This window comes from Duganella sp. SG902 (assembly GCF_013376005.1).
In the GTDB taxonomy this organism is placed as follows: domain Bacteria; phylum Pseudomonadota; class Gammaproteobacteria; order Burkholderiales; family Burkholderiaceae_D; genus Rugamonas.
Window position 1 is genome coordinate 340,502 of the sequence record NZ_JABMJK010000002.1, and the last position, 57,367, is coordinate 397,868.

Consider the following 57,367-nt stretch of genomic DNA (forward strand, 5'->3'; position numbering starts at 1 on the left):
GGCTGCGGTGGATCTCGTGGTAGATCGGCACGCCGTGCTGGCGCGCGATGTCGGCCGCCAGTGCCAGCAGTTCGAGGTTTTGCTCGGGCGTGAAGTAGTCCTTGCCGGTGTGCGAGTTGACGTGCAGCGGCTTGGCGGCGCAGGCGTTGTGCAGCAGTTCGGCCAGCGCCTGCTTGTGCGGCTCGAAGGCCGGGTGGAACACGGTCTCCCATTGGGCCACGATCAGGCCCAGCCCGGCGTCGGCGATCTGGCGCGTCCATGCGTCGCGTTCCACGGCGTCCAGCGGCAGCGACATTTCGATGCCGTCGAAGCCGGCCGCCTTCACACGTTCGATGAAGACCGGCGCCGGCAGTTCGTTATTGCCCCATTGGGCGGCGAAGATTTCAATTTTCATGTTGGCTCGTCGTTCCCGCGCAGGCGGGAACCCATAGGCCGCCGGCGCGAATACTCGGTATGGGTCCCGGCCTGCGCCGGGACGACGTTAGAGGAAGCCGCGCACCGGCAGCTTGTCGTCGCGCTGGATCCAGTTGCGCGGCGAGTAGCGGGTGGCGCCGTCGGTCACGTGCAGGGTGTAGGCGTGGCGCGAGACCGGCGAGCGGTTCGGCGCGCTGTAGTGCGGCAGCAGGCCGTGGAAGCACACCAGGCTGCCGGCCTTGCATTCGAGCGGCACGGCGGTGCTGTCGTCCGGCCAAGGCAGGTCGCTGAGCTTTTCCATGCGCACGTTGTCGCCGTCGCGCAGGAAGCGCTCGCGCATCGGGCCGCGATGGCCGCCCGGCTCGGCCCACATGCAGCCGTTGTCCAGCGTAGCGTCCTCCAGCGCGAACCAGAAGGTGGTGACGCTGACCGGATCGGTGTCGAAGTAGGTGGCGTCCTGGTGCCAGCGCACCTCGCCGCCGATGCCGGGTTGCTTGAAGATGTACATCGATTGCCAGACCCTGGGGTCGGACAGGCCGATCTCGCGCGCCAGTTCTTCCAGGCGGGCGTCGGCGGTGAAGGCGCGGAACACCGGGTCGAGATCGTGCATGGCGTGGCCGATCTTGTTGATCGACAGCGACTTGGCCTGCTTCAGCTGGCCGTCCGGGCCGAAGGCCTCCTCTTCAAAGAAGCAGCGGATGGTGTTGTCGGAGCCGAGGAAGTAATCGTCGGTGGTCTTTTCCTGCTCGACGGTGCTGAAAATGCCGGATTGGGCGGCCGGATCGAAATCGTTGACAATCTCGGCGGCGCGGGCGCGCAGGCGGGCGATCTCTTCGGCGGTCTTGAAACCGGGGATGACGATGTAGCCATCGCGTTGATATTGTTGTTTTTGCGCTTCCGTCAGCATGTCCAGCTCCCGTGGGAATAGTCGATGTCGCCATTGTACGGAGCGGGGCGGGGGCCCACAATCGGCAAAAGGTTGACACATTGTCGCTGAAATGGAGACAATCGCCCCATGGATCAGTTACGGGCGATGGAAATCTTTGTCGAGGTGGCAAGGCTGCGCAGCTTCAGCGAGGCCGGGCGTCGCCTCGGCCTGACGCGCGCCATGGTCAGCAAGCACGTTCTGCAGCTGGAGGACAAGCTGGGCGCGCGCCTGCTGCACCGCTCCACGCGCGAGGTGAGCCTGACCGATGCCGGCCAGGCCTATCTGGCGCCCTGCGCGGCGGCTGTGGCGCAGGCCCAGGAAGCGGCGCGGGTGGTGGCGCAGAGCGGCGACGATCTGGCGGGCCCGCTGCGGGTGCAGGCGCCGTCGAGTTTTGGCAGCGAGTGGCTGGCCGGCGCGCTGGCGCGCTTCGCGTTGCAGCATCCGCTGCTGGAGCCGATGTTGTACGTGGACGACGCGCTGCTCGACCCGATCGCGCATGGTTTCGATCTGACGATACGGGTCGGCGGCATACCGGACGTGCACGCGCTGGCGATACGGCCGCTGGCGCCTTGCCGTGGCGTGCTGTGCGCCGCGCCGGACTATCTGGCGCGGCATGGCGTGCCGCGCACGCCGCAGGATCTGCAACAGCACCGCTGCCTGCACTTCAGCCACCTGACCGACGGCACCCAATGGCACTTCACGCGCGGCGAGGAGCGGGTGTCGGTGCGCGTGCCCGCCGCGTTCACCGCCAACAATGGCCTGGTGCTGCAGCAAGCCGCGCAGCGCGGCCTGGGCATCGTCTACAACACCACCTTCCTGGCGTGGCGCAGCCTGCTGGAGGGCACGCTGGTGCCGGTGCTGGGCGACTGGGAACTGCCGCTGAACCACCTGAGCGCCCTGTACCCCGCCAGCCGCCAGCCGTCGCCCAAAGTACGCGCCCTGATCGACTTCCTGGTCGCGGAGTACCACCCGGTGCCGCCATGGGACCGTGAACTGAACGAGAGTGGATTGTTGTCGTTGTGTGATTGATATTAAGGCGGCATGGTTGAATTACTGGCCTTTATGCCGGGACGAGCTCTATTTTAACTTTTTTGCCTAAGGCGGCGGCTGCGCCGGTCAGTGTAGTGAGGGTCAGGCTGGCGTCGTTTTCATCCAAAAGGCGATTTAGTGAGGCTCGGCTGGTGCGCATTTTTTCAGCGAGGCTGGTCTTGGTCATTTTTTGCCCCTTCATTTCCTGAGCTATCTGCCACGCGATGACCCGCTTCACCGCAACGGCTGCGGCTTCTTCAAGCATGCCTTCCTGCATCAGGAAGTCGTCGAAATTGCTGCCAATATTTTGAGTTTTCATTTCTTGCTCCAGAGTTATTTCATACGTTGCTTTGCAATGCGCAAGTCAGCCAATGGTGTGCGCTGTGACCTTTTGATGAAGCCATGCAGCAGCACCATGGCATTTCCCTCAAGCGTAAATAACACACGGGCTACCCGCCCTGGCAACGATGTCCTCACCCTTAGTGTATCAAATTAGGTACGTTTTATCCGGGTGATCCAGCGATTTCCCAAGCGCCGTTGCGGTAGATCAGATCATCGTCGAGATAGACGCCGTCGGTGACGGCGAACACGTCGATGTGGTAGCGGGCGTCCTTGCGTTTCAGTTGCGGCTTGGTGTAGACGCCGTGCTTGGCGCCCAGCGACAGGTGGATGCCGCACATGCGCTCATAGGTGCCGATGTCGTCCACCATGCGCTCGCGCGAGAACGCGCGGTTCATGCCGAAGCCCAGTTCGCGCAGCCACACCTCGCCCTCGTGCTCGCGGATGATGGACAGCATGTTGTCGAATTCCGGCGTGCTGTTTTCCGCGCCCACCACGCGGCCTTTGTCAACGACGATGGTGATCGGCGTCTCGGGGCGGTTGACCAGGAATTTGGTGTCGCCAAACACGAAGATGCGCGCGCGGCCGCTGACCGCCTCCAAGTCGCGCGCCTCGGTGAACACTTCGCCCAGCGGGTACTGGCCGCCGACGTTGGTCATGCCGCTGTAGTCGCCGATGTTCAGCTTGGCCGACTCGAACGGCGAGGCGAACACCAGCCGCGCGCCGTCGCCGCTGTCGACCGCGCCGTGTTGCGCGCGGTCGATGCGCGCCTTCAGCGCGTGGCCGACGCTGCGGTAATACGCCGGGTCGTAGGCCAGCGAGTCGATGTAGTGCAAGCCCTGCTGGCCCGGCATGCGCGACAGGTGCACGTGCTCGATCACCTTCAGGCCGCGCTTGAACAGTTCGATGCGGATGCGGTAGGCGTCCATGCGGAAGCTGGTCGACTGCACCAGCACCACCAGGTCGCCGGCCCGCAGGCGTTCGAACATGCCCAGGATGACCTCCGGCGTGGTGCTGTCGAAGTCGACGAATTGCGCCGCCGGCACCACGCGGCGGTAGGCCTCGGTCAGCACGCGATTGAGGTCGGTGCGGGTGTCGTAAACGATGAGCGCGGCGTGCGGCGCGCGGTGTTCGATGGCGTGGCTCAGCGTGTCGCGCAGGTTGCGTTCGGCGGCGTCGACAGCGGAGGGGGGCAGGGTGGACGTCATGATGCGTGGTTCAGATGGATCAGCCCGCATTATAAGGGCTGGCACGGCTGCGCTTTCTCCTTGTAATGCCCGGAAGCGCGATATAGAATTAAAAAATAGCCTGCCAGCAACTTCACGGCGATAACAACAGGAAGCAAGATGACCGTATTAATGGGACAGGATTTGCCGCTGGAGCGGCCCGACGCCACCGGGCGCGCAGCGTTGTTTGTGCCGACCGCCGCCATCAAGGGCGACGTGCTGGAGGCCGTGCGCATGGGGGCGGCGATCGTCGGTTACGGCAATCACGACCGCACCTTGACCATTTACTACGAAAGCAACCGTTTCAACGAGCCCAACCTGGTGAAATGGGAGCAAAAGGCGCGCAAGGCCTTCGAACGGCTGGCGGAAAACCTGCCCACCGTGTCCAAGATGGTCAGCAAGCCGGAAAACTTCGAGCAGGTGGGCTACATCAGCAACAAGGGCATCCTGATCCGCCGCATGGAAAAACTGCGTAACTGGCTGGAGAAATCCGACGCCCTCGACAGCGCCCCGGCGTCGGAGCAGATCGACTTCGCGCCGCCGCCCCCGCCCAAGAAAATCGTTGCCGAATAATAAACAGCAAGAAGCGGTGCGCTGCGCTTTGGCGCGCCGTTGTATGCTCCTGGAAAGAACCCATTCTTTCAGGAGATAGTCATGCGTTATATCGCGGTAATGGTGGCGGCGCTGGCGCTGCTGGGCGCCTGCCAGAAAAAGGATGATCCGAGCGAGGCCGGTCCGGCCGAGCGCGCGGGCCGCAAGATCGACCAGGCCACCGAGCAGGCCGGCCAGAAGCTCGACAGCGCCACCCAGCAGGCCAGCCAGCAGCTCAGCGAGGCGGCCAGGGAAACCAGCCAGAAACTCGACCAGGCCAGCGACAAGGCCAGCGAAAAACTCAACGAGGCCACCAAGGAGGCCGGCCGCAAGCTGGAGCAGGCCGGCGAGAAGATGCAGTCGGCCGCCGAGGCGCGCGAAGCCAAGAAGTGATCAGTGCTTTTGCACGGCGTGCCTGATCGAGACCACGTTGGTGTGCTCGGTCGGCGTGGTGGGATGGGTGCCGGGATCGCCGCCCAGCACCACGCTCAGGTCGACGAAGCCGGCGCGCCAGGCGCGTTCCAGATCCTGCTCGATCGCCTCCATCGACGTCAGGTGGAAATTCTCGAAGCCGCGCACGCCGTAGGCGCGGTTGCGGCCGTGCGCCTTGGCCAGGTAGAGCGCCATGTCGACCAGGTTGACCGCGCGCTCCCACGCCAGCGGCTCGCCGCCCGGCACCAGCGGGAATGGCGAGAAGCCGACCGACACGTTCACTGAAATCTGGTGCTCCTGGTAGGTGAGCGATTGCGACGAAATGCTCAACAGGATGCGGCGCGCGATTTCATCCACGCCGTGGCGCGGGATGGCCGGCAGGAAGGCCAGGAATTCCTCGCCGCCCCAGCGCACGATCATGTCGGTTTCGCGCAGCGCCACGCGCAGGTTCTCGGCGATCATCTTCAACACGGCGTCGCCGGCGGCGTGGCCGTAGTTGTCGTTGATGTGCTTGAAGTGGTCGACGTCCAGCAGGAACAGCGCGCCGACGATGTCGTCCTGCCGCTCCCTGGCGTTCAGGCCGCGCATGAAGTCCTGGAAGTGGCGGCGGTTGTACAGCGAGGTCAATGGGTCGAGCGTGGACTGCGCCTTCAGTTCGAGGTTCTTCACCTCCAGCTGGGCGTTGGTGTGGCGCACCTTGCGGTACAACAGGCCCACCACGGCGGCGGCCAGCGCGAACACCAGTGCCAGCAGCCACCACACGCGCTGCTGCAGGCGGCGGTTGTCGATCTCCGCGCCCTTGACCTGGTTCTCGCGGCTCAGCAGCTCGATCTGGCGTTGCTTCTTCTCGGTCTCGTACTTTTCCTGCAGCTCCAGCATGGCCTGCTGGCGGCGCTTCTCGAACAGTTCATCGGAGATGGCGCGCTCGCGGTGATAGGCCTGCACCGCGCCGGCCATGTCGCCGGCGCGTTCCAGCGCCTCGCCATATTCGCGCAGGGCCGCCTGCAGATCCGGCTTGTTGTTCTCCTGCTCGTAGCGCGCCAGTCCCAGCTCGTACTGCTTCTTGCCCTCGGCGATGCGGCCCATGCCGAGGTAGGCCTGGGCGATGTTCAGGCGCGCGGTGGCTTCCACCGATTTGTCGTTGGTCTGCTGGGTCGAGCGCAGCGACTCCTGCGCGTACTGCGCCGCGCGCGCGTAGTCGCGCTGTTTCAGGTAGCTGTCCGACAGGTTGACCAGGGTGACGCCCACCATGCGCTCGGCGCCCAGTTTGCGTTCGATGTCCAGGCTTTGCAGCAGCGCGCGCAGGGCGCGTTGCGGCTGGCCGGAGTCGATCGCCAGCGCGTACTCGGTGTTCTTGGCCATCGACATGCGGCCGGGCGACTTGAGTTTCTCGGTTTCCGCCAGCAGCTCGTCCAGCGTCTCGGACGCGTTCTGGTACTCCTTCATCTGCACATGCAGCTTGGCCAGCGCGTTGAGCGCCGCCACCAGGCTCAGGGCGTCGCCGGCCGGCGGCCGCGCGAGGTCCACCGCGCGCTGCAGCTTGACCAGCGCGGCGGGGAAGTTGCCCTGCTCGGCGTAGGTCTGGCCGGCGGTGATGGTGGCCTGCACCTTGAGCGGATTGTCGCTGGTGGTGAGGGCCAGCTTTTCGGCGTCGAAGGCGAGGCGGTGGGCGGCGTCGACCTCGGCCTGCGCGAACAGCACGTAGACCTTGGCCAGCATGCCCTTGGCGATGATGGCGTTGTCGTGCAGCGACTTGCCGAAGGAGATGACCTGCTCCGCCGCGTCCAGCGCGACGTCGTTTTGCCCGAGCCGCATGCGGGCGGCGCTCATCTGGGTCAGGAATTCGGCGCGGGTGTAGGATGGGGCGGCGGCCAGTTCGGGCTGGAGTTTCAGCAGCTGCGCCAGCGCCTTGTCGGGCACGAAGCGACTGAGCTCGCGGATCTCCAGGATGCGTTCATCCAGCGTGGCCTGAGCCAGCACGCCAGCCGGCGCCAGCGCCAACACCACGGCGGCAACCAGGGTCCGCCGTTTCGTCCGCCACCATCCACCGTTTCTCGATCCCGCCAACTTGACGCCCCCGCGCTCGCACCGCAATGTCTAGACAATTATATGCCCGTTGCAAGCGAGAAAGCCTGAAGCTATGCGAATTTTTGGCGCAAATCGCACATTTTTTTCAGGCCTAGGCCGCCAATTGTTGCAAAAGATATAGGCGTTGGTACAAGCCGCCGCTGATCCCCATCAGCTGCTCGTGCGGGCCGGTTTCCGCGATGCGGCCGTGATTGAGCACGATGATGCGGTTGGCGTCGCGGATGGTCGAAAGCCGGTGCGCGATGGCGATCACGGTCACCTTGCCGCGCAGCTCGTCGAGCGCGGTCTGCACGATCTGCTCGGTTTGCGAATCGATGTGCGAGGTGGCCTCGTCCAGCAGCAGGATGCGCGGCGCGCCGGCCAGCGCGCGGGCGATGGCGATCAGCTGCTTCTGGCCGACCGACAGGCGCGAGCCGCCTTCGCCCAGCGGCGTGTCATAGCCTTGCTCCAGCGCCGAGATGAAATCGTGCGCGTGGGCGGCGCGGGCGGCCGCCTCGATCTGCTGCTGCGTCAGGCCGCGGCCCATGTCGATGTTCTCGCGCGCGGAAGCGGCCAGCAGGAACGGGTCTTGCGGCACCAGGCCCACCTCGGCGCGGAAGCGTTCATTGTCGATGGCGTCCAGCGGCACGCCGTGCATCAGGATGCTGCCGTGCGGCGCCGGGTAAAAGCGCAGCAGCAGCGACAGCAGGGTCGATTTGCCGCTGCCGGTGTGGCCGACGATGCCGACGAAATCGCCCTGCGGGATGTCCAGCGACAGGTCGTGCAGCACCGGCTGGCCGGCGTTGTAGGCGAAGTCGAGGTGGCGGATCGAGACGGCTGGCAGGTTGTCGTCGTTGGCGGCGGCCGCGCGTTGCGGCGCCTGCCGCGTATGCTCCTGCGCCGCGCCTTCGTCGAGCAGGGTCGCCACGCGCGCGGTGGCCACCACCGATTGTTGCAATTGGCTGAACTGCATGGTGATCTGGATCAGCGGCTCGATCACGCGCGCCAGGTAGCTGATGAAGGCGTACAGCACCCCGACTTCGGTGGCGGTCATCTCGCGGTGGCCGAACATGAAAATCACGGCGCCCAGCAGGATGATGTTGAACAGGTCCAGCGCGGGGCGCAGCAGCCAGGCGTTGGCGCGCAGCTCGGCCAGGCGCGCGGTGTAGTGATCGTGGTTGGTGGTGGCGAAGCGCTGGCCGAAGCGGGCCTCGGCGTTGCTGGCCTGGAGCACGCTCATGCCGCCGATCGATTCGGCCATCTGGCCATTGATCTCGCTGCGCAGCGCGCGGGCGCGGGTGACGGCCGGCGCGCTCCAGCGCTGGTACAGCCAGACGATCAGCAGCACCGCCGGCAGCAGGGCCAGCACGATCAGCATCAGGCGCCAGTCCAGCCAGGCCATGGCGCACACCGTGCCGACCAGGACGATGGTCGAATCGAGCATCACGAACAGCACCTGGATGTACAGGTTCTTGACCGCCTCGGTATCGTTGGTGACGCGCGAGACCAGCTGGCCGGTGATGGCGCGGTCGAAGAAGGACATCGGCAGCAGCAGCACGTGGGTGTACACCATCTCGCGCAGACGCATCACCGAGCGCATGGCCAGGCCGGACAGGCGCACCAGCTGCAGGTAGCGCAGGCCGCTGGCGATCCAGCCGGTGAGCACCACGCCGGCCAGCAGCCCGGCCATGCGTGGCCAGTCCAGATGGTGCGGCAGCAGGTGCTCATCGATCAGCGCCTTGCCCATGATGGGGCCAAGCACCTCCAGCAGCGCGGCGGCGATCAGCCACAGAACGGCCCAGAACAGGTGATGCTGGTCGGGCAGGGCGGCGCGGCGCAGCAGGGCGATGGCCTGGCGCATCTGGCCGGCGGTGGAGGTGGCTTCAGGCTTCATCGAGACTGGCTTCCAATTGTTGATAGCGCCACTGGCTGGCGTACCAGCCGTCCAGCGCGAGCAGTTGTTCGTGAGTGCCGGTTTCTGTGATGCGGCCGTCGCGCAGCACGATAATCAGATCGGCGCTGACCACGGAGCTGAGGCGGTGGCTGGCGATGACCGCGCTGCGGCCCTTGCGTGCTTCGCGCAGTTCTTCCAGATGGTGCAGGATGCGGGTTTCGGTGCCGGTATCGACGGCCGACAGCGCGTCATCGAGCAGCAGCAAATCGTTATCGGCCAGCAGCGCGCGGGCGATGGCGACGCGCTGGCGCTGGCCGCCGGAGAGCGTGATGCCTTTCTCGCCGACCTGGGTGTCGTAACCCTGCGGGAACAGCAGGATATCGTCGTGGATGGCGGCCAGGTTCGCGGCATGCTCGATCTGCGCGCGGGTGGCGCCCGGCTTGGCCAGCGCGATGTTGTCCGCGATCGAGGCCGAGAACAGGAACGACTCCTGCGGCACCCAGCTGATGGCGGCGCGTAGCGCGTGCAGCTTGTATGCATCGAGCGCGTGGCCGCTCCACTGCACGCTGCCGTGTTGCGGCGTGAGCTGGCGCAGCAGCACGCGCAGCAGCGTCGACTTGCCGCTGCCGGTGGGGCCGACCAGGCCGAGGGTCTGGCCGGGTTGCAGCGTCAGCGTGATATCGCTGATGGCCGGCGAGGTTTGTTCGGCATAGGCGTAGCTGACATCGCGCAGCGTCAGCGGGCCGGGTGGCACGGTGGTCAGCGTGCCATGATCGTCGATGGCCAGCGGCGCGTCCAGCATGGGCTGCAGGCGCTGCCAGGCGGCGCGTCCGCGCTCGATCAGCGACAGCACCCAGCCGGCGGCGAACATCGGCCAGATCAGCTGTCCGAGATACATGGTGAACGCGGTCAGCGCGCCGATGGTCAGCTGATTGTGCCAGACCAGATAGCCGCCGAGGCCCAGCGTCAGGCCGCTGGCGGCGGTCAGCGTCAGGCCGACGGCGGGTTCGTAGGCGGCCTCCCACACCTGCGCGCGCAGGCTGGCGTCGGAGGCTTTCGACGCCAATGTGGAAAACTGTTTGGCGCTGCGCTGTTCGAGACCGAGCGCGCGCAGCGTGCGCACGCCGGACAAGGTCTCCTGCACATGATCATTCAGCGCGCTGAAGCGCTTGAGCGAATCGGTGGAGGCGGTGTGGATATGGCCGGAGATATACCAGAACGCCCACGCCATCAGGGGGAAGGGCAGCAGCGCGATGCAGGCCAGGCGCCAGTCGACGCCGAGCAGCATCACGCCGAGCACCATCACCAGCGTGAGGGCGCCGTCGAAGCCGGCCAGCATGGCCTCGCCGGCGGCCATCTCGATGGCGTCGATATCGTTGGTGGCGAGCGCCATCAGATCGCCGGTGCGCTGGCGCTGATAGAAAGCCGGGCCTTGCAGCGTCAAGCGGGTGTACAGGCGGGTGCGCAGCGAAACGCCGAGCTGATAGGCGGCGCCGTACAGAATCTGGCGCCAGGCCACGCGCAGGAAATAGATGCCGAAGCCGATCAGCAGCAGCGTGCCGATCTCCAGCAGCAGCGCATTGCCGGACAGCGTGTGATTGGCCAGGCCATCGATCATGGCGCCGACCTTGCGCGGCACCCAGATACTGAGCGTGGCCACGCCGGCCAGCATGGCGCCGGACAGAATATAGGCGCGGCTGTGCTGGCGGACGAAACCGCCGATCAGCCGAGAGAGTTTAGACATGTTGCCTCGGGAAAGCGTGTAGCCCGTTAGGATACACAAAAATTCGGGGTCAGCTCTGACATTCGGACATTTTGGAACTTTTCAAAATTTTAAAAGTTCCGCAGTGTCCGAATGTCAGAGCTGACCCCGAATTTGGGGTTTTGTGCCGGCAACTGAACCCGAGGTTTATTTCTTGGCTTTGGCGCCGCTCAGGTCGAGCTGCTTGGCGGGCGCCGGCTTGGCTTTGGGGGCGGAGGTTTTGGCCGGCTTGTCTTCCGGCGCCAAGGCGATCGGTTTCGGCGCCGGCGCCGGGAACGAGGGCTTGACGTCGACTTTCACTTCCACGAAGCTGTCTTCCTCCGCCACCGGAATCGGCGCGGCGGCCGGCTTGGCTTTTGGCACCTTGGGCGCGACTTCGGCCACCGGCTCGTTGGCGGCCACCGCTTCCACCGCCGCGCTCACGGCGGCGGCCAGCGCCGGCGCCGTCTTCGGCGCCACGGTCGCCTTGGTGGCGGCCAGGTCGGTCACTTGTTTCAGGGTGCTCTGGGCGCTCTTGATCAGTTCGCTCTGGGCGGTCGAGGCGATGCTGTATAGCTCGCGGCCGTAGGCCAGCAGGCTGTCGAAGCTCGGCTGCTCGCCCGCGCTCAGGCTGAAGAATTCCTTCGGATCCTTGGCCGTCAGCAGCTTCTTGGCGGCGGCCGAGGATTTTTCCACCGAGGCTTTGGTGGCGCTCAGGTTCAGGGCGATGACTTTCTCGGCGCTGCCCACGGCGGTCTGGGCCAGGGTGCTGAAGATCTGGAACTGCGCTTCAAGTTGCGATTTCGTGGCTGCGGAAAACTGTTCGGTGATCGAAGACATGGTTTCTCCTGAAATTATGATGCAACGCAATAAGTCCATTCTAGCCACGATTGTATGGCTTGGAAAGTTATTTTTTCTACCATCCCACCCTGGTTGCAACAGGTTGAATTAATGCAATGCAACAATTGGTGTATTTTGGTGAAACTGCCTACAATGGTTTTACTTTAAATCAATGGAGTCCTTGATGGATGTCGTGATACGCAACGCCAACCTGGCCGACGGGCAGCATGGAGTCGACGTCGCCATCGAGAACGGCCGCATCGCCGCCGTCGGCCCGCGCCTGCCGCTGCAGGCGGCGCGCGAGATCGACGCCGGCGGCGATCTGCTGAGCGCGCCGTTCGTGGACGCGCATTTCCACATGGACGCCACGCTCAGCTACGGCTTGCCGCGTGTTAATGCCTCCGGCACGCTGCTGGAGGGCATCGCGCTGTGGGGCGAGCTGAAGCCGCATCTCACCCAGCAGGCGCTGGTCGAGCGCGCACTGCAGTACTGCGACTGGGCGGTGGCGCGCGGCCTGCTGGCGATCCGCTCGCATGTCGATGTGTGCGACGATCGCCTGCTGGCGGTGGAGGCCTTGCTGGAGGTGAAGCGCCAGGTGGCGCCGTATCTGGATTTGCAACTGGTGGCCTTCCCGCAGGATGGCGTGCTGCGCGCGCCCAACGCGCTGCTCAATCTCAAGCGCGCCATCGCCATGGGCGTGGACGTGGTGGGCGGCATTCCGCACTTCGAGCGCACCATGGCCGAGGGCGCGGAGTCGGTGCGCATCCTGTGCGAGTTCGCCGCCGACCAGGGCCTGATGGTGGACATGCATTGCGACGAGTCGGACGATCCGCTGTCGCGCCATATCGAGACGCTGGCCTACCAGAGCAACCGCCTCGGCCTGCACGGCCGCGTCACCGGCTCGCACCTGACGTCGATGCATTCGATGGATAACTATTACGTCAGCAAGCTGCTGCCGCTGATCCGCGAGGCCGGCGTGGCGGCGGTCGCCAATCCGCTCATCAATATCACGCTGCAAGGCCGTCACGACAGTTATCCCAAGCGGCGCGGCATGACGCGCGTGCCGGAAATGCTGGCCGCCGGCATCCCGGTCGCGTTCGGCCACGATTGCGTGATGGATCCGTGGTACAGCCTGGGCTCGGGCGATATGCTGGAGGTGGCGCAGATGGGCCTGCACGTGGCGCAGATGACCGGCCAGGACGCCATGCGCGCCTGTTTCCGCGCGGTCACCGACACCCCGGCCGCCATCCTCGGCCTGCAGGGCTATGGCGTGGCGCCCGGTTGCCACGCCGACCTGGTGCTGCTGGACGCGGCCGACCCGGTGGAGGCGATCCGCCTGCGCGCCGCGCGCCGCATGGTGATGCGCCGGGGAAAAATCATCGCGGAATCGCCGCCCGCGCACGCGCGCCTGGACTTGCCGGGCCGGCCGGAACGGGTGAATTTCCGCTTGGGCCGCTAGCTGGACTTGAAGCCGGAAATACATGACAATTGAACACTGTTAAATCGGCTTGGAGTCACCTTGAAAGAAATCGCCATCCGACCCGCGACGGAAGCCGACTTCGGCCCCATGTGGGAAATATTTCAGGAATTGATCGCCAGCGGCGACACCTATTATTTCGCCGCCGATACCAGCCGTGAAGATTGCCACGCCTACTGGTTCGGTCCGGGCGTGAAAAGCTATGTCGCCATCCTCAACGGCGAGCGCCTGGTCGGCATGTACCGCCTGATGCCGAACCAGCGCGACCGCGGCGCCCACGTGGCCAACGCCTCGTTCATGGTCAGCCCGGCCGCGCAGGGCGTGGGCGTGGGCAAGCTGCTGGGCGCCGACTGCCTCGAGCGCGCGCGCGCCGAGGGCTATCTGGCGATGCAGTTCAATTATGTGGTGAGCTCGAACATGCCGGCCGTGCTGCTGTGGAAAAAGCTGGGCTTTTCCATCGTCGGCACGCTGCCGCGCGCCTACCGTCACCAATACCTCGGCTACGTGGACGTCTATGTGATGTACCAGTTGCTGGCCGATCCCTCGCACTGGCCGGACGCATGAAAATACTGGAAACCCCACGCCTTACCCTGCGCACCATCAACGCCGACGACGCGTTGTTTTACTATGAACTGGTGAACGATCCCACCTGGCTGGAGCATATCGGCGACAAGGGCATCCGCACCGTGGCCGAGGCGCGCGGCGCCATCCTGGACGGCCCGTGCGTGATGCAGCAGCGCCTCGGCCATTCGCTGTACGTGATGGAGCGCAAGAGCGACGGCCAGCCGCTGGGCTTGTGCGGCCTGATCAAGCGCGACAGCCTGCCCGAGGTCGACATCGGCTACGCGATCCGCCCGGCCTATTTCGGACAGGGCTATACTTATGAGGCGGCCTCCGCCGTGGTGGCGTATGCGCGCGACGTGCTGCGCATGCCGCGCCTGATGGGCATCACCAACCCGGCCAACACGGTGTCGATCAATCTGCTGGCCAAGCTGGGCCTGACCTTTGTCGAGCACAAGGTGCTGCCGCCGGATGGCCGTCCTACCAATATTTATTGCATGGAGCTGTTGTAGCGGTGGGAATCCGCGGGAATTTTCATCGCCCGATATTGGCATTTGCGCGTCGCGCGCGCATGATGGGTAACAGTCCTTGCCAAGGAGGTAACGATGAAACTCGCCGATCTCAAGATAGGCGTGCGCCTGGGTTTGCTGGGCGCATTCTTTTTCGTCGCGCTGGGCGTGGTCGCCACGTCCGGCTGGCGCGCGCTCGATAACAGCAACCTGCGCAGCGCCGACGCCATGGCGCGCTCGGTCGCCATGAGCCAGGCCATCGACACCGCGCGCAGCGCCCAGGTCGAGTTCAAGACGCAGGTGCAGGAGTGGAAGAATATCCTGGTGCGTGGCAACGATCCGGCCCAGCTCGACAAGTACAGCAAGGCCTTCGTGCAGGGCGGCGAAAGCACCCGCGCCGAGCTGCGCAAGCTGGACGCGCTGCTCGACAAACTCCAGCTGCGCACGCCGCTGGTGGACGAGGCCATCAAGACCCAGAACGAGCTGGTCGCGCGCTACATGGAGGCGCTGAAACGGTACGACCCCGCCAACCCGGAGAGCGCGCACGTGGTGGACGCGCTGGTCAAGGGCATGGACCGCGAGCCGACCAGGAAGATCGACGACATCGTCGCCTACATCGGCGCCGAGGCCAAGCGCCTGAGCGAGTCCATGGCGCGCGAGAACGCCGACGCCCACCGCGCCGCCATGCTGGCCATGGGCGCGACCCTGCTGATCACGCTGGTGGTGGGCGTGGTGACGGTGGTGTGGCTGATCAAGAGCATCACGGTGCCGCTGCACGCGGCCGTGGGCGTGGCGCAGACCGTGGCCGGCGGTGATCTCAGCAGCGAGGTGCGGGTGAACAGCAGCGACGAGATCGGCGACCTGCTGGGCGCGCTCAAGGCGATGCAGGACAATCTCAGCAATATCGTCGGCCAGGTGCGCAGCGGCACCGAGACCATCCACGGCGCCTCGGTGGAGATCGCGGCCGGCAACCTCGACCTGTCTGGCCGCACCGAGGAGCAGGCCAGCTCGCTGGAGCAGACGGCCGCCGCCATGGTGGAGCTGACCGGCACCGTCAAGCAGAACAACGAGAACGCCGCCGAGGCCTGCCGCCTGGCCGACGACGCCAGCAGCGTGGCCGCCAAGGGCGGCGACGCGGTGGCGCAGATGGTGCAGACCATGGGCGAGATCAACGACAGCTCGCGCAAGATCGTCGACATCATCGGCGTCATCGACGGCATCGCCTTCCAGACCAATATCCTGGCGCTGAACGCGGCGGTGGAGGCGGCGCGCGCCGGCGAGCAGGGGCGCGGCTTCGCGGTGGTGGCGTCCGAGGTGCGCAACCTGGCGCAGCGCTCGGCGGCGGCCGCGCGCGAGATCAAGGAATTGATCGGCACCTCGGTCGGCCGGGTGGAGGAGGGCAGCCGGCTGGTCGGCCAGGCCGGCGCGACCATGGAGCAGGTGGTGGCCAGCGTGCGGCGCGTGACCGCCATCATTGGCGAGATCGCGGTGGCCAGCGGCGAGCAGCGCGAGGGCATCGAGCAGATCAGCACCGCCATCAGCCAGATGGACAGCGTCACCCAGCAGAACGCCGCGCTGGTCGAAGAGGCCGCGGCGGCGGCCGACGCGCTGGAGCAGCAGGCGTCCAGCCTGGCGGCGGCGGTCAGTGTCTTCAAGCTGCAGGGGCAGCCGGACGCCGCCGCCCTGCCGCCCTCGCGCGGCCGCGCGCCGCAGCTGACTCACTGAGCTTTTGCCACAAGCCGTTTGATGCGCCTCAACAGAGCGCGCAAACGGCCCGCCGGTGTTGGTTCTATCCCATATCATTCCCTCTTCCGCAGTCCACCCGAACGAAGAGGGACGCATGAACAGCTTATGGCCGATAGCGGCCGGCATGGCGCCATGTTTGCTGGCGCTGGCGGCCGGTCAATGGCAGGCGCGCGGCCTGCGCGCGCGCTGCGCCCAGTTGCAGGCGGCGCTGGCGGCGCAGCGCGACACCGAGATGCGGCTCGACTTCATGGCCCATCACGACAGCCTGACCGGCCTGCCCAACCGGCTGCAATTCCAGATGCAGCTGGAGCACGGCGTGGCCTACGCGCGCCGCCACGAGAGCCGGCTGGCGGTGCTGTTCGTCGACATCGACCACTTCAAGGCCATCAACGACACGCTGGGCCACGACGCCGGCGACCAGGTGCTGGTGCAGTTCGCCCAGCGCCTGCGCCAGTGCGTGCGCGAGGTGGACACGGTGGCGCGCCAGGGCGGCGACGAGTTCATCATCCTGCTGACGGAGCTGCGCAACGGCGCCGACGCGCAGCAGGTGGCGGAAAAGATCATGAAGGCGATCGCCGAGCCGTTCACCATCCATGGCGATCCGCTGCCGGTGGCGGCCAGCATCGGCGTGGCGGTGTACCCGGACGACGACGCCGACCTCGACGCACTGATCGAGAAGGCCGACCTGGCCATGTACGCGGCCAAGCAGCGCGGCAAGGGCGCCAGCCTGCGCTTCCTGCCCAGCATGCAGGCCAAGGCCTATTCCAGCCTGATACTGGAGACGGCGCTGCGCCACGCGCAGGAGCACAACGAGTTCATCCTCACGTACCAGCCCAAGCTCAATCTGCGCGAGCGCAAGATCACCGGCGCCAAGGCGCTGCTGCGCTGGAAGCATCCCGAGCTGGGGCTGGTGATGCCGCTCGATTTCCTGCCGGTGCTGGAGCAGAGCGCGCTGATCCTGCCGGTGGGCGCGTGGGTGATGGCGACCGCCATGGCGCAGGCGCGCCGCTGGCTCGATCGCGGCCACGCGCTGACGGTGGCGGTGCACCTGTCGCCGCGCCAGTTCTTCCACAAGGATATCGCGCAGATGCTGGCGGCGGCGCTGGAGAGGGCCGACGTGCCGGGGCGCTGCGTCGAGGTGGAAATCACCGAGGCCATGCTGATCGACCGCAGCCAGAACGCGGAGGAGGTCCTGCAGCAGTTCAAGCAGATGGGCGTGCGGATCGCGATCAGCGATTTCGGCACCGGTTATGCCTCGCTCAATTATCTGCGCCGTTTCGCGGTGGACGTGGTGAAGATCGACAAGTCGTTCGTGGATGACCTGGCGCGCGGCGGCGCGATGGTGCGGGCGATTATCGAGATGGCGCACTCGCTGAACATGCAGGTGACCGCCGCCGGCGTGGAGACCGACGCCCAGCTGGCGCAACTGTCCGCCATGGGCTGTGACGAGGCGTTTGGCTTCTGCCTGAGCGCGGCGGTGTCGCCGGAGGAAGTGGAGGCGCTGCTGGCGGCAAGCCAGCAGCGCACGGCGGCGCTTATTTCCTGAAGAACCAGGTCAGCGGCAGGTGCACGCGCGCCGACCAGGATTTCTCATTGTGGCTGCCGCCTTCGGCGCGGTAGTACATCAGATCCTCGTTCAACACGTAGCCCTTGGCCAGCATGGCGTCGCGCATGTTAGTGGTGAAGTCGATGCCGTCGCCCTCGGTGCCGGCGTCGATGTAGAACTTCACCGGCTGGCGTGGCGGCACGTTCTTGCGGAACATCTGGTCGTTCCACCAGAACGAGCTCGATACGCCGCAGGCCTTGGAGAATACTTGCGGATACTTCTGCGCGATGTAGACCGAGGCGATGCCGCCCAGCGAGGAGCCCATGATGGCGGTGTGTTCGCGGTCCGGCAGCGTGCGCAGGTTGGCGTCCACCCACGGCTTGACGGTATCGACGATGAAGGACGCGTAGGCATCGATCTTGCCGCCGCCGTTTTCCTTGTCGCAGCATGGCGTGTATTCGGCGATGCGGTCGGGCGTGTTGTCGATGCCGACCACGATGGCCGGTTCGATCACGCCGGTGGCGATCAGCTTATCCATGTTGGTGCCGATTTCCCACGCCGCGCCGAATGCGGCGGTCTTGGGATCGAACAGGTTCTGGCCGTCGTGCATATAGAGCACCGGGTAGCGCTGCCGCGGATGCGCGTCGTAGCCCGGCGGCAGGTAGATGCGCAGCTTGCGGCTGTTGTTCAACTGCGGCGAGGCGAAGTTGTCGACGATGCGCAGCGTGCCGGCGGGGATGGCCTGGGTTGGCGCATCGCTGTCCGGCACCGGCAGCACGCGCACGCCGTGGATGTCGAACTTGTTGGATGGCCCTTTCACACCGCCGGCGTCGCTGTAGGTGGTGTTGCTCTTCATGTAGCTCATGTTGTAGAAGTCGGACAGCTGCAAGGTGTAGCTGCCCGCCGTGAGCCTGGCGCGCAATGGCGTGGAATACTTGGCGCCTGCATCGGCCGGCGAGTGCGGCAACTGCACCACGCCATTGGCGATGATGTTTCCGGCGCCGTCCTTCAGCGTGGCCCATTTGACGCCGCCGCTGACGCCCAGGTTGATCTGGTGCGCGGTGTTGCGGTACTTGATCTGCACCGCGTAGCTGCCGGCGCGTTCGATCTGGATTTGCTGCGTGAAGATGTCCGATGGCGATGCGCCGAAGTCGACGCGCGCGACGGCGATTTCCTCACCCGCGTTGAGGCAGGCCGGCATGCTGTGGTGGCTACGGTTGCCGGATTTGGCGTACGCCGCTTCCACCGCGTAGCACAGATTAGCCGCCGCGCCGGCACGGCGGTCCGCCCAGGTGCCGGCCGAGATGCGCGGGCCAACCAATTGGCCGTTGCGGTAGATGTTGTACACCACGCCCGCTGTGGCGCCGGCGCCGCCGGCTTCGATGTGCAACGTTGGATAGCCATAGGCGCCGCGTTCCAGTTTCGCGATGCGCGGCTCGGCCGGCGCGTAGACCGCCGCGTCCCGCGCCAGCGGCGTGGCCGTCACGCCGCGCCTGGCCTGCTGGCCGGGCAGCAGTTTGCCGAGACGGATCTCGATGGCGTTATCCTCGCCCAGCGCATCCCATGCCAGCGACGAACTGGCCGGCTTGCCGTTCAAGGTCACGCCATCCACCGCGTAGTAGCCGTCACCCTTGGCCGCCGCCGGCAGCCGCACGCGCACCTGCAGGCGCTTGCCGCGCACGCTGAGATTGTTCAGCGTGATCGCGTCGCTGCCCGCGAAGGTGTCGCGGCGCAGCTTCGCGGTGATGAAGGGCTTGAGTGCAATGCCCTCATTGGTGGTTTGCACGCCAAACACGCTGCCCACCACCATGCCGAGATAGCCGCCCACGGACCACAGCTGGCGGCGCGAATTCACCACCGGGCCACTAAGCTTGCCGTCGTCGAGCATCGGCTGGCCGGACAGCCATTCCAAATTCTCCATGTTGGAGAGATTGGTCGCCGCGCCGCGCATCAAGGTGGCGTAAGCCGCATCGGCCACGGCGACGTTGCCGCCAATCGCTGCCGCCTTCAGGCCGTAAGCCGTGACGAAAGGCCACATGGCGCGATTGTGATAGACCGCCGTGTTGGACTGCTGCGGCCAGATCACCGGCGCGCCGAACGGGCCGTGCGGATAGTGCGCGAGGATGCTTTGTGCCTGCTTCTGGTCGGCGATGCCGGTGACGATGGCCAGCGATTGGCCCAGCCAGTCGTACTTGTACATGGCCGCGCCATCGAAGTGGCCGGCGGTGACGCTGCTGTACATGCCGCTGTCCGCCTGCCAGAATCGCTTGTTGATGGCAAGCTTCAGCTGCGCGGCCCAGTCGGCGTAACGCGCCGCCAGGCGGGCGTCGCCTTGTTCCCCGGCCAGTTGCGCGGCCAGCGTCAGCGCCTTGTAGTGGGCGGCGTTGGTGGAGAGCGCCTTGGAGGTGGCCATGTAAGACAACTCGTCCGGCATCCATGCGGCGTAGGTTTGCTCGCGCCAGTCGAGGAAGGATTCCTCGCCGTTGTACAGGCCATCGGCAGCATCCCAGATGGCGAGGCGGTCATTTTCCAGCGTGTTGCTCAGGGCATGCAAAGCCTTTTTGGCGAAGGCCGCGCGCTGCTCGGGCGGCAGGGCTTTCAAGGCTTCATCCGCGCCGAAGGCCCAGCTGACACGGTCGGTGCTGACCGGCCAGCTGCCGCCGCTGCCGGTGTCCTGCACGATCTGGTAGCCGTCGCCCACCGCGTGCAGGCCGGCGCTGATCCCCTCGCGGTAGCCGGCCAGCTTGAATTCAAGCGAGTTGCGCGTGCGCTGCGGGTCCAGCATGCCGAGGCCCAGCGCGGCGGCGTAGGACAGGTCGCGGGTCCAGACGTAGTGCCACAACTCGCCGGTTTCAAAGCATTCGCACGGGATGGCGTTGCCGCCGTTGTAGCTGCCGTCGCGGATCTCGCTGACCGAGTCCAGTTTCATTTCATGGCCGGCCAATGCGAACAGCGCATCGAAGGCGAGGTTGCCGCTGCGGACGGTCGGCAGGGCAGGCGATTCGCTGTAGCTGATCTCTTGCTTGCCGCCCTCGCGCACGCGCAGGGTGGTCGATTGCGTGTAGCTGCGCAGCGCGGCGCCGGCGTCCGGCGCGGCGTAGCGCACGGTCTCCCGCTTGCCGTCCCAGGTTGGATAAACGGCGCTGGCCGAGGCGGCGGCGGCGTATGCGCCCTGCATGGCGGTCGCTCCCAGCGCCAGCAGCAGCGTGGCGCGCAACGGCGTGAGTTGTTTCATTGTTCAATCTCCAGTATCAGCGCGGAGCGCGCCGGTAGTTTAATTTGGCCGTCCAGCGACACGCGCTGGCCACTGATCACGTCCACGCCCGAGCGCACGCCGCTCAGCATCTCATGGAAGCGCGCGGTGGGCAGCGCGATATCGGTTTTGTTTTTATTCAGGGCCACCATCACTTTCTTGCCCTCGCCATAGCGGAAGTAGACGTAGGTGTGTTGTTCCGGCCCATAGTGCATCAGCTTCCCGTTATGGATGACCGTCGCTGTCTTGCGCCAGTTGAGCAGCTTGCGCACATAGGCCTGGGCGTCGGCCTGTCGCGGCGTGAGGCCGGCGCCGGTGAAAGCGTTGATCCTGTCGCCGGCCCAGCCGCCGGGGAAGTCGCGGCGATACGATGCGTCATCGCGGCCCTTGACGGTGCTGGTCATCTGGATCTCGGTGCCCGAGTAGAACTGGGGAATGCGCGGCATGGTCGACACGAACGCCAGCGCCATGCGGAACAGATCGGGATCCTCCTCCAGCGCGCTGAAGGTGCGCGACAGGTCATGGTTCCCTTCAAACAGCACCAGGTTGGAGGCGTTCGGATACAGGTAGTCCATCGACACGGTCTCGTACAGCGCGTTCAGACCCTGCTCGCTGTCGTCCGTCGCCACCAGCGCACGGCGCAAGGCGTCGTTGAGCGGGAAGTCCATCATGCTCGGCATGTGCGACACGTAGCCGTCGATATTTTGCTTCCCGCGCTGCCAGTGGGCCACCACCGGGATCAGCGGACTCCATTCCTCGCCCACCAGATTCAGGCTCGGATACTCGGCCATCACCGCGCCAGACCAGCGGCTGAGGAAGGCGTTGTCCGAGTAGCCGTAGGTGTCCACGCGCAGGCCCGACAGCCCCGCATACTCGATCCACCAAATGCTGTTCTGAATGAGATAGTTGGCCACGTAGGGATTGGCCTGGTTCAGGTCCGGCATGCCGGGCGAGAACCAGCCCTGGGTGAAATTGCGCTTGTCCTCTTCCGATGCATACGGGTCCTGCACCGCCACGCGATGGTGCGCGGTCGGCACGTGCTTGCCCTGGTAGGTCAGCCAATCCGGCATCGGCATGTCCTGCATCCACCAGTGCTTGCCGCCGATGTGGTTCAGCACCACGTCCTGGATGATGCCGATGCCACGCGCGCGCGCCTGCGCCGACAGCTTGCGGTACGCCTCGTTGCTGCCGTAGCGCGGATCGATGCGGTAGTGATCGGTCGCGGCATAGCCGTGGTATGAAAACGCCGGCATGTTCGATTCCAGCAGCGGCGTGGACCACAGCTGGGTAAAGCCAAGTCCGGCCACGTAATCCAGATGATCGATGATGCCCTGGATATCGCCACCGTGGCGGCCGCCGCCATCGGCGCGGTTCAGCTTGTCGGCATAGCCGTCGACGTTGTCGTTGGCCGGGTCGCCGTTGGCGAAGCGGTCGGGCATCACCTGATAAATCACGTCGCCGTTGTTGAAGCCGGCGCGCCGGGCCGATCCCTTTTCACGCGCCTGGAGTTGGTAGCCGTAGCTGATGCTGTGCGCGCCGCGCCGGAACGTCAGCTCCAGCTTGCCCGGCGCGGCTTCCGGCGCGATCTCCAAATCGATGAACAGATAGTTGCGGTTCTCCACGCGCGACACGCTGGCGATGCGCACGCCCGGATAGCTCAGCGCCGGTTCCAGATCGGCGATACGCGGCCCATGCACCATCAATTGCAGCTTGCTGTTGTGCATGCCCGCCCACCACGATGGCGGGTCCATATGTTCGATGCGGTAGTTCTGTGGCGCGGCGCCGGCGATGGCGGGCACGAGGGCGGCCAGCAGTGTTGCCAGCAGGGATATCTTCATGAAGTCTCCGATAGGTAGTCGTACTACACGCCCGCGTTTTTCTGGCTCCCGGGCTTAATGCATTGATTTTACGAGAGAATGCTTGCGCATGGTGTGCAAACCAAATAGCCGACCGTGGCCGGAATTTAGTCGGAATACAGCAATCCTGTCATTTTCCTCCAAATTGCGTTTCAGCACGGAAAGTTGCGTGAATCCGGGCCTCGCCGGATGGTTGCAAACTGATATTTGGCGACAAAAAATCCCGGTTTTGGCGTGAATATTGTAGTTCTACTACAAATTATTGTGCTTGGTCCTGTAGCCGAAATACAACGTGGTGGCGCTCTCTGTGGGGCGTCGCAGTGTGGCGAGGCCTTGTAATCCGTAGTGTCGGGGAAGTTTCATTGACACAGAATCTAGTTTTAGTACAAAATTCTCTCCCAGAACGTCTTTAGAACGTTGTCATTCCTTGGATCCCGTGTAGTTGAGCTCTTTGCGGGACTTATATTTTGTGTCATGAGAGGGGACATTAAATGAACATCTTCGCAAGCAAGCGCAGCCACACTGCGTTCCCATTGAAACCAGTTGCCGCAGGTTGCGCCCTGCTGATCGCCGCCGCCGTGCCAGCCCATGCCCAGACCGACGCCGCCGCCTCGGGCGAGGAAGCCAAGGTCATGTCGGTGACCGTGTCCGGCATCCGCCGCGGCATCGAAGATGCGATCTCGGTGAAGAAAGATTCGAGCTCGATCGTTGAAGCGATCTCGGCCGAAGACATCGGCAAGCTGCCGGACGTGTCGATCGCCGAATCGATCTCGCGCCTGCCTGGCCTGGCCGCGCAACGCGTCGCCGGCCGCGCGCAAGTGATCTCGGTGCGCGGTCTGTCGCCGGACTTCGCCACCACCCTGCTGAACGGCCGCGAGCAAGTCTCGACCGGCGACAACCGCAGCGTGGAATTCGACCAGTACCCATCCGAACTGATGAGCGGCGTGACCGTCTACAAGACCCCCGACGCCGGCCTGGTCGGCCAGGGCCTGTCGGGCACCATCGACCTGCAAACCGTGCGCCCGCTGAACTTCAGCAGCCGCACCGTGGCCCTGAACCTGCGCGGCGAGAAGAACTCGCTGGGCAAGATCGCCAACGCCAAGGACACCGGCAACCGCTTCAGCGCCAGCTACATCGATCAGTTCGCCAACCGCACGATCGGTATCGCGCTGGGCTGGGCGCACCTGGAAACCCCTATCCTGTCGAATGAGACCGGCCTGTACGAGCCATGGAAGCGCGACGCGCGCACCGGCCTGCCGGCCGGCACCTTCGGCTCCGACGGCATCAAGGCCGTCGCCCGCAGCGGCAAGAACGAGCGCGACGGCGTCATGGGCGTGCTGCAATACCGTCCGAACAAACAGTGGACCAGCATCGTTGACGTCTACGCTTCGCGCTTCAAGGCCGAAGAGACCGCCAACCAGATCGAGATCAACCTGAGCGGCTGGAACGGCGGCTTCGATCCCGCCCCGGTCTACACCGGCGTGACCACCACCAACGGCACCATCGCCGGCGCCACCGCCAACAACGTCTATCCGCTGGTGCGCGGCATGTACAGCAAGCGCAAGGACGATATCCGCGCCGCCGGCTGGAGCAATGAGGTGCGCCTGGACGGCTGGTCGCTGTTCGCCGACCTGAACTACTCGAAGGCCAAGCGCGCGGAACTGAGCCTGGAAAACAACCTGCAGATGTCCAACGCCGCCGGCGATCCCTTCCTGGATTCGGTCAAGCTGGGCATCGGCAATGGCGGTTTCTCGCAGATCACCACCGGCCGCGACTATAACAACCAGAACGCGCTGTACGTGCGCAACACCATCTACGGTTCCGGCTACGGCAAGACCCCGAGCGTAGAGGACGAGCTGAAAGGCTTCAAGCTGACCGCCAACATCCAGTCGTCGGGCGCGCTGGAGAAAGCCTTCTCCAGCTTCGACGTGGGCGCGAACTACACCGACCGCACCAAGAACAAGCACCAGCCTGAGGGCAACATCAACCTGAAGGGCGCGCCTACCCTGATCTCGTCCGACCTGTTCTACCAGTCGGCCAGCCTGGGCTTCGCCGGCGCCGGTTCGATTCCGACCTGGAACGTGCCAGCCGTGGTGGACAAGTACATGGTGTTCGCGCCGACCGACACCGCCGGCTACCTGATCGCCAAGACCTGGGAAGTGAGCGAGAAGGTCACCACCGCCTTCGCCAAGGCCAACATCGAGGCGGAACTGGGCCCGGACGTCAGCCTGCGCGGCAACATCGGCGTGCAGGTGCAGCGCACCGACCAGTCGTCGGCCTCGCGCTGGTACGACAACACCACCGGCGCCATCAAGCCGGTCAACGACGGCAAGAAATACACCGACGTGCTGCCGAGCATGAACCTGGCCTTCGGCCTGGACAACCAGCAGACCGTGCGCCTGGCGCTGGCCAAGCAACTGGCCCGTCCACGTGTGGACCAACTGCGCTCGGCGCTGGACTTCGGCATCGACACCACCAAGCGCGAGCCGGGTGGCAGCGGCGGCAACGCCCGCCTGGATCCATGGCGCGCCAAGGCCTTCGACATCTCGTACGAGAAATACTTCGACAAGAAGGCGTACTTGGCGGCGGCGGCGTTCTACAAGAAGCTGGACACCTACATCTTCACCCAGACGCAGTCGTATGACTTCAGCGCCTACGTGCCGCCGGGTTCGGTCGGCAACGGCGCCAGCTTCCCGCTGCACACCGCCATCGGCAACTACACCGCGCCATACAACGGCAACGGCGGCAACCTGAAGGGTGTGGAGTTGACGGCGTCGCTGCCGCTGAGCATGGTGACCAAGTCGCTGGATGGCTTCGGCGTGACCGCCAGCACCACCTACACCGACAGCAAGATCACGATCGAAGATCCAAGCGGCAGCATCGGCCAGCACATCCCGCTGCCGGGCCTGTCCAAGCGCGTGACCAACCTGACCGCCTACTACGAGAAGAATGGTTTCGAGACTCGCATCTCGCAGCGCCGCCGCTCGGACTTCGTCGGTGAGATCGGCAACTTCGCCAACGACCGCGCGCTGCGTTATGTGGTGGGTGAGAACGTGATCGACTTCCAGATCGGCTACACCTTCAACACCGGCGCGATGAAGGGCGTTGGCTTGCTGCTGCAGGTGAACAACCTGCGCAACGCCGCCTACGAAACCTACAACGGCGACCGCAACCAGCAGCTGGAATACCAGAAGTACGGCCGCACCGTGCTGGCTGGCGTGAACTACAAGTTCTAAGCTGACTTAGCCTCAAACAAAAATGGCGTCCTTCGGGACGCCATTTTTTTTACTTCTTCTCAGCCGCTGCGAAAGCCGCGTTCTGCTGATCCAGCCAGGTCTTCAGCGGCGCGAAGTATTCGAGCAGCGCGTTGCCGTCGATTTTGTCTTCGCCCGAGATGGCTTTCAGCGCTTCCGGCCATGGCTTGCTGGCGCCCATGGCCAGCATCTGCTGCAGCTTGGCGCCGGCCTTGGCGTTGCCGTACACCGAGCAGCGGTTCAGCGGGCCGGTGTAGCCGGCTTCGCGGCACAGCGCGCGGTGGAACTGGAACTGCAGCATGTCGGCCAGGAAGTAACGCGCGTACGGCACGTCGGCCGCCACGTGATACTTGGCGCCGGCGTCAAAGCCGGTGATGCCCTGGCCTTCGACCGGACGCTTCATGCCCATGTACTGCTCGCGCAGCTGCCACCAGCTCTTGTCGTAGTCGGCCGGCTTGGTCTTGCCCGAGTAGACGTCCCAGCGCCATTTGTCGACGGTGTAGGCGAACGGCAGGATGGTGACCTTGCTCAGCGCGCGTTCCAGCAGCTGCGGGATGTCGGCGTTGACGTCCGGCTCCTGGTCCATCAGGCCGATCTGCTTGAGGTAGGCCGGCGTGATCGACAGCGCCACGGTGTCGCCGATGGCCTCGTGGAAGCCGTCGTTGGCACCGTTGCGGAACAGGAAGGGCTGCTTGGTGTAGCCGAGGAAGTAGTAGACGTGGCCCAGTTCATGGTGGATCACGGTGAAGTCTTCGGCGGTCGGCGTGATGCACATCTTGATGCGCACGTCGTCCTTCTCGTTGATCGGCCAGGCCGAGGCGTGGCACACCACGTCGCGGTCGCGCGGCTTGGTCAGCAGCGAGCGCTCCCAGAACGATTCCGGCAGCTTCTGCATGCCCAGCGAGGTGTAGAAGCCCTCGGCATACTTGGTCATCTGTTTGGCGTCGGTCTTGCGTTCTTCCAGCACCTTGGTCAGGTCGAAGCTCTTGGTGTCGCCGGCTGGCTTGAGGATCGGGTACAGGTTGGTCCAGGTCTGGCTCCACATATTGCCGAACAGGTGGGACGGGATCGGGCCGGTGGCCGGCACCACGTCCGGGCCGTAGGTGGCGCGCAGCTTGTAGCGGGTGTAGGTGTGCAGCGCATCGTACAGCGGCTTGACCTGCTGCCACAGGCGCTCCATCTCGGCGGCGAAGGCTTCCGGCGGCATGTCGTACTGCGAGCGCCACATCACGCCGGTATCGGCGAAGCCCATCTGCTTGGCGCCCTTGTTGGACAGGGCCACGTATTCCACGTACTTGTCCTTGTAGGCCGGGGCTTGCGCGTGCCAGCCGGTCCACATCTCTTTCAGTTTGGCTTCGTCGCGGCTGTTGGCCAGGACTTTTTCCATTTCGCCCAGCGCCATGCAGGCGTCCTTGGTCGGACAGTATTTGGCTTTGCCGTAGGCGCCGTTCAGGGCGGCCTGCAGCGCCGCGTATTGTTCGCGTTCCTTCGGATCGGCGAACACCACGGTTTGCTGCAGCAGCATCAGCTTGCGCGAGGCTTCCGGCGACAGCTTCAAGCCGTTGAAGCGGCGCGCGCCGACGGCCGCCTCGCCCGAGGCGCTCAGGTAGCGTTCGGCGAAGTAGGCGGCGATGCCTTCGGTGTCGTCGGTGATGAAGTTGGAGCCGACCCAGGCGGCGCGCGCCTGTTCGTTATTCAGTTTGTTCAGTTTGGCTTCGGTGTCGGCCAAAAAACGTTCGGCTTCGGCGGCGGTTGGTTTTGCGGCGGGGGCGGCCAGCGCGGTGGTGCTGGCGGCTGCGAGGGCGGTAGCCAGCAGCGTGCTGATAATTTTTGGTGTCACAGACATCTCCCAGGGTATCTTGTCTTGGTCACCGGACCGGTCGGTCCGATGGGCGACAATCATACACGAGGGAGTGATGGGGGGGCGCTTGTTCGCAGCCTCCCGGGAGATCACAGCGCGATGTCGACTGAGCGATTGGCGGCATCGCTGGCCGGCAGTTCGACCGTCAGCTGGAAGGTTTTGTCATCCCAGCCAAACACGGCGACCTTGCCGTCCACCCGCACCGACGATGGCGCGGAGGTCACGGTGTGCACTTTCAGGGTGATGCCGCGCTCGGGACGCTGGTACTGCTTGCCCACTTCCGAATCCACGCGCAGCGTCAGGGCTTTGCCCTGCAGCTTGCTGGTGAAGCGCAGCAGTTCGTACTTGCCTTGTTCGTAGGCTTGCGCGGTCAGGCCGTCGTCGTCGTACAGTTTTCCGGCGCTGGAGGACACGGAAGCGTCGTGCCAGTAGTGCAGTTCGATCTGCCTGGTGTTGTAGTCGCGCGTGGTCTGCACGACTTTCGCCATCGGCACGAAGGCGCCTGCGCGCACGTAGACCGGCACGTGGTCCGCCGCCAGTTCGATCGAACGGGTGGCACCGCCGGCCTGCCGTTCGCCGGTATGGAAATCGAACCACGCGCTGCGCGCAGGGAAGTAGACATCCGCCTTGGTCTGGCCTTGCTTCAGCACCGGCGTGACCAGGAAGTCCTTGCCCCACAAGTAGGTCGACGACATGGCGCGCACCTTGGCGTTGGCCGGCTCCTCGTAAATCATCGGCCGCATCAGCGGCAGGCCTTGCTGGTTGTTGTCGAAGCCCAGCGTGTAGTTATACGGCAGCAGGCGATAGCGCAAGCGGATCGCCTCGCGCGCCAGCGCCTTGGTTTTCGCTTCGCGGTACACCGGTTCCGATGGCACTTCCTCCTGCGCGTGCGGACGGAACACCGGCTGGAACACGCCGTACTGCAGCCAGCGCGTGTACAGCTCATTGTCCAGCACCGGGTTGGCGAAGCCGCCGAGGTCCGAGTGCATGTAACCCACGCCCTGCATGCCCATCTGCAGCGCGATCTCCGGCTGCGATTGCAGGCCGCCCCAGCCCCGATCCACGTCGCCCGACCATGGGATGATGCCGTAGCGCTGCGTGCCCGAATAACCGGACCGCATCAGGATGAACGGACGCTCGGCCGGGAAGTCGCGTTGATAGCCTTCCGCCACCAACCGTGCCCACTGGTGGCCGTAGATGTTGTGCACCTGATCCGCCGTGCCGGTGGCGTGGCGCGTTTCGGTCGGATGCATCTCCGGTTCGCCCAGATCTCCCCACACGCCGGTCACGCCTTGCTGGCGCAGGCCTTTGTAGATGTCCCAGTACCAGTCCTTGCCCTGCTGGCTGAAGATGTCGATGATGCCGGTGTGGCCGAAGAAGAAGTCATAGGTCATCGGTTTGCCATCCGGCCCGGTGGCCAGCACCTTCTTGTCGACCGCCTCTTGCCAGCGCTTGGAGGTATCGACTACAAACGGTTCTGTAATCACCACCGTCTGCACGCCTTTTTTCTGGAAGTCGGCGATCATGCCCTCGGGGTTGGGGAAGCTGTCCTTGTCCCACGCCAGATTGCCCATGGTGCCTTTGACTTCCTTGCCGAACCAGTACAGGTCGAACACCACCGCGTCCAGCGGGATGTCTTCGGCGATGAATTTGTTGACGGTGTCGACGGCTTCCTTTTCGTTGTGATAGCCGAAGCGCATGGCGAAGTTGCCGAAAGCCCAGCGCGGCGGCAGCGGTTGTTTGCCGGTCAGGCTGGTGTAGTTGCCCACCACGTCTTCCCATGTGTCGCCGGCGATCACCTGATAGGTTTTGCGGCCGCCGATCGCCTCGTAGGTCAGGCTGTTGTTCTTTTTGCTGTCGAAATCGAGGTAGCCGGTTTGCGGATTGTCGAAGTGGATGGCGTACATTTTGGACGACAGCGCCAGCGGCATGGTGTAGCCCATCAGCTCCGAACGGTCGCCGTAGCCGTAGTTGGCCTTGTTGTACAGGGTGAAGCGGTGGCCACGACGGTCCATGCCCACCGCGCGCGAACCGGCGCCGTACAGGGCCTCGTTCTTATCCAGCGCGAATTCGATCGCTTCCAGTGTGCGCGGCTCGCCCTTGTTGATATCCTTGCTGCCGGTCGCCACGTCGTCCTTCACATGGATATAGCCGCGCTTCTCCGCCACCAGCGGCTTGCCCTTGTAGGCGTAGGCGATGCGGAACGGCGATTTGGTGATCGTGACGGTGATGCCGGCTGTGGCATATTCATAGCCTCCGCCTTTTTGCTTCAACATGGTTTTCACTTCGGCCGGCGCCAGCACCACGGCGTGCGACGCCGGGTCCGCAGCCTCGCCCTTCGGCACGAAGGTGGTTTCGATGATGCCGGTGGAGTAGGGCTTGATCAGGTAGGCGCCGTCGCTGGTGCGCACTTCGAGGTGGCCGTCGCGCTGGGTGATGCCGTCGAACTTGCGGTCCGCGTTCTGCGCGGCGGCGTGGCCGGTCAGCAGGGCCAGGGCGGCCAAGGTTGCAAAGGAGTTAATGGTCATGAATGTGGTCTCAGTGGTCGTCATGAATTTTGTTGTTTGGCTACATTTGACACCATAGCCCTGCCTCTGGATAGGCTTTTTATCGTTATTTTACAAGGAAGTTCTTCTGATTGACACGTTCATGGGGCCGTGTTATTTTCCTACAAATTTTAAAAATCGGGACGCTCAGCATGCATTCTTCCAGTAACAAGCCCATTCTGTCGTTCTGGCAGCTGTGGAATATGAGCCTCGGCTTCTTCGGCATTCAATTCGGCTTCGCGCTGCAAAATGCCAACGTCAGCCGGATTTTCTCCACGCTGGGCGCCAATCCCGACGACCTGTCCCTGTTCTGGCTGGCGGCGCCGGTCACCGGCCTGCTGGTCCAGCCCATCATCGGCTACCTGAGCGACAACACCTGGCACCCGACCTGGGGCCGCCGTCGTCCCTTCTTCTTCATCGGCGCGCTGCTGGCGTCGATCGCGCTGTTCCTGATGCCGAATTCCACCTCGCTGTGGATGGCGGTGATCGTCCTGTGGCTGCTCGATGGCGCCATCAACGTTTCGATGGAACCGTTCCGCGCCTTCGTCGGCGACAAGCTTGGCCCGTCGCAGCAGACGGCCGGCTTCGCGATGCAGACCTTCTTCATCGGCTGGGGCGCGGTGATCGCGTCGCTGCTGCCGACCATCTTCACCCACCTCGGCGTGAGCAACGTGCCGGTGGGCGGCGGCATTCCGGACACCGTGCGTTATTCCTTCTACGCCGGCGGCGCCGTCTACTTCCTGGCCGTGCTGTGGACCGTGCTGACCGCGAAGGAACTGCCGCCGGAAGACCTGGAGGCGTTCCGCGCCGAGCAGCGGCGCAGCAAGGGCCTGGGCCATGCGCTGGCTGAAATCTTCAGCGGCTTTACCAAGATGCCGAAGACCATGGTGCAACTGGCCGTGGTGCAGTTCTTCACCTGGATCGCGCTGTTCGCGATGTGGATCTACACCACCAACGCGGTGGCGGAAAATGTGTTCGGCACCACCGACGCGCAATCGGCCGCCTTCCAGGAGGCCGGCAACCACGTCGGCGTGATGTTCGCGGTGTATGGCGGCGTATCGGCATTGGCGGCGTTTATCCTGCCGGTTTTCGCGCGCCACACCAGTCGCAAGACCGTGCACCTGGCCTGCCTGGTGATCGGCGGCTTGAGCCTGTTCAGCATCTACGGCATCCGCGACCTCGACACGTTGTTCGTGCCGATGATCGGCGTCGGCATCGCCTGGGCCAGCATTCTGACCATGCCGTACGCGATCCTGGCCGGCGCGCTGCCGGCCAACCGCATGGGCTATTTCATGGGCCTTTTCAACTTCTTCATCGTCATCCCGCAGATCGTCAGCGGCCTGGTGCTGGGCTTTGTGACCAAGCACTGGTTCGCGGGCCATTCGGTCAAAACCCTGATGCTCGGTGGTGTGTGCATGGTGGTTGCCGGGGTGCTGACCCTCATAGTGCGCGACGAGGCGGAACCCGTATGATGTAATATTGTTCGTGAGACAAGAATCTGGGTCTGTCACCAACCTTATCGGAGCGAACATGAGCATCATCACCGTCAGCACCACCCCATTCCCCGGCCAGCGGCCGGGCACTTCCGGCCTGCGCAAGAAAGTCACGGTTTTCCAGCAGGCCCACTACCTCGAGAATTTCGTGCAGAGCGTGTTCGACACGCTGGGCGACTGCGCCGGCAAGACGCTGGTGCTGGGCGGCGATGGCCGCTATCACAACCGCGTGGCGGTGCAGACCATCCTGCGCATGGCGGCGGCGCACGGCTTCGCCAAGGTGCTGGTGGGGCAGGGCGGCATCCTGTCGACGCCGGCCGTCAGCTGCGTGATCCGCAAGCGCGCGGCGCTGGGCGGCATCGTGCTGTCGGCCAGCCATAACCCGGGCGGACCGGATGGCGACTTCGGCATCAAGTACAACATCGCCAACGGCGGTCCTGCGCCGGAAGGCGTGACCGAGGCGATCTACCAGCACACCGAAACCATCAAGCAGTACCGCATCAGCGACGCCGGCGACATCGACCTGAATCGCCTGGGCGCCACCCGCATCGAGAACATGGATGTGGAAGTGATCGACTCGGTGGCCGACTATGCGGAACTGATGCAGCAGCTGTTCGATTTCGACGCCATCCGCAAGCTGTTCGCGGGCGGCTTCCGCATGTGCTTTGACGGCATGCACGCGGTCTCCGGCCCGTACGCCAAGGCCATCATCGAAGGCCAGCTGGGCGCGCCCGCCGGCACCGTGATCAACGCCGAGCCGCTGGAGGATTTCGGCGGCCACCACCCGGACCCGAACCCGGTCAACGCCGCGCAGTTGATCGAGATCATGGCCGCGGATGATGCGCCGGACTTCGGCGCCGCCTCCGACGGCGACGGCGACCGCAACATGATCCTCGGCCGTAAATTCGACGTCACGCCATCCGACAGCCTGGCCGTGCTGGCCGCGCATGCGACGGTGGCGCCGGGCTACCGCGCCGGCCTGAAAGGCATCGCGCGCTCGATGCCGACCTCGCAGGCCGCCGATCGCGTGGCCGAAGCGCTGGGCATCCCCGCGTTTGAAACGCCGACCGGCTGGAAGTTCTTCGGCAACCTGCTGGACGCCGGCAAAGCCACCCTGTGCGGCGAAGAGAGCTACGGCACCGGCTCGGACCACATCCGCGAAAAGGACGGCCTGTGGGCGGTGCTGTTCTGGCTCAACCTGCTGGCCGCCAGCGGCAAGTCGGTGGAGCAGCTGGTGAGCGAGCACTGGGCGCGCTTCGGCCGCAACTACTATTCGCGTCACGATTACGAGGCGGTGGAAACCCACGCCGCCAATGAACTCATGGCCTCCCTGCGCATCAAGCTGGCCACGATGGCGGGGCAGGACCTGGGCCACTACGTGGTCTCGTTCGCCGACGATTTTGAATACACCGACCCGATCGACGGCTCGGTGTCGAAGCAGCAGGGCGTGCGCATCGTCATGACCAACGGTTCGCGCATCGTGTTCCGCCTGTCGGGCACCGGCACCGAGGGCGCGACCCTGCGCGTCTACCTTGAACGTTACGAGGCCGATCCGAAATACCACCACCTGCCAACGCAGCAGGCTCTCTCGGCGTTGATACTGATCGCCGAACAAGTAGCGGGCATCGCCAACTGGACTGGCCGCGCCCACCCCACCGTCACCACATAACGATAAGGACGACAGCATGAAATTGACGACACTCGCATTAACCCTGGCACTGGGTTCGACAACGGCGCTAGCCGCTGAAAAGCCCAAGCCATTTTTGTGGGAGAACGCGACAGTCTATTTCCTGCTGACGGACCGCTTCAACAACGCCTTCACCGGCAACGACCTGGCCTATGACCGCCGCGCGGACGCCGCGCCGCTGCGCGGCTATATGGGCGGCGACCTGGCCGGCATCATCAACAAGATCAACGAGGGTTATTTCGATTCGCTGGGCGTGACCGCACTCTGGGTCACGCCGCCGGTGGAGCAGATCCACGACGGCACCGACGAGGGCACCGGCCGTTCTTACGGCTTCCACGGTTACTGGGCCTCCGACTTCACCACCGTGGACGCCAACATCGGCACCGAGAACGACTTCCGCAACCTGGTGGACGCGGCACACGCGCACGGCATCCGCGTGATCCTGGACGTGGTGATGAATCAAACCGGCCCGGTAACGGATATCGATCCGGTGTGGCCGAAGGACTGGGTGCGCACCGGCCCTGTGTGCACCTACAAGGACGCCAAGACCTTCGTCGACTGCACGCTGGTGAAGAACCTGCCGGACTTCCTGACCAATAGCGACACGCCGGTCGAACTGCCGGAACGCCTGATGGCGAAATGGCAGCGCGAGGGGCGCTTCGAGGAAGAGATCAAGAGCCTGAACGAGTTCTTCGCCCGCACCGGCTATCCGCGCGCGCCGCGCTACTATCTGATCAAGTGGCATACCGACTGGATCCGCAAGTACGGCGTGGATGGCTTCCGTGCAGACACCGTCAAGCACGTCGAGCCGAAAGTATGGAAGGAGCTGCTGAAGGAGGCATCCATCGCCTATGAGGACTGGAAGAAGGCCCACCCGGAGAAGAAGCTCAGCGACGACAAGTTCTTCTCGGTGGCGGAGGTCTACAACTACAACCTCGCCGAGGGCCAGTCGCACCACCTGGGCAGCGGCCAGTACGTCAACTACTACCAGTCCGGCTTTAACAGCATGATTAACTTCGGCCTGGTGCACGATGCGAGGAAGGATTACGAGTCCATCTTCAGCAGCTATTCCAACGCCTTGCACGGCGGCCCGCTGACCGGCCTCTCGGTGCTGAACTACCTGGATTCGCACGACGACGGCGCGCCGTTCGATGCCGCGCGCAAGAAACCATTCGAAAGCGCCACCAAGCTGCTGCTGGCGCCCGGCGCGGCACAGATCTACTACGGCGACGAAACCGCGCGCAAGCTCGATGTCGCGGAGGCGGTGGGCGATGCCAAGCTGCGCTCCTTCATGAACTGGCAGGAGCTGGAGCAGAACGTGGAGCGCGACGGCTACAAGATCGCCGACGTGCGCGCGCACTGGGCCAAGCTAGGCCTGTTCCGCAAGGCCCACGTGGCGGTTGGCGCCGGCGTGCACCAGCAGCTATCGGCCCAGCCTTACGTTTTCAAGCGCACCTACGAGAAAGACGGCCTGCGCGACAAGGTGCTGGTGGCGCTGGATCTGCCGACCAACAAGCCGGCCACCATCAAGCTGCACGGCGTGTTCGCCAACGGCCAGCGCGTGAAGGACTACTACAGCGGTAAAACCGCCGTGGTGAAGGGCGACAGCGTCAACTTCGGCACCCGCAACGCGGTGGTGCTGATCGGCCAGGAGTAACCCCAGAATCCGTAGGGATAAGTTTGTCAATAATAATGATTCTCATTTATATTGTTAAACTTTCTTGATTTTCTTACGGATTTTTCATGTCTCGCAAACGAAGTTCCGCCCCGGCGCGGTGGCTCGCTGTTGGCCTCCTTTCCACCTCGTCGCTGGCGGTTGCGCAGGACGGCGCCGAGCCGGATGGCGACCTGCCGATGCAGCAGGTGACGGTGTCGGGCGACCGCGGCGCCGATTACTACTATCCCAAACATAGCAGCGGCGCCACCCGCACCGACACGCCGCTGCGCGAAGTGCCGCAGGCCGTGCGCGTGATGACGCAGCAGCAGATCGAGGACATCGGTGCGCTGCGGCTGGCGGACACGGTCGATTACGTCAGCGGCATCTCGCGCCTGAATGACTTTGGCGGCACCTGGGACAACTTCGGCATCCGGGGTTTCAGCAGCACCGACATGGGCTTCCTCGTCAATGGCTTCGCCGGTTCGCGCGGCTACAATCCGCCGCGCGACACCGCCACCGTGGAGCGCTTTGAATTCCTCAAGGGCCCGGCGTCGGCGGTGTACGGCAGCAGCGAGCCGGGTGGCACCATCAACATCGTCACCAAGAAGCCGCTGTTCTCGTCGCACAATGTGGCCGAGGCGAGCGTCGGCAGCCGTGGCCTGCGCCGCGCGACGCTGGACAGCACGGGCGCCCTGAGCGACAGCGTGGCCTACCGTCTCAACGTGATGGCGGAGGAGGGCATGAGCCGCTCCTCCCTGCTCGACAACAAACGTCACCTGATCGCGCCGGCGCTGACCTGGCGCATCGACAACGCCACAACCCTGAACTATGAAGCGGAATTCCTGCGCGCCGATACGCCGCTCGACCGTGGCCTGATCAATGTGCGCGGGGTACTGGGGACCTTGCCGCGCGACCGCGTCCTGAACGAGCCGTCCGACGGCCAGATGCACCTGACCAGCGACACGCATCAACTGACGCTGGAACGCGCGCTCTCCGACAGCTGGCGCGCCAAGCTTGGCGCCAGCTACAAGGAGAGCACCTTCGACGGCAATTACACCGAGGCGACCTCGCTGGCCGCCGACAACCGCACACTGAACCGCCAGGCCACGTGGCGCACGCTGCCTTCGCGCGACGCGTCGCTGCAGGCGGAGTTGGAGGGCAAGTTCGATACCGGCGGCATTGGCCACACGGTGCTGCTGGGCGCCGAGGCCTCCAGCCTGTTCATGAACATGGAGATCTTGCGCTCGGCCAATTACCCGATCGATATCTACAACCCGGTGTACGGCAAGCCGGCGCCGGCGTTGACGTTGCTGACCACCAGCTCGGACGAGCAGCAGCGCGTCAAGGCGCTGTTCGTGCAGGATCAACTCAGTCTGTCGCCCCAATGGAAGCTGCTGGGCGGGCTGCGTTGGGACGAGTACAAGCAGCACGTGATCAACCGCGTCGCCAAGACCGATACGCGCCAGCGGCAGAACGCGGTGTCGCCGCGCGCCGGCGTGTCGTATCTGCCCAACGCGTGGAGCTCGTGGTACGTCTCGGCCGGGAAATCCTTCCGCGGCAACAGCGGCACCGACATCAGTGGCAAGGCTTTCGATCCGCAGCATTCCACCTCGTACGAGGCGGGCCTCAAGCTGCAAACGCTGGACGAGCGCCTGGGCGCCAACTTCGCGGTGTTCGACATCACCAAGACCAACGTGCTGACGGCCAGCGATGTGCCGGGCTACTCGGTGGCGGCGGGCAAGGTGAAAAGCAGCGGCTTTGAAGCCGATGCGTTCGGCCAGATCAACGACAACTGGCGCGTGACCGCCAACTTCTCGTGGATCGACGCGCGTGTGGCGAAGGACAGGACGCTGCCGGTGGGCGCACGACTGATGAACGTGGCGAAGACCAGCGCCGGCCTGCTGCTGATCCGCGAGGCGGCATTGCAAGGCGGCGGGCGTTGGGGCGTGGGCGGCGGCGCCAACTACGTTGGCAATCGCGCCGGCAACACGGCCGACACCTATTCGCTGCCGGCCTACACCACGGCCAAGCTGCTCGGTTACTGGCAGGTCAACAAGACCGTTCGCCTGTCGCTGGACGTGAACAACCTGTTCAACCGCGAGTACTACAGCAACTCATGGGGCAACCTGTACGTGGTGCCGGGCGCGGAACGCAGCGTGGTCGCTCGGCTGAAGGTCGAGCTATAAGCGACGGCGGGTGCGCGCGCCCGCCGTCAGCAGCAGGCCCGCCGCCAGCATGGCGTGGGTGAGACGTGATAGGTTTGCGGCGCGGCCTGCACGGCGCCGCAGGCCAGCGCGAACGCGCATGCCGCCAGCAGTTTCTTCAGGATGGACATGACCTCTCCTTAGCGCGTGCCGGCCAGCAGCTTGGGCAGGTAGCCCACGCTCAGGCGCTGGGGATTGCTGAAGATGGTGGTGACGCTGGCGCTCTGGCCGGGCGCCAGCGCCGTCACCGGCAATGCCAGTGTTGGCGCGCCGCCTTGCGTGCCGCTCGGGTTATCGAGCGTGACGCCGTCGGTCAGGTAGTCCGCGCGGAACAGCAGGGTGCCGCTGATGGTGGCGTTCGAGCTGTTGGTGAAAGTCACCGTGCCCTTGCTCTTCTGGGTGGCGCGATCCAGCGTCAGGCCCGATTGCACGATCTTCACGCTGGCGGTGACGTCGTTGTACAGCGTGACCGGCGTGCTGCCCTCGAACGCGCCCAGGTCCGGCGCGGCGCCGCTGAACGGCAGGCCGAGGTTGACGCCCTTGTCGATCAAATCGCTGCCCGCCGCCAGATGCAGCGAGGGGCGCTGTGGCAGGCTGCCGTCCGGCAGGCGCGGTGCATCCCAGCCTTCGGTGGACACGCTCTGGAAGTCGGCCGCCGTGACGCTGACCGGCAGGCTCCAACTGTTGTTGGCGACGTCCGCGCCGCCGACGTTGGCGACCGGCGTGTTCTCAAGCGCCACGTTGTTGCGCAAGACGCCGAGAGAGACCGCCGCGTTGGCGGAGTCGATGCCCAGCATATTGAAGCCGGCGCCATTGGCGGTGCTGGTGTTGTTGTAGTACTGGTTGGCGACCGGGTGGTGATTCGCATAGAAGCCGTTGGCCTTGTTCTTGAACGCCACCGAGAAGCGAATCGTGTGCACCGGCGCGTTCGGCTGATATACGCCGCTGTAGCCACCTAGTTTGAAGCCGTTGCCATTGCCGGCCGGGATGGAGGTGGTGGTGCCGGGCAGGTAGCCGTGCAGCCACGCCCACGAATTCTCGATCAGCACCGGCGAGTAGGCGTTGATGAGGTCATAGCCGTCATCGGTGTTGGCCCAGGCGCGGCAGCCGCGAAACACATTGCCCGGGTTGTTGGCCTTGATGTGGGCGCCGAAGCCGTCGGCGTTCTGGCCGGCGCCGGATTTGCTGTATGGGTCGTAGTTGTGGTGTGAGTCGACGTTCAGCACCAGGTTGTAGCTGCCGTTGGAGAGGAAGAAGCCGGGGCCCATGTGGTGGTGGGTGTTCAGCAGCTCGAAGATGTTGTTGCTGCCCTTGACCCAGATGCCCCACGACTCGTTGTTCAGCAGATTATCCGGTTGCTGCGGCGCGCCTTTCAGTTCCAGGCCTTTCAGGTGCAGGTAGTTGGCGGTGACGTTGAAGCCTTTGACGCGGCAGTTGTCCTTGATGCCGAAGAAATCGAACACCGGCGTCTCGCCGGGATAGGCCCAGTAGCGGATCGGCTTGTCCTGCTCGCCGCTCTTGTCCAGCGTGATGGCCGAAACCACGTCGGTCTTGCTGGCGCAGCTGGCCAGCGACGCGGTGTAGACGTAGTCGCCGCCACGGAAGTAGATGGTGTCGCCGGGCGCGGCGGCGTCCTGCGCCCGGGCGATGGATTTCCAGGGCGCCGCGATGGTGCCGGCGCTGGCGTCGCTGCCGTTCGGCGCAACGTAGTAGGTTGCCGCCTGCGCGCCCGACGTCAGCGCGAGCGCCGACAACGCGGCGATCTTGTGCCACATGCTCATACTTGCTCCTGTTGTAGTCTCAGTGAGTGAGCGACTCTAAAGGACGCTCAGTTGTCAGACAACGAAGTAATTCGAGCTTGTTTATGCACTTACTGCGCGGTGATGGCGACGTTGGACGGGGATGGTTTTCGCCTCCATCAATTTTCAACGAAAACGACCGCGCTGCGGGGTGGAAGAGTGAAGGTTCCGCTGATCTTGTCGTACTTGGCTTCCGACGCCACGCGCTTGTCCGCCGCGGTCATGCTGGTGTGGACAGGATGCAGCTTGTACTTGCGGTTCTTGTCCTCGTCCACCGTGACGTGCCGCAGCTCCTTGTCGACGTTGATCAGGTAGGTGACGGCCTTGAAGCGCGCGCCGGCGTAGCCTTTGCCGTCGATGCGGGCGGCGACCACGGTCGGCACCTGCGACGGGCCGGTGTTGAAGAAGCGCAGGCGCTGCCTGATGTCTTCCGAAGTGCGCAGGCGGAACAGGGTGCTGCTGGAGCGGATCGCCAGCAGGTCGCGGAAGGCGTCGCGCGCGTAGGCGATGTCCTCCGGCGCCGGCTTGATTGCGGCGTTGCGCAGCAGGGGCTTGAGCAGGGCGTAGTCCTTGCCGTTGTCGGCCTCCGGCGGCAGGCCGGTGCCGTAGTAGTTGTCCTGGTAGCTCCAGTCCAGTCGATTGAACCAGTCGCCCGATTCGAAGCTGTTGCGGTCCAGCGACTTGGAACGCAGGATGTCGAAGCCGGCGTGGAAGTAGGCCACGCCCTGGCTGAAGGCGTTGATGGCGGCGCCCAGCATCTGCACTTGCGCGCGTTCCCGCGCGGTGGTGGCTTGCGGCAGCTTGAAGGCGTTGATGTCGTACAGCGTCTGGTTGTCGTGGTTCTCGACGTAGTTGACGGTTTCACCCGGCTCGCTGGCGTAGCCGGCCGGCTGGTTGCCGCCGTAGACCATGTCCTGCAGTTTGACGGTGCTGCCGTCCGCGATGGTCAGCGGGTAGCTGCGGATGGTGCCGGCCAGGCCGACCTTGACCATGTCGGCGGCCGCCAGCAGATCGCTGGCCGGACGTTGGCCCGCCTGCTCGTTGGCGTCGTACACCAGGCCATTGATATAGCCTTGCCGCGCGATGAGTTGCACGCCGCTGTCGCCGGCGCCGCCGCCACGGACGGCATCGCGCGCGCGGTCGCTGAAGGTGCCGATGCCGCTGCCGTTCAGCGACAGCTGCGAGGCTTGCACGAAGCGCGCGCCGTCCGCCACTTCTCCGAAGTTCCAGCCTTCGCCGATCAGATTGATCTTCTTGCCGACGCGGGCCTGGATCTGTTCCATCGCCGCGCGCGGCTGGTGGCCCATCAGGTCGAAGCGGAACGAATCGATCTTGTACTGCTTCGCCCACAGCGCGACCGAGTCCGCCATCAGCTTGCCCATCATGAGGTTTTCGGTGGCGGTGTTGTCGCAGCAGGTGGAGCGCTCGATCTGGCCTTTGGCGTTGAGGCGGTGGTAGTAGCCGGGCACCACGCGGTCCAGCACCGACTTCTCGTTCTGGCCGGCGGCGTAGGTGTGGTTGTAGACCACGTCCATGCCGACCCGCAGGCCGGCCTTGTGCAGGGCTTGCACCATCTGGCGGAACTCGATGATGCGTTTGGCGCCGTCCGCGGGGTCGGTGCTGTAGCTGCCTTCCGGCGCGTTGTAGTGGGATGGATCGTAGCCCCAGTTGTAGCAATCCTTGAACTTGACCTTTGCCACGGCCGCCTGCTGCACGTCGCTATCCGGTTCCGCCACCGCGATCTCCGGATCGGCGCAGCCCTGTTCCGGCACGCTGCCGAAGTCGTACACAGGCAGCAGGTGGATGTCGGTGATGCCGGCCTTGCTCAGCGCGGCCAGATGCTTCATGCCGTTGGACCTGGTTTCGGTGAAGGCGGTGTACTTGCCGCGGTTGGCGGCGCTGACGGTGCTGTCGTTGATCGAGAAGTCGCGCACGTGCAGTTCGTACACCGTCATGTCGGTCTGCGCCGCGACCCGGTTGGGCGAGGGCGTGCTGTCCCAGCCGGCCGGTTTCAGTTTGGCCGCGTTCAGGTTGGCCACGTAGCTGCGGGTGGAGTCGGTGGTCAGGCTGACGGAGTAGGGATCGGTGACCAGGTTGCGCACCACGCCGGCGCTCGGCGTCACCACGTCCACCAGGTACTGGTAATACTGGCCTTGCGCGCGGGCGGACCAGATGCCGGTGCTGTCGTCGCGCTGCATCGGTGTGATGGCGGTGGCCTTGCCGCCGCCGCTGGCGTAGGTGCACAGCGCGACGTTTTGCGCGGTCGGCGCCCACAGCTTGAAGCCGGCGTCGCGCGCACCGACGGTGACGCCGAGATCATTCACCTTGGCCGCGCCGGCGTAGACATCATCCAGCGCGCCGGCGATCTGCAGCGAGGTGACGTCGAGCACCTTGCCGTCTTCCGCCTCGCGCACGATCAGCACCTGGTGGGTGAGCAGTCGCGCGGCGTCGGGCACGCTGAACACCGCGCCGTCGCCGACAAACTTGAAGCGCTGCGCCACAGCCGCCGGCACGGTGCCGTCGAAGCGCGACAGGGTGATGACGCCGTCCTCGCCGGTCACGCGCGCGCCGGGGGCGGCGCGCATCAGCGCGGTGGAGGAGTAGTACAACTTGAAAACGCCGCTGGTGGCGTCCACGCCCGGCCATTTCATCAGCTGGCGGTTGAGCCAATAAGCGCGCGCGTCGAAGGCGGGAGCGGCATGCAGCGTGGTGGCGAAGGCGCCGTCGCAATCAGCAAGAACCGGCGCCGGGGCTGCCGAAGCAGCCAAAGAACACAGCGCCAGTGCGCCTCCCAAACCGACCATCGCGACGCGCTTACCATCCATATTCCGCCTCCAAAATAACAGGCGGCTATGGTACTCCAGAATCTGGTGTTTTGATACTTCTCTGCAGAGTTTGCGACCACTCAAGAATGGCCAGCCACTCCAGCGTCAGCATGGTCGATATGGAGGGTGCTATTGTGTGCAAAAAGCTTAAAAATGGGAATAATATCCCTCGTGGGTATTTGGCACACTTGAGTGCAGACTGCGAGAAAGAGTGGACAGCGGCCCGTGTTCATTGTCGTGTTTTAATCTATGACCAGATGCAGCAGCGTGCGGGACGGCGTAAACGAAGATCTACTGCGGGTGTGACAGGCGGCTACACGGATGTTGAAGAGTGTGCCCGTGGGCTGGTAAGTCAAGCATGCGGCGGTAACAGGGTTAAATGAAGACAAGGCATTGCTATGAAGTTTGAGCGACCACAATCAGATCACGAGCTTGAGGTAATCTTGCGGGCGGCGTACGATCTTGCGTTAAAGAGCCAAAGTACTGAGGCACTGGCTTTGTGTAGCTGGCTGATTGAAGAATCCACGACGTCTGTTGCCGGGCATCGCCAAAGGGCTGCAGTGTTTGAATATCAAGGGAACGTATCGGATGCGATAAGTGACATGGAGTTTGTCACTTCGCATGATCCTGGCGAGCCGGCAGATTTCCATGCGCTTGGTATCCTGTACTTCAAACTAGGCGGAATGGCGAAGGCGGAAGCGGCGTTCACTGCGTCACTTGAGCTGAGTAAAGCTGTTCGCAACACGCATTACAAGAATTCGTGTCATCTCTTCCGTGCGGCGGCGAGATTGAAACTCACACATTACCAGGAGGCGCTCGCGGATGCGCAAGCATTGCCGGATCAATACTCAACACACATGCCCGGAGTAGGTATGCGGTCGAAGGAACATATTGTTGTTGAGGCGGAGCGAGAGCTGAGCCGAATGGCTCGACGCAATCACCGTGCGTACTGATCTGGCTTCTTGCCTGTGCGCCTGGCCAGAGAAATGGCCATGGCTGCTTCGCTTTGCTTATGCTGTTTTTCGGTAATTATCGACCATCTTGTAGCGGAGGGCGTAAAGGGCGAAGATGGCGGCGACTACGGCGGCGAAGGCGGCGAAGAAGAACATCTGGAAAGCGATCGGACTCAGGCCGCTGTTGGCGATCCAGCCGCTCACCATGTCGTTCTTCACGCCCGCGTTCACGATCAGCACCCACAGGTTGCCCACCGTGACGGCCAGATACCAGAAGCTCAGGATGATGCCTTTCATCGCGGCCGGCGCCTGGCTGTACGCGAATTCGAGGCCGGTGGCGGAGACCAGCACCTCGCCCAGCGTCAGCAGCGCATAGGGCAGCAGCTGCCAGAGGATGGAGACGTGATCGCCGCCATCCATCCATAGTTGGATCATGCCGATCACCACCCACGCGGATGCCGAGAACGCGATGCCCATGCCCATGCGGCGCAATGGCGTCGGCGTGATGCCGACCATGCGCATCAGCGGGAACAGCGCCAGGTTGTTGAACGGGATCAGCAGCATCACCAGAATCGGATTCACGGCCTGCATCTGCGCCGGCAGCAGTTTGAATTCCCAGCCGAAGATCGACAGCAGCGGGCTGTCCATCGAGTTGGCCTGCACGATCCAGGTGGAGGCCTTCTGATCGAACAGGGACCAGAACGGCGTGATCATGGCGAACACGATCAGGATGCGCAGCACGGCGCGCACGCCTTCCACCGCTTCATCGGTATGTTTGCCGCGTGCGCGGTCCAGTTGCATCGAGATGCCGATGCCGCCAAACGCCAGCAGCAGCACCAGCGCCGTGCAGGCCGCGATAACGAAGCCCCATGATGGCGTCATGCACAGCGAGACCACCGCGCCGAGCGCGCCGGCGCCGGCCACCATCAGGCCCGGACGGGATTGACCCTCCACGCGCGCCAGCAGGGCGGTGCGTGCCACGCTGCTGAACGAATCCGGATTTGGCGCGGACGGCGGCACGTGCACATACTTTTTGCGGCCCATCCAGAACACCAGCGTGGCAATCGCCATCAGAATGCCGGGAATGCCAAACGCCACCGCCGGGCCGTAGTCGCGCAGGAACACCGGCATCAGCAGCGAGGCGAAGAAGGAGCCGAAGTTGATGATCCAGTAGAAGGCGTCGAACACCACCTTGGCTCGGTTCTTGTTGGTCTGGTCGAACTGGTCGCCCACAAACGCCACCACCAGCGGCTTGATGCCGCCCGAGCCGAACGCGATCAACGCCAGCCCGAGGTAGAAGCCTTCCAGATTGTGCTCGAAGATCGCCAGACAGGCATGCCCGGCCACGTAGATCAGGCTGAACCAGAACACCGTCTTGTACTTGCCCCAGAAGCGGTCGGCGATCCAGCCGCCCAGCAGCGGGAAGAAGTAGACGCCGATGACGAAGGTGTGGAACACGTGCTTGGCTTCGGCCGTGCGGTCGCCGACCGGAATGAACAGCAGCAGGGTGCTCAGCAGGAAAGGGGTGAGGATGTTGCGCATGCCGTAAAAGCTGAAACGCTCGCAGCCTTCGTTGGCGATGATGTAGGGAATTTGCCGGGGCATCGGCCCGTTGCCGGTGATATTGCTCACTAGTCCGCTCCTGTAGTGTGTAGTTTGACTACTATTTTTTATCTCAAGTATTTGGATTAAAATACTTAAGTCTATGTTTTTTAACGATTATTTGTGATATTCGTTAAGTCCGTCGCTGATTGAAAAATCAGTTTTCCTGATGTATATTCTCTACAAAAAACAATCCCACCAGACAGCCACCCCGGATTCTCTTATGACTAAGCAACTTACTCAAGTGTCGCCGCACTCCCCAGACTGGTATCGCGAAGCGATCATCTACCAGGTTTACCCGCGCAGCTACATGGATAGCAACGGCGATGGCGTTGGCGATCTGCCGGGGATTACGGCAAAACTGGACTATATCGCATCGCTGGGCGTGGACATCGTCTGGATTTCCCCGTTCTTCAAGTCGCCGATGAAGGACTTCGGCTACGACATTTCCGATTACTGCGACGTCGATCCGCTGTTCGGCACCCTGGCCGACTTTGACACGCTGATCGCCAAGGCGCACAGCCTCGGCCTGAAAATCATGATCGACCAGGTGATGGCCCACACGGCCGAAGAACACCCCTGGTTCAAGGAGAGCCGCTCCAGCCGCGACAACCCCAAAGCCGACTGGTACGTCTGGTCCGATCCGGCGCCGGACGGCAATCCGCCCAACAACTGGATGTCGGTGTTCGGCGGCTCGGCGTGGCAATGGGACACCCGCCGCCGTCAGTACTACATGCACAACTTCCTGGTCAGCCAGCCGCAGCTGAACTTCCACAATCCGGAAGTGCAGCAGGCCCACCTGGACGCCCTGCGTTTCTGGCTGGAGCGCGGCGTGGACGGCATCCGACTGGACGCCTGCAACTTCCACTTCCACGATCTGGAACTGCGCAGCAATCCGCCGGCCACGGTGCGCGACACCGCCACCGTGTCGGACGTGAACCCTTACGGCATGCAGGCCCACATCTACGATAAGACCCGCCCGGAGAACCTGCCGTTCCTGCAAAAACTGCGCGCGCTGCTGAATGAGTACCAGGCCGTGTCGATCGGTGAGGTGGGCGCGGACGATTCGCTGGCCGTGATGGCCGAGTACACCGCCGGCGGCGACAAGCTGCAAATGGCCTACAGCTTCAACCTGCTGGTGCCGCAGTGCTCCTCGCACTACATCCGCAAGCAGGTGGAGGCGTTCGAGGCGCGCGTGAAGGGCGGCTGGGCCTCGTGGTCGGTCGGCAATCACGACGTGCAGCGCGTGGCGACCCGCTGGGGCGGCCCGGCCGCGCCGCAGGCGTTCGCCAAGCTGGCGCTGGCGATGCAGCTGTCGCTGAAGGGCACGCCATGCCTGTATCAGGGCGACGAACTGGCGTTTGCCGAGGCCGACGTGCCGTTCGAGCTGCTGCAGGACCCGTATGGCATCACCTTCTGGCCGGAGTTCAAGGGCCGCGATGGCTGCCGCACGCCGATCGCGTGGACCAGCGAGGCCAATGGCGGCTTCACCACCGGCAAGCCGTGGCTGCCGGTGTCGCCGGATCACTTGGCCAAGGCGGCCTCGGTGCAGGAGCGGGATCAGGAATCGTCGCTGGCCTTCACCCGCGCCTTCATCGCCTGGCGCCGCAAGCACCCGCAACTGCTGCGCGGCGATATCGCCTTCTTCGATACGCAGGATCAGGTGCTGGCGCTGCGCCGCGATCTGGAAGGCGAGCGCGGCATCCTGGCCGTGTTCAATCTGAGCGGCGAGGCCCAGACCGTGGACCTGCCGCAAAGTATCGGCGCCGAGCCGCTGCAGGGCCACGGCTTGCCGGGCACGGCGGACGGCGGCAAGGTGCAGCTGCCGGCCTACGGCGCGTGGTTCGGCTACGTACAATAAACGTCATTCCGGCCTGCGCCGGAATGACGTAGTGGGAACTCAACATTTCAGGTATGCTTCCGCCAACTGTTTTGACTGAAACGACGATGAAACAAGCAGAAGTGGATCAAAAACTCAATCGCACCGCCTTTGCGGACGGCCCGCGCCTGCTGGCCGACATCGGCGCCACCCATGCCCGATTCGCCCTGCAGACCGCGCCCGGCGAATTCCGCGCGGTGCGCGTCCTGAAATGCGATGATTATCCTGACATCGTGGCCATGCTGCGGTCCTACCTGTCCGACCACACCGGCGTCAACCTGAACCACGCGGCGCTGGCGGTGGCCAACCCGGTCAGCGGCGACTACATCCGCATGACCAACCGCGACTGGGAATTCTCCACCGACGAGGTGCGCCGCGCGCTGGGCCTGCACACGCTGCTGGTGGTGAACGACTTTACCGCGCTGGCGATGTCGCTGCCGGGCCTGAAGCCGGCCGACCTGATGCAGGTGGGCGGCGGCAAGCCAGCCTCCAACTCCGTGATCGGCGTGCTGGGGCCGGGCACCGGCCTGGGCGTGTCGGGCGTGATTCCCACCGTCGATGGCTTTGTCACGCTGGGTTCGGAGGGCGGCCACACCAACTTCGCGCCGGCCGACGAGCGCGAATACGCCATCCTGCAATACGCCTGGCAGACCTGGTCCCACGTCTCGACCGAGCGCCTGATCTCCGGCCCCGGCATGGAAATCATCTACCGCGCCATCGCCAAGCGCAACGGCCGCCAGGTGCGCGACCTGACTTCGCAGGAAATTATCGCCGGCGCGCTGACCGATAAAGACCCGCTGTGCCTGGAAGTGCTGGAATGCTTCTGCGCCATGCTGGGCGGCGCCACCGCCAACCTGGCCGTGACGCTGGGCGCGTTTGGCGGCATGTTCATCGGCGGCGGCATCGTGCCGCGGCTGGGCGACTGGTTCACCACCTCGCCGTTCCGCGCGCGCTTTGAGGCCAAGGGCCGTTTCACCAGCTACCTGGCCGAGATTCCGACCTATGTGATTACCACGCCGAACCCGGCGTTCTACGGCGTGGCGACGATCCTGTCCGAACACCTGCGCGGCCGCAGCGGCGCCAACACCCTGATGGAGCGCGTGCAGCATCTGCAGCACGAACTGACGCCGGCCGAGCAGCGCGTGGCGCAGCTGGTGCTGGAGCAGCCGCGTCTGGTGCTGAACGAGCCAATCGCCGACATCGCGCGTCTGGCCGAAGTGAGCCAGCCGACCGTGATCCGCTTCTGCCGGTCGCTGGGCTTCCTTGGCCTGGCCGACTTCAAGCTGAAGTTCGCCAGCAGCCTGACCGGCGCGATTCCTGTGCGTCACAGCCAGGTGCGGGTGAGCGACAGCACGCACGACCTGAGCGCCAAGGTGATCGACAACACCGTGTCCGCGATTCTGAAATTCCGTGACCAGCTGGACGTGCGTTCGCTGGACAAGGCCATCGCGCTGGTGGCCAAGGCCAAGCGCGTCGAGTTCTACGCCATGGGCAATTCGCGCGTGGTGGCGCTGGACGGGCAGCACAAATTCTTCCGCTTCCGCATTCCGACCTCGGCGTATGGCGACTCGCACCTGCTGACGCTGGCGGCCGAGCTGCTGAAACCGGGTGACGTTGTGATCGCCATTTCCAACTCGGGCAAGCTGCCGGACCTGCTGTCGGCGGTGGACGCGGCGCGGGCGGCGGGGGCGGACGTGATCGCCATCACCGCCAGCAACTCGCCGCTGGCGAAGAAAGCCAGCGTGTGCCTGACGGTGGACCACACCGAGGACAGCACCACCTTCCTGTCGATGATTTCTCGGATATTGCAGCTGCTGCTGATCGACATCCTGTCGGTAGGCATCTCGCTGGACGCGCAGAACTCGCGCCTGGTGGTCGAACACAAAACCGGCGACGCCGCCGAAAACCGCCGCCTGCTGATCTCCCACCTCGACGGCTAAAACTCCGGGGTCAGGTCCTCCATTTCTACACGAGCCCAGCGGTAGACACGCCTACCGCTGGGCTCGTGTAGAAATGGAGGACCTGACCCCGGATTTACAAATCGATACTTGAACTCCCTCTGAAATGGGTTAAGATATATCTTATTAAGTTATATCTTAAGGGGTTCATCATGCATTCTCACCACCATCATGGCGGACCGCGCGGCGGCGGCCGCGGTCCGAAGATGTTCGACGCCGGCGCCATGCGCTATGTCGTGCTGCAGCTGATCGCGGAAAAGCCGCGTCATGGGTATGAAATTATCAAGGAGCTGGAGCAGCGCTCGGGCGGCGGCTATTCGCCCAGCCCCGGCGCCATCTATCCGCTGCTGTCCATGCTGCTGGACATGGGCCACGTGGTCGCCTCGGCCGATGGCAACAAGAAGCTGCACACCATCACCCCCGACGGCGAGGCTTTCCTGGCCGAAAACCGCCAGTTCGTCGACGCCATCCTGGCCCGCATGGCCGAGGCCGATGAGCACCGCGAAGGCCTGCGCGCCGCCATGCACGAGCTGAAACACGCCGCCATTGAGCAGGCCCGCGCCAGCAATCACAGCCACGAACGGATCGAGCAAATCCGCGCCATCCTGCGCCAGGCCGTCGCCGATATCAACGCCTTATGAGCGCCGAACTGACCCCGGCCCGCGAACGCGTCGTGCTGTGGCTGCTGGCGCTGACGCAGTTCACCGTCATCATGGATTTCATGGTGATGATGCCGCTGGCGCCGCAGCTGATGCAGGCCTTCCACATCGAACCGGCCGCCGTCTCCGGCGCGGTGTCGGCCTACGCCTGGTGCGCCGGCATTTCCGGCCTGGCCGCCGCCATGTATATCGACCGCTTCAACCGCCGCAAGCTGCTGCTGACGGTGTTCGCGCTGTTCACGCTGTCCAACCTGGCCTGTGCGGCCGCGCCCAATTTCCATGTGCTGGTGCTGTCGCGCGCGTTCGCCGGGCTGACCGGCGGCATCCTCGGCGCCATCGTGATGGCCATCATTGGCGATCTGATCCCGGCACACCGGCGCGGCGCCGCCACCGGCGTGGTGATGACCTCGTTCGCCATGGCCTCGGTGGCCGGTGTGCCGACCGGCGTGATGCTGGCCGCCCATTATGGCTGGGCCTCGCCGTTCTATATCCTGGTGCTGTGCTCGCTGCCGATCCTGCTGCTGGCCGCGCGCATCCTGCCCGCGCTGGACAGCCATCTGCCCAACCGCGTGCCGCTGTCGGCCATGGTGCCCAATCTGATTTCGCTGTACCGGGAGCCGATGCACCTCAAGGCCTTCCTGCTGTCGGTGGTGAATATGATGACGGGCATGATGGTGATTCCTTTCATCTCGCCTGTGTTGGTGAGCAACGTCGGCCTGCAGCCGGCGCAGATCACCTACGTCTACCTGGCCGGCGGCCTGGCGACCTTCTTCACCGCCCGCATGATCGGCAAGTGGTCGGACCGTTACGGCGCGCAGAAGGTGTACCGCGTCGTCTCGCTGCTGTTCATCCTGCCGGTGCTGTTCATCACCCATATCCCGGTGATGCCGCTGGTGGCGGTGATGCTGTTCTTCCCGTTCTTCATGGTGCTGGCCTCGGGCCGCAATATCCCGATGCAGGCCTTGATGACCACGGTGCCCGATCCCGGCCGGCGCGGCGCCTTCCTCAGCGCCAACGCCGCCATCCAGCAGGTGGGCACCGGTCTCGGCGCCCTGCTGGGCGGGCTGACGCTGCATACGGAGGTGTCCGGCCACATCAGTGGCTACGGCTTGAACGGCTGGATCGCGGCCGGCATGGCCGTGTTGACGGTGCTGTGGGTGGGGCAGGTGCGCGGCGCCGCGCTCAAGGCGGCGCCGGTGGGCGAGGTGAAGGCGGCTTAGTGCGCGGCCTGGTTGTCGATGCTGGTGCGCTTGGCCGGATGTTTCTCACGCCGCCAGCGCGCCAGGCTGATCACTTCGTCGTTGGTGGCGTCTTCCACCAGGATTTCATCATCGCTGGACGAGACCAGGAAGCTTTCCCAGCGCAACGCCGACTCGGCGCTGTTTTCCACGTAGCTGAACTGCCAGTAGCTCTTGCCGTTCAGCTTGCGCTGCATGGGGTCGTATTCCAGCAGGCCGCCGTGGGCCTTGCCCCCCGAATTCTTTTCAATCAGCGCCGACCAGGCTTGCAGTTCCGGCAAGGCCATCAGGGCGGCCGCGCCTTGTTCCTTGGTGCGGATGGGCTTGGGCTCGGCCGGCGGCGCCGGGTCCTTGATCTCCGCCGCGCGATGCGGCGCGGCGGCCGGGGCGGGCTTGGCGGCCGAGGCGGCCTTGCTGGCGCTGGCCGACGCCGCCACAGGCACCTTGACCGTCACCTGCGATTCGGCCGATGGCGTGGCGAACCAGACGGCCAAACCCAGCGCAATGACCGTCGTCGCGACACCGGCGAGTATCAGTTTGCGGGAGGACTGCTTGCTTGATTCCATGGGGGAGAATAGCTGAGACATTTTATTGTCGGCCATACTAAACCAAAGGCATCTCAGGGGCAACTTTTTGGCGGCTTTGCGCGCGCCGTCTATACTATTTTGGTATTACTCTGGCGAGATAATTCATTGGCTGTTGAGGTGGCTTTTTCGTAACATCGATGCAGTATGAGTAAAGGAAACGCTGAGTGAACAAGCAAATTTTGGGGATAGACTGGGGGACGAGCAATCGCCGCGCCTACCTGATAGATCAACACGGCGCCTGCTTGGCCGAACATGAAGACGGCCAGGGCATGCTGGCCGTGGGCGGGCGCGACAAGTTTGGCCCCTCGCTGGCCGGCGTGCTGGCGGCCATGCAGTTGCCGGATGACGTGCCGGTCCTCATGTCCGGCATGGTGGGCAGCGCCTCGGGCTGGCAGGAGGTCGCCTATCTCGACGCCTCGGTGCCGCTGGAGGAGTTGCCGCGGCACCTGGCCGCCGTCACCGATCCGGCCTGGGCCGGCCGCGCGCACATCGTGCCCGGCTATGTCTACCGCAACGGCCCCTCGGCCGACGTCATGCGCGGCGAGGAAACCCAGCTGCTGGGCGCCGTGCTGCAAGGCCATCGCGACGGCTGGCTGGTGCTGCCGGGCACCCACAGCAAGTGGGTGCTGCTGCGCGACGGCGTGATCCAGTCGTTCGCCACCTACATGACCGGCGAATTGTTCGCCATGCTGTCCAAGGGCGGCACGCTGTCCGTCATGATGGACGGCGATACGTCCAACGCCGAGGGCTTCGCCGCCGGCCTCAACCAGGCGGCCAAACACGAGCCGCTGTCGAATTCCCTGTTCCGCGTGCGCGCCGGCGTGGTGTCGCGCTCGGCGCCGGCCGAGCAGGCGGCGGCCACCGTCAGCGGCCTGCTGATCGGCGCCGAGTTCGCCGCCGCCGCGCGCGCGGCCGAAGGGCAGGGCATTGCCGTGATCGGTTCGCCGGCGCTGGCGGCGCGTTATGCCGTGGCCGCCAAGCATTTCGGCTTGAACTGTACCGTGCTCGACCCACATCAGGTGTATTGCACCGCCGTTTCCCAATTCCTCAAGGCTTAATCATGACCACTCCATCCCATCCAACCACGCCGCTGGTGGCCATCCTGCGCGGCTTGAATCCTGCCGAGGCGGTCGATGTCGCCAAGGTGCTGCACACGGCCGGCTTCCGCGCGCTGGAAGTGCCGCTCAACCGTCCGGGCGCGATCGAGGCGATCGCCTCCATCGTCAAGCTGGGCTTGCCGGACACGCTCGTCGGCGGCGGCACCATGCTCAACGTCGAGCACGTGGAAGCCGTGCACGCGGCCGGCGGCCGCCTGCTGGTGTCGCCCAACTGCGTGCCGGCCGTGATCCGCCGCGCGGCCGACTTGGGCATGTATTGCGCGCCGGGCGTGGCCACCCCGACCGAGGCGTTCGCCGCGCTGGACGCCGGCGCCCATGCGCTGAAAATCTTCCCGGCCGAGTCGGTCGGCCATGGCGGCATCAAGGCGCTGAAAAGCGTGCTGCCAGCCGGCACGCCGGTGTGGCCGGTGGGCGGCGTCTCGCCTGAGACGATGGCGGCGTGGGTGAAGGCCGGCGCCACCGGGTTCGGCATAGGCGGCAACCTGTACACGCCGGGCGTGACGCTGGAACAATTGAAAGAACGCGCAGAGAGCTTCGTCGCCACCTGGCGCGCTCTGGCCGCATAAAGGGAAATCCATACGATGAGCAAACATGACGTGCAGTGCCTGTGGGAAGTTGGCGCGCAACTGGGCGAAGGCCCGCTGTGGGTGGCGGAACAGAACCGTCTTTACTTTGTCGACCTGAAAAACCAGACCCTGCACTCGCAGGACGTGGTCAGCGGTCAGCGCCGCAGCTGGACCATGCCGGACTACATCTGCTGGCTGATCGCGCGCCGCGACGGCGATGGCTTCATGGCCGGCCTGCGCGACGGCATCGCCCGTGTGTGGCTGGAGCCGGAACTGCGCATCGAGTACCTGCACCGTCCATTCCCCGAAGGCAGCGGCCTGCGCATGAATGACGCCAAGGTCGACAGCGCCGGCCGTATCTGGGCCGGCTCCATGCACAACACCGATTACGCGCAAGCCATCGGCACCTTGTTCCGGCTGGACACCGACCACTCGCTGCACGCGATGGATGACGGCTACCACATCTGCAACGGTCCGACCTTCAGCCTGGATGGCGCCACCATGTACCACACCGACAGCTACGAGGGCCGCACCTACGCCTATCCGCTGGCGGCAGACGGCACGCTGGGCGAGCCGCGCGTGTGGCGCCAGTTTGGCGAAGGCGAAGGCTCGCCGGATGGCATGACGGTCGACAGCGAAGGCTGCGTGTGGATCGCGCAGTGGGGCGGCAGCCGCGTGTGCCGCTATGCGCCGTCGGGCGAGCTGCTGGAAACCATCGCCGTGCCGGTCCGCAATCCCGCCTCGTGCACCTTCGGCGGCGCCGATCTGAAAACCCTGTACATCACCACCGCGCGCGAAGACAACACGCCGGAACAGCTGGCAGCCCATCCGCTGACCGGCGCCGTGTTTGCCGTGCGGGTCGACGTGGCCGGCGTGCCTGCCGCGCGCTTCGGCTAACCAGACATCTCTGCTGTACCCCGCTGTAGCAATATGCCGCGTGAAGCGGCAGGGATGTGTTCATCCCTTTAAAACTAAAAACACTGGAGACGATATGAAGTTGAAAGCATTGCTGTTCGCAGCATGCGGGCTGGCGTTCGCCCTGTCCGCGCGCGGCGCCACCTTTGCCAATGGCGCCGATGTCAGCTGGGTCAGCCAGCAGGAATCGAGCGGCTATTCGTTCTACAACAGCAGCGCGGTGAAGACCGATCCGTTTGTGCTGCTGAAAAACCTGCAGGTCAACGCGATCCGCCTGCGCGTGTGGGTCAATCCGAGCGGCGGCTGGAATGATGGCGCCGACGTGCTGTACAAGGCCAAGCGCGCCGCCGCGCAAGGCCAGCGCATCCTGATCGATTTCCATTACAGCGATAGCTGGGCCGATCCCGGCCAGCAGACCAAGCCGGCCGCCTGGGCCAGCCACACGCTGGCGCAGCTGAACAGCGATGTCTACTCGCACACCTACGGCATCCTGAATTACCTGAAGTCCAACGGCATCACAGTCGAATGGGTTCAGGTCGGCAACGAGATCAATAGCGGCATGCTGTGGCCGGAAGGGAAGACCACCAGCTTCAGCAACCTGGCCGGCCTGATCAACAACGGCTACAACGCGGCCAAGGCCGTGTATCCGAACGCCAAGGTGATCCTGCACCTGGCGAACGGTTACGACAACGCCGTGTTCCGCTGGTTCTTCGATGGCGTGAAAGGGGCGGGCGCGAAGTGGGATGTGATCGGCATGTCGCATTATCCGCCGGCGTCGGACTGGGCCAACTACAACAACAAAATCTCCACCAATATGTGGGACATGGTGTCGCGCTACGCCAAGCCGGTGATGGTGACCGAGGTGGGCATGGACTGGACCCAGGCGGCCACCTCGAAAGCCATGCTGGCCGATTTGCTGAACAAAACCAAGGCGCTGGGCTCGAACGGCCTGGGCGTGTTCTACTGGGAGCCGCAGGCCTATCCAGGCTGGCAGGGCTACACCATGGGCGCCATGGACGCCAGCGGCAAGTTCACGATGGCGCTGGATCCGTTCTAGGCCGCTTGCGGGATTCGGCGGATCGGGAGAAAATGCCGCCATGCTGAATTCCGCCCTCAAATACCTGCATCTTTCTCCTTCCAGCGACCTCCCGGCGCTGGAAGGCATGCGTCAATTTAAAACGGTCCTTGTCATTGAAGCCGATGTGCATGAGACCATGATGTGGGACGTCAGCCGCTGGCTGATCGCATCCGGCTGCCTGTACGCGCTGGCGTGGGGCAAGGATTGCGACCAGTGGCGCGAAGCGATCGACGATGCGGCGCAGGAAGCGGTCAATTACGAAGACGTGCCGGAGGCGAAGAAAGTCTTCGTCACCGCGCATGAGGATGAAGAGCTGGAGGAAGCCTTCTGGTTCGCCCGCCACCGCGCCATCCACCCTGCGCACGACCTCAACACCACCCTCATCCTCCACCTGGCCGACGCCCCGCGCCGCGAAGAGCTCGAAGCAACGTATCACGACGCTTGACGCGGATCATCCACCGACACTGCCACCTGTGCTACACCGGAGGCAGTTGTCTTCGGCGGAGGTCATCGCATGAATAACAAGCACATTTACTATTCTTGTAGCTCTTGGCTGTCGTATCACATTTGTGAGCGGTATTACGGGAATAAGCACTATGCCTGGTGTACGCCGTATTTCGATGCTTTCTCATCGTTGAGCCTACAAAACTTCGTGCCGCCGAGCTCTAATCCTAGAGATATCTATTGGGGCCTAAGAAAAGATATTGATACTGGCGACTTGCACTCAGCGAAAGTGAGAGATATCCGGCGAGGCATTCAGAAAGGCGCTGCTCTCAAGCGCAAAGAAGGTACCATTAACGATGTCGATTATCTGGAAATTGTGCGGATTGCCCGGGTATCCCAGATCGAGAAATTTAGTCCATTAATGCTTGTTATCCCCTTCCAACCTGCCTCGGGTTTGTTCAAACGTGTTGCAGTCTGGCAGCGAGCGAATCCGTTATCTGAGGAATATATCGTAGAGAATTTGCCTCGTGAGTTCTTTGATGCCTTCGAACTTTAGCTGGAGGATGATGATGAATATCCTTGCGTATGTCGAGTCTTACCCCTTTGATGTAGCCAATGAAGGCTTGTTCTACTGTTTCCGGGCTTTTAATGAGTTGGATTGGCCCAGAGAGATGAGGCGCGACTTTTTTTTTGATGCGCCATCATCTGTTCCCGGTCCAGAAAGTAGAGCCATCACGCTGGCAATACTGGCTGGCATAGAAGAGCAGGAAGGCAAGCCGCTCGATGAGATTGACAAGGAAACACTCAATAAATATGCCGTCGAGATTGGCGATGCAGGCGATATTCTTACGGATCGCCTGCTACTTGCGCATCGGACGCGACTTATGTTTAGCCGTTCTGCGGCATGGCCACGCTGAGCGCCCAGTTAGTGCCGAAGCGGTCGGTCAGCATGCCGAACAGCGGTGTCCACTGTGCTGGCGCTAGCGGCACAGTGATGGTGGCGCCGTTGGCGATCTTGTCCCAGTAGGCGCTGACCTGCTCCGGCGTCTCGGTTTCCAGCGCGACCAGGAAGGCGTTCTGGCCCGGATGGTAGGGCGTTGCCGATGGCACGTCGTAGGCCATGACGCGGAAGCCGTTGTCGGCCGCCACCTGGCCCCAGATCAGCTGGTCGGCCTCGGCCTCGTCGGTGACCTGGCCGAAATCCTTGTAGCTCATCGCCATCACTTCACCGCCAAACACGGACTGGTAGAAGTTGAGCGCATCGCGCGCTTGGCCGCGAAAGTTGAGGTGGGCGACGGCGCTGACAGTGTTCGGTTTCATTGAGAGTCTCCTGAAAGAAAAGTGAAACCCATTCTATTCAGCCGCCCTGTCAGTTCCTGTCAGTAGCCTGCAGTCAGCCGCGCGCGGTGTGGAAGGTGATGGCGTAGCCGTCTGGATCGGCGGCGACGAAGAAGCGGCCGAAAGGCCCGTCCGCCAGCGGACTCAGAATCGCGCCGCCGCGCTGCACGATGGCGTCGTGCATGGCATCGGCGTCGGCGCAGGCGATCCACAGCACCATGCCCACCCCCAGCGGCCCGGTTTCCGGCAGCTGGCGCAGCGGTTCGCGCAGCGCCAGCGGAATCGGCGCGGTCTTGAAGATGGCCGCGCCCGGAGGGCAGTGCGCCGACGCTTCGAAGCCAAAGGTCTCCAGGTAGAACTTGCGGGAGGCGGCCAGGTCGCGCACTTGCAGGGCGATGAAGTCGGGGCCGATTGGAGGGGTGATGGTTGTCATGCCAGATCCTTTCAAGTAATATCAGTACCCTGATACTAATGTAAGGCCCCTGATATGTCAATGGAGAAACAAGCGCCACGGCGCGGCACTGACTGGATCGGCTATAACCTGAAGATCACACAGCATCGGCTGCGGCAGCGGCTCGATGCGGAACTGGCGCGGCTCGGCATCACGGCGCCGCAGAATGCCGTGCTGCTGGCCGTGGCCGGGAATCCGCGCATCTCGAATGCCGAGCTGGCGCGCGCGGCCTTCGTCACGCCGCAGACCATGCAGGGCATACTGGTCAATCTGGAACGCGGCGGACTGATCGTGCGCAATCCGCACCCGGAGCATGGCCGGGTGATCATGACCGAGCTGACCCCGGCGGGTCGGAAGGCCGTGGCCGATGGCGCGAAAGCGGCCGACGCGGTGGAGCGGCGCATGCTCTCCCGCCTCTCGGCCGACGAGGCCAGGACGCTGTGCGAGCTGCTCAAGCGTTGCGCCGCCGCGCTCGACGATTAAAAGGTGATGTGCACCGACGGCGCGCTGCGCTTGGCTGCGCCGTGGAACACGGCCTCGATGTTGTTGCCGTCCGGGTCGAGCACGAAGGCGGAGTAGTAGCCGGGGTGGTAGGGGCGCTCGCCGGGCGCGCCATTGTCCTTGCCGCCGTTGGCCAGCGCCGCCTTGTACCACGCGTCGACCATGGCGCGGTCGCGGGCCTGGAAGGCCAGGTGGTGCCTGCCGGTCAGCGCGCCTTGCGCGGCCTGGCTGTCCGCGGTGGACACAAATAATTCGTCAGCCCAAAAATAATCGTCGGCGGTACCGCCGATGGGGATGCCCAGCAC

47 protein-coding genes (2 of these 47 cut by a window edge) are annotated in these 57,367 nt (G+C 64.2%); 26 read left to right on the plus strand and 21 right to left on the minus strand.

The window, feature by feature from the left end:
* Both FHW83_RS05035 and FHW83_RS05040 read right to left on the minus strand, forming a co-directional pair.
* Positions 1-394 carry the 5' portion of a sugar phosphate isomerase/epimerase gene (locus tag FHW83_RS05035; protein WP_176645264.1) on the minus strand. It extends 425 nt beyond the left edge of the window, so only the first 394 of its 819 coding nucleotides appear in the window; it begins with the start codon at positions 392-394; the stop codon falls past the left edge of the window.
* A gap of 87 nt (positions 395-481) precedes the next feature.
* Complete coding sequence (locus FHW83_RS05040; protein WP_176645265.1) at positions 482-1,321, minus strand: phytanoyl-CoA dioxygenase family protein; 840 nt, start codon at positions 1,319-1,321, stop codon at positions 482-484.
* Between the two features lie 108 nt (positions 1,322-1,429).
* Here FHW83_RS05040 and FHW83_RS05045 point away from each other — a divergent pair, with 108 nt between their 5' ends.
* Positions 1,430-2,371: a LysR family transcriptional regulator gene (locus FHW83_RS05045; RefSeq protein WP_229224024.1), complete on the plus strand. Its 942-nt coding sequence runs from the start codon at positions 1,430-1,432 to the stop codon at positions 2,369-2,371.
* A gap of 31 nt (positions 2,372-2,402) precedes the next feature.
* On the opposite strand, the gene FHW83_RS05050 is transcribed toward FHW83_RS05045, so the two are convergent.
* The 3 genes from FHW83_RS05050 to FHW83_RS05060 form a co-directional block, all read right to left on the minus strand.
* On the minus strand, positions 2,403-2,690 hold the full coding sequence (locus tag FHW83_RS05050; protein ID WP_176645266.1) for an XRE family transcriptional regulator: 288 nt from the start codon (positions 2,688-2,690) through the stop codon (positions 2,403-2,405).
* Positions 2,691-2,704: 14 nt separating this feature from the next.
* Entirely contained in the window at positions 2,705-2,788 is an 84-nt protein-coding gene (locus FHW83_RS30585) for a type II toxin-antitoxin system RelE/ParE family toxin (protein ID WP_229224057.1), read from the minus strand.
* Positions 2,789-2,874: 86 nt separating this feature from the next.
* Positions 2,875-3,918, minus strand: a complete 1,044-nt coding sequence (locus FHW83_RS05060; RefSeq protein ID WP_229224025.1) for a hypothetical protein — start codon at positions 3,916-3,918, stop codon at positions 2,875-2,877.
* A gap of 138 nt (positions 3,919-4,056) precedes the next feature.
* Here FHW83_RS05060 and FHW83_RS05065 point away from each other — a divergent pair, with 138 nt between their 5' ends.
* Both FHW83_RS05065 and FHW83_RS05070 read left to right on the plus strand, forming a co-directional pair.
* Positions 4,057-4,509, plus strand: coding sequence for a hypothetical protein (locus FHW83_RS05065; RefSeq protein WP_176645268.1), 453 nt, complete (start codon positions 4,057-4,059; stop codon positions 4,507-4,509).
* Positions 4,510-4,590: 81 nt separating this feature from the next.
* Positions 4,591-4,920, plus strand: a complete 330-nt coding sequence (locus FHW83_RS05070) for an apolipophorin (protein ID WP_176645269.1) — start codon at positions 4,591-4,593, stop codon at positions 4,918-4,920.
* On the opposite strand, the gene FHW83_RS05075 is transcribed toward FHW83_RS05070, so the two are convergent.
* From FHW83_RS05075 to FHW83_RS05090, 4 genes are all read right to left on the minus strand, one after another.
* Complete coding sequence (locus tag FHW83_RS05075; RefSeq protein WP_229224058.1) at positions 4,921-6,774, minus strand: GGDEF domain-containing protein; 1,854 nt, start codon at positions 6,772-6,774, stop codon at positions 4,921-4,923.
* Between the two features lie 364 nt (positions 6,775-7,138).
* Positions 7,139-8,920, minus strand: a complete 1,782-nt coding sequence (locus FHW83_RS05080; protein ID WP_176645271.1) for an ABC transporter ATP-binding protein — start codon at positions 8,918-8,920, stop codon at positions 7,139-7,141.
* Positions 8,910-10,664 (minus strand): ABC transporter ATP-binding protein, encoded by a 1,755-nt coding sequence (locus FHW83_RS05085; protein WP_176645272.1) that lies wholly within the window; start codon positions 10,662-10,664, stop codon positions 8,910-8,912. The genes FHW83_RS05080 and FHW83_RS05085 overlap by 11 nt, the downstream gene beginning before the upstream one ends.
* A 165-nt stretch (positions 10,665-10,829) precedes the next feature.
* The gene (locus FHW83_RS05090) at positions 10,830-11,501 is read right to left on the minus strand and encodes a phasin family protein (protein WP_176645273.1); all 672 of its coding nucleotides are present in this window, start codon (positions 11,499-11,501) and stop codon (positions 10,830-10,832) included.
* A gap of 184 nt (positions 11,502-11,685) precedes the next feature.
* Here FHW83_RS05090 and FHW83_RS05095 point away from each other — a divergent pair, with 184 nt between their 5' ends.
* The 5 genes from FHW83_RS05095 to FHW83_RS05115 all read left to right on the plus strand — a co-directional run bounded on the left by FHW83_RS05095 (position 11,686) and on the right by FHW83_RS05115 (position 17,340).
* The gene (locus tag FHW83_RS05095) at positions 11,686-12,960 is read left to right on the plus strand and encodes an amidohydrolase family protein (protein ID WP_176645274.1); all 1,275 of its coding nucleotides are present in this window, start codon (positions 11,686-11,688) and stop codon (positions 12,958-12,960) included.
* Positions 12,961-13,020: 60 nt separating this feature from the next.
* A complete protein-coding gene (locus FHW83_RS05100) occupies positions 13,021-13,542 on the plus strand; it encodes a GNAT family N-acetyltransferase (RefSeq protein WP_176645275.1) in 522 nt (173 codons plus the stop codon).
* Positions 13,539-14,051, plus strand: coding sequence for a GNAT family N-acetyltransferase (locus tag FHW83_RS05105; protein WP_176645276.1), 513 nt, complete (start codon positions 13,539-13,541; stop codon positions 14,049-14,051). Before FHW83_RS05100 ends, FHW83_RS05105 begins: the two co-directional genes overlap by 4 nt.
* A 93-nt stretch (positions 14,052-14,144) precedes the next feature.
* On the plus strand, positions 14,145-15,773 hold the full coding sequence (locus tag FHW83_RS05110) for a methyl-accepting chemotaxis protein (protein WP_176645277.1): 1,629 nt from the start codon (positions 14,145-14,147) through the stop codon (positions 15,771-15,773).
* Between the two features lie 115 nt (positions 15,774-15,888).
* Complete coding sequence (locus tag FHW83_RS05115) at positions 15,889-17,340, plus strand: bifunctional diguanylate cyclase/phosphodiesterase (RefSeq protein ID WP_176645278.1); 1,452 nt, start codon at positions 15,889-15,891, stop codon at positions 17,338-17,340.
* Here FHW83_RS05115 and FHW83_RS05120 read toward each other — a convergent pair.
* Positions 17,330-20,575 carry an alpha/beta hydrolase-fold protein gene (locus tag FHW83_RS05120; protein WP_308936729.1) on the minus strand — a complete coding sequence of 1,082 codons (3,246 nt, stop codon included), beginning with the start codon at positions 20,573-20,575 and terminating at the stop codon, positions 17,330-17,332. The two genes, FHW83_RS05115 and FHW83_RS05120, sit on opposite strands and share 11 nt — an antisense overlap.
* Positions 20,572-22,431, minus strand: a complete 1,860-nt coding sequence (locus tag FHW83_RS05125) for a glycoside hydrolase family 13 protein (RefSeq protein WP_176645279.1) — start codon at positions 22,429-22,431, stop codon at positions 20,572-20,574. Before FHW83_RS05125 ends, FHW83_RS05120 begins: the two co-directional genes overlap by 4 nt.
* A 509-nt stretch (positions 22,432-22,940) precedes the next feature.
* Here FHW83_RS05125 and FHW83_RS05130 point away from each other — a divergent pair.
* Positions 22,941-25,685 carry a TonB-dependent receptor gene (locus FHW83_RS05130; RefSeq protein WP_176645280.1) on the plus strand — a complete coding sequence of 915 codons (2,745 nt, stop codon included), beginning with the start codon at positions 22,941-22,943 and terminating at the stop codon, positions 25,683-25,685.
* Between the two features lie 49 nt (positions 25,686-25,734).
* Here the strand turns inward: FHW83_RS05130 and FHW83_RS05135 are convergent, their stop codons facing one another.
* Positions 25,735-27,549: a M2 family metallopeptidase gene (locus FHW83_RS05135; RefSeq protein WP_176645281.1), complete on the minus strand. Its 1,815-nt coding sequence runs from the start codon at positions 27,547-27,549 to the stop codon at positions 25,735-25,737.
* A gap of 104 nt (positions 27,550-27,653) precedes the next feature.
* A complete protein-coding gene (locus tag FHW83_RS05140) occupies positions 27,654-30,092 on the minus strand; it encodes a TIM-barrel domain-containing protein (RefSeq protein ID WP_176645282.1) in 2,439 nt (812 codons plus the stop codon).
* 170 nt (positions 30,093-30,262) lie between these two features.
* Between FHW83_RS05140 and FHW83_RS05145 the strand changes: the two genes are divergently transcribed.
* The 4 genes from FHW83_RS05145 (at position 30,263) to FHW83_RS05160 (ending at position 37,133) form a co-directional block, all read left to right on the plus strand.
* Positions 30,263-31,582: an MFS transporter gene (locus FHW83_RS05145; protein WP_176645283.1), complete on the plus strand. Its 1,320-nt coding sequence runs from the start codon at positions 30,263-30,265 to the stop codon at positions 31,580-31,582.
* 58 nt (positions 31,583-31,640) lie between these two features.
* Positions 31,641-33,272, plus strand: a complete 1,632-nt coding sequence (locus FHW83_RS05150; protein ID WP_176645284.1) for an alpha-D-glucose phosphate-specific phosphoglucomutase — start codon at positions 31,641-31,643, stop codon at positions 33,270-33,272.
* A gap of 16 nt (positions 33,273-33,288) precedes the next feature.
* Positions 33,289-34,947 carry an alpha-amylase family glycosyl hydrolase gene (locus FHW83_RS05155; protein ID WP_176645285.1) on the plus strand — a complete coding sequence of 553 codons (1,659 nt, stop codon included), beginning with the start codon at positions 33,289-33,291 and terminating at the stop codon, positions 34,945-34,947.
* An 86-nt stretch (positions 34,948-35,033) separates the two neighbouring features.
* Positions 35,034-37,133 (plus strand): TonB-dependent siderophore receptor, encoded by a 2,100-nt coding sequence (locus tag FHW83_RS05160; RefSeq protein WP_176645286.1) that lies wholly within the window; start codon positions 35,034-35,036, stop codon positions 37,131-37,133.
* Positions 37,134-37,159: 26 nt separating this feature from the next.
* On the opposite strand, the gene FHW83_RS31030 is transcribed toward FHW83_RS05160, so the two are convergent.
* From FHW83_RS31030 to pulA, 3 genes are all read right to left on the minus strand, one after another.
* Positions 37,160-37,282, minus strand: a complete 123-nt coding sequence (locus tag FHW83_RS31030; RefSeq protein WP_255490413.1) for a hypothetical protein — start codon at positions 37,280-37,282, stop codon at positions 37,160-37,162.
* Between the two features lie 9 nt (positions 37,283-37,291).
* Positions 37,292-38,932, minus strand: coding sequence for a right-handed parallel beta-helix repeat-containing protein (locus FHW83_RS05165; protein WP_176645287.1), 1,641 nt, complete (start codon positions 38,930-38,932; stop codon positions 37,292-37,294).
* A 137-nt stretch (positions 38,933-39,069) separates the two neighbouring features.
* Positions 39,070-41,775 (minus strand): pullulanase-type alpha-1,6-glucosidase, encoded by a 2,706-nt coding sequence (gene pulA / locus FHW83_RS05170; RefSeq protein ID WP_229224026.1) that lies wholly within the window; start codon positions 41,773-41,775, stop codon positions 39,070-39,072.
* 398 nt (positions 41,776-42,173) lie between these two features.
* On the opposite strand from pulA, the gene FHW83_RS05175 reads away from it, so the two are divergent.
* A complete protein-coding gene (locus tag FHW83_RS05175) occupies positions 42,174-42,728 on the plus strand; it encodes a M48 family metallopeptidase (RefSeq protein ID WP_176645288.1) in 555 nt (184 codons plus the stop codon).
* 57 nt (positions 42,729-42,785) lie between these two features.
* Here the strand turns inward: FHW83_RS05175 and FHW83_RS05180 are convergent, their stop codons facing one another.
* On the minus strand, positions 42,786-44,333 hold the full coding sequence (locus FHW83_RS05180; protein WP_176645575.1) for an oligopeptide:H+ symporter: 1,548 nt from the start codon (positions 44,331-44,333) through the stop codon (positions 42,786-42,788).
* Positions 44,334-44,553: 220 nt separating this feature from the next.
* On the opposite strand from FHW83_RS05180, the gene FHW83_RS05185 reads away from it, so the two are divergent.
* From FHW83_RS05185 to FHW83_RS05200, 4 genes are all read left to right on the plus strand, one after another.
* Entirely contained in the window at positions 44,554-46,191 is a 1,638-nt protein-coding gene (locus tag FHW83_RS05185) for an alpha-glucosidase family protein (protein ID WP_176645289.1), read from the plus strand.
* 86 nt (positions 46,192-46,277) lie between these two features.
* Positions 46,278-48,149, plus strand: coding sequence for a glucokinase (locus FHW83_RS05190; RefSeq protein WP_176645290.1), 1,872 nt, complete (start codon positions 46,278-46,280; stop codon positions 48,147-48,149).
* A gap of 170 nt (positions 48,150-48,319) precedes the next feature.
* Entirely contained in the window at positions 48,320-48,808 is a 489-nt protein-coding gene (locus tag FHW83_RS05195; RefSeq protein ID WP_176645291.1) for a PadR family transcriptional regulator, read from the plus strand.
* Positions 48,805-50,046 carry an MFS transporter gene (locus FHW83_RS05200; RefSeq protein WP_176645292.1) on the plus strand — a complete coding sequence of 414 codons (1,242 nt, stop codon included), beginning with the start codon at positions 48,805-48,807 and terminating at the stop codon, positions 50,044-50,046. Before FHW83_RS05195 ends, FHW83_RS05200 begins: the two co-directional genes overlap by 4 nt.
* On the opposite strand, the gene FHW83_RS30590 is transcribed toward FHW83_RS05200, so the two are convergent.
* Entirely contained in the window at positions 50,043-50,630 is a 588-nt protein-coding gene (locus FHW83_RS30590) for a hypothetical protein (protein WP_229224027.1), read from the minus strand. The genes FHW83_RS05200 and FHW83_RS30590 overlap by 4 nt on opposite strands.
* A gap of 185 nt (positions 50,631-50,815) precedes the next feature.
* Here FHW83_RS30590 and FHW83_RS05210 point away from each other — a divergent pair, with 185 nt between their 5' ends.
* The 7 genes from FHW83_RS05210 to FHW83_RS05240 all read left to right on the plus strand — a co-directional run bounded on the left by FHW83_RS05210 (position 50,816) and on the right by FHW83_RS05240 (position 55,689).
* A complete protein-coding gene (locus tag FHW83_RS05210; protein WP_176645293.1) occupies positions 50,816-51,709 on the plus strand; it encodes a 2-dehydro-3-deoxygalactonokinase in 894 nt (297 codons plus the stop codon).
* Between the two features lie 2 nt (positions 51,710-51,711).
* Positions 51,712-52,335, plus strand: coding sequence for a 2-dehydro-3-deoxy-6-phosphogalactonate aldolase (locus FHW83_RS05215; RefSeq protein ID WP_176645294.1), 624 nt, complete (start codon positions 51,712-51,714; stop codon positions 52,333-52,335).
* A gap of 15 nt (positions 52,336-52,350) precedes the next feature.
* Positions 52,351-53,232, plus strand: a complete 882-nt coding sequence (locus FHW83_RS05220) for an SMP-30/gluconolactonase/LRE family protein (RefSeq protein ID WP_176645295.1) — start codon at positions 52,351-52,353, stop codon at positions 53,230-53,232.
* 94 nt (positions 53,233-53,326) lie between these two features.
* Complete coding sequence (locus tag FHW83_RS05225; RefSeq protein WP_176645296.1) at positions 53,327-54,307, plus strand: glycosyl hydrolase 53 family protein; 981 nt, start codon at positions 53,327-53,329, stop codon at positions 54,305-54,307.
* Between the two features lie 40 nt (positions 54,308-54,347).
* Positions 54,348-54,773, plus strand: coding sequence for a hypothetical protein (locus tag FHW83_RS05230; RefSeq protein WP_176645297.1), 426 nt, complete (start codon positions 54,348-54,350; stop codon positions 54,771-54,773).
* 69 nt (positions 54,774-54,842) lie between these two features.
* Positions 54,843-55,328, plus strand: coding sequence for a hypothetical protein (locus FHW83_RS05235; protein WP_176645298.1), 486 nt, complete (start codon positions 54,843-54,845; stop codon positions 55,326-55,328).
* A gap of 13 nt (positions 55,329-55,341) precedes the next feature.
* Positions 55,342-55,689: a hypothetical protein gene (locus FHW83_RS05240; protein WP_218106109.1), complete on the plus strand. Its 348-nt coding sequence runs from the start codon at positions 55,342-55,344 to the stop codon at positions 55,687-55,689.
* On the opposite strand, the gene FHW83_RS05245 is transcribed toward FHW83_RS05240, so the two are convergent.
* On the minus strand, positions 55,661-56,092 hold the full coding sequence (locus FHW83_RS05245; RefSeq protein ID WP_176645300.1) for a VOC family protein: 432 nt from the start codon (positions 56,090-56,092) through the stop codon (positions 55,661-55,663). The two genes, FHW83_RS05240 and FHW83_RS05245, sit on opposite strands and share 29 nt — an antisense overlap.
* Before the next feature lie 73 nt (positions 56,093-56,165).
* A complete protein-coding gene (locus tag FHW83_RS05250; RefSeq protein ID WP_218106111.1) occupies positions 56,166-56,543 on the minus strand; it encodes a VOC family protein in 378 nt (125 codons plus the stop codon).
* Positions 56,544-56,597: 54 nt separating this feature from the next.
* Between FHW83_RS05250 and FHW83_RS05255 the strand changes: the two genes are divergently transcribed.
* Complete coding sequence (locus tag FHW83_RS05255) at positions 56,598-57,044, plus strand: MarR family winged helix-turn-helix transcriptional regulator (protein WP_176645301.1); 447 nt, start codon at positions 56,598-56,600, stop codon at positions 57,042-57,044.
* Here the strand turns inward: FHW83_RS05255 and FHW83_RS05260 are convergent.
* Positions 57,041-57,367 carry the 3' portion of a VOC family protein gene (locus FHW83_RS05260; RefSeq protein WP_176645302.1) on the minus strand. Its footprint extends 102 nt past the window's final position, so the window shows 327 of its 429 coding nt (coding positions 103-429); the start codon falls outside the window, past its right edge; its stop codon occupies positions 57,041-57,043. The two genes, FHW83_RS05255 and FHW83_RS05260, sit on opposite strands and share 4 nt — an antisense overlap.

Coding starts and splice junctions, on each gene's coding strand:
- FHW83_RS05115 (WP_176645278.1), top strand. CDS start 15,889: ATGAACAGCTTATGGCCGATAGCGGCCGGCATGGCGCCATGTTTGCTG.
- FHW83_RS05165 (WP_176645287.1), bottom strand. CDS start 38,932: ATGAGCATGTGGCACAAGATCGCCGCGTTGTCGGCGCTCGCGCTGACG.
- FHW83_RS31030 (WP_255490413.1), bottom strand. CDS start 37,282: ATGTCCATCCTGAAGAAACTGCTGGCGGCATGCGCGTTCGCGCTGGCC.
- FHW83_RS05080 (WP_176645271.1), bottom strand. CDS start 8,920: ATGAAGCCTGAAGCCACCTCCACCGCCGGCCAGATGCGCCAGGCCATC.
- FHW83_RS05250 (WP_218106111.1), bottom strand. CDS start 56,543: ATGACAACCATCACCCCTCCAATCGGCCCCGACTTCATCGCCCTGCAA.
- FHW83_RS30585 (WP_229224057.1), bottom strand. CDS start 2,788: ATGGTGCTGCTGCATGGCTTCATCAAAAGGTCACAGCGCACACCATTG.
- FHW83_RS05175 (WP_176645288.1), top strand. CDS start 42,174: ATGAAGTTTGAGCGACCACAATCAGATCACGAGCTTGAGGTAATCTTG.
- FHW83_RS05220 (WP_176645295.1), top strand. CDS start 52,351: ATGAGCAAACATGACGTGCAGTGCCTGTGGGAAGTTGGCGCGCAACTG.
- FHW83_RS05160 (WP_176645286.1), top strand. CDS start 35,034: ATGTCTCGCAAACGAAGTTCCGCCCCGGCGCGGTGGCTCGCTGTTGGC.
- FHW83_RS05180 (WP_176645575.1), bottom strand. CDS start 44,333: ATGCCCCGGCAAATTCCCTACATCATCGCCAACGAAGGCTGCGAGCGT.
- FHW83_RS05200 (WP_176645292.1), top strand. CDS start 48,805: ATGAGCGCCGAACTGACCCCGGCCCGCGAACGCGTCGTGCTGTGGCTG.
- FHW83_RS05235 (WP_176645298.1), top strand. CDS start 54,843: ATGAATAACAAGCACATTTACTATTCTTGTAGCTCTTGGCTGTCGTAT.
- FHW83_RS05060 (WP_229224025.1), bottom strand. CDS start 3,918: ATGACGTCCACCCTGCCCCCCTCCGCTGTCGACGCCGCCGAACGCAAC.
- FHW83_RS05140 (WP_176645282.1), bottom strand. CDS start 30,092: ATGACCATTAACTCCTTTGCAACCTTGGCCGCCCTGGCCCTGCTGACC.
- FHW83_RS05215 (WP_176645294.1), top strand. CDS start 51,712: ATGACCACTCCATCCCATCCAACCACGCCGCTGGTGGCCATCCTGCGC.
- FHW83_RS05195 (WP_176645291.1), top strand. CDS start 48,320: ATGCATTCTCACCACCATCATGGCGGACCGCGCGGCGGCGGCCGCGGT.
- FHW83_RS05045 (WP_229224024.1), top strand. CDS start 1,430: ATGGATCAGTTACGGGCGATGGAAATCTTTGTCGAGGTGGCAAGGCTG.
- FHW83_RS05135 (WP_176645281.1), bottom strand. CDS start 27,549: ATGTCTGTGACACCAAAAATTATCAGCACGCTGCTGGCTACCGCCCTC.
- FHW83_RS05240 (WP_218106109.1), top strand. CDS start 55,342: ATGAATATCCTTGCGTATGTCGAGTCTTACCCCTTTGATGTAGCCAAT.
- FHW83_RS05065 (WP_176645268.1), top strand. CDS start 4,057: ATGACCGTATTAATGGGACAGGATTTGCCGCTGGAGCGGCCCGACGCC.
- FHW83_RS05085 (WP_176645272.1), bottom strand. CDS start 10,664: ATGTCTAAACTCTCTCGGCTGATCGGCGGTTTCGTCCGCCAGCACAGC.
- FHW83_RS05225 (WP_176645296.1), top strand. CDS start 53,327: ATGAAGTTGAAAGCATTGCTGTTCGCAGCATGCGGGCTGGCGTTCGCC.
- FHW83_RS05120 (WP_308936729.1), bottom strand. CDS start 20,575: ATGAAACAACTCACGCCGTTGCGCGCCACGCTGCTGCTGGCGCTGGGA.
- FHW83_RS05050 (WP_176645266.1), bottom strand. CDS start 2,690: ATGAAAACTCAAAATATTGGCAGCAATTTCGACGACTTCCTGATGCAG.
- pulA (WP_229224026.1), bottom strand. CDS start 41,775: ATGGATGGTAAGCGCGTCGCGATGGTCGGTTTGGGAGGCGCACTGGCG.
- FHW83_RS05105 (WP_176645276.1), top strand. CDS start 13,539: ATGAAAATACTGGAAACCCCACGCCTTACCCTGCGCACCATCAACGCC.
- FHW83_RS05255 (WP_176645301.1), top strand. CDS start 56,598: ATGTCAATGGAGAAACAAGCGCCACGGCGCGGCACTGACTGGATCGGC.
- FHW83_RS05040 (WP_176645265.1), bottom strand. CDS start 1,321: ATGCTGACGGAAGCGCAAAAACAACAATATCAACGCGATGGCTACATC.
- FHW83_RS05185 (WP_176645289.1), top strand. CDS start 44,554: ATGACTAAGCAACTTACTCAAGTGTCGCCGCACTCCCCAGACTGGTAT.
- FHW83_RS30590 (WP_229224027.1), bottom strand. CDS start 50,630: ATGGAATCAAGCAAGCAGTCCTCCCGCAAACTGATACTCGCCGGTGTC.
- FHW83_RS05075 (WP_229224058.1), bottom strand. CDS start 6,774: ATGCGGCTCGGGCAAAACGACGTCGCGCTGGACGCGGCGGAGCAGGTC.
- FHW83_RS05150 (WP_176645284.1), top strand. CDS start 31,641: ATGAGCATCATCACCGTCAGCACCACCCCATTCCCCGGCCAGCGGCCG.
- FHW83_RS05190 (WP_176645290.1), top strand. CDS start 46,278: ATGAAACAAGCAGAAGTGGATCAAAAACTCAATCGCACCGCCTTTGCG.
- FHW83_RS05130 (WP_176645280.1), top strand. CDS start 22,941: ATGAACATCTTCGCAAGCAAGCGCAGCCACACTGCGTTCCCATTGAAA.
- FHW83_RS05090 (WP_176645273.1), bottom strand. CDS start 11,501: ATGTCTTCGATCACCGAACAGTTTTCCGCAGCCACGAAATCGCAACTT.
- FHW83_RS05095 (WP_176645274.1), top strand. CDS start 11,686: ATGGATGTCGTGATACGCAACGCCAACCTGGCCGACGGGCAGCATGGA.
- FHW83_RS05110 (WP_176645277.1), top strand. CDS start 14,145: ATGAAACTCGCCGATCTCAAGATAGGCGTGCGCCTGGGTTTGCTGGGC.
- FHW83_RS05145 (WP_176645283.1), top strand. CDS start 30,263: ATGCATTCTTCCAGTAACAAGCCCATTCTGTCGTTCTGGCAGCTGTGG.
- FHW83_RS05230 (WP_176645297.1), top strand. CDS start 54,348: ATGCTGAATTCCGCCCTCAAATACCTGCATCTTTCTCCTTCCAGCGAC.
- FHW83_RS05070 (WP_176645269.1), top strand. CDS start 4,591: ATGCGTTATATCGCGGTAATGGTGGCGGCGCTGGCGCTGCTGGGCGCC.
- FHW83_RS05155 (WP_176645285.1), top strand. CDS start 33,289: ATGAAATTGACGACACTCGCATTAACCCTGGCACTGGGTTCGACAACG.
- FHW83_RS05125 (WP_176645279.1), bottom strand. CDS start 22,431: ATGAAGATATCCCTGCTGGCAACACTGCTGGCCGCCCTCGTGCCCGCC.
- FHW83_RS05245 (WP_176645300.1), bottom strand. CDS start 56,092: ATGAAACCGAACACTGTCAGCGCCGTCGCCCACCTCAACTTTCGCGGC.